This is a genomic window from Maricaulis sp., from assembly GCF_030149425.1.
Lineage (GTDB): Bacteria > Pseudomonadota > Alphaproteobacteria > Caulobacterales > Maricaulaceae > Maricaulis.
The window spans coordinates 1-57,000 of sequence record NZ_JASBRQ010000038.1; the positions used below are offsets into that span (position 1 = coordinate 1).

Below are 57,000 nucleotides of genomic sequence, written 5' to 3' on the forward strand. Positions count from 1 at the left end.
TTCAGAATGTAGATCACTTGCGTCATGGCCTTGCGTCCCCCCGCGACGAAGTTCTACGACGTGTTGGAACAGCGAGACAAGCAAGCGGAGCGGTTAACGCCATGGACCTCACCGTCAATGGGGAAGCAAAACGGGTCGATGCAGGCCTGAATATTGCCGGACTGCTGGGCGAGCTGGGCCTGGATGGCCGCAAGGTCGCCGTCGAGCGCAATCTCGAAATCGTACCCAAATCGGCCTATGCCGAGACCCAATTGCAAAGCGGCGACCGCATCGAGATCGTCGCCTTCGTCGGAGGTGGATAAATGGATGACGCCATGACCCTGGATCGCGCGCTGGAAGACGAATCGCTCGTCGTTGCAGGCCGCACCTTCAATTCCCGCCTCATCATCGGCACCGGCAAGTATGAAACCTATGCCCAGAATGCCGAGGCGCTCAAAGCCTCCGGTGCGGACATGATCACTGTGGCGGTGCGCCGGGTGAACCTGTCCAATCCCGACGAGCCGCGCTTGGTCGATTTCATCCCGCCGGAGGATTACACCTTCCTGCCCAATACGGCGGGCTGTTTCACCGGTGAGGACGCCGTGCGCACGCTGCGTCTGGCGCGCGAGGCGGGCGGCTGGAACCTGGTCAAGCTGGAGGTCCTGTCCGACCCGAAACATCTTTACCCGGACATGGCGGAAACCCTGCGGGCGGCGGAAATGCTGATCCAGGACGGGTTCGAGGTCATGGTCTATTGCTCCGACGATCCGGTCTACGCCAAGAAGCTGGAAGAGATCGGCTGCTGCGCCATCATGCCCCTGGGCGCACCGATCGGATCGGGCCTGGGCATCCAGAACCCGGTCAATATCCGTCTCATCATCGAACAGACCCGGGTGCCCGTCATCGTCGATGCCGGCGTCGGCACGGCGTCCGATGCCGCTGTGGCGATGGAGCTGGGTTGTGATGGCGTGTTGATGAATACCGCCATTGCCGAAGCGAAAGACCCGATCCGCATGGCCAAGGCGATGAAACACGCTGTCATCGCCGGTCGTGAGGCCTATCTCGCCGGCCGCATGCCGAAAAAGAAATACGCCGACCCGTCCAGCCCGCTCAGCGGTTTGATCTAGGACAAGGCGGCCGGGATGGAACAACGGCTCTCCCTGATCACTCTCGGCGTCGCCGAGCTGGACCGCGCAACCGCCTTCTACAAGGCGCTGGGCTGGCAGGCCGGGTTCGAGAATGGCGGTATTGTCTGTTTCCAGCTCAATGGCTTCATCTTCTCGCTCTATCCCAAGACCGAGCTCGACAAGGACATGACCCGGAGCAATACCGGCACGGGCTGTTTCTCACTCGCCTATAATGTCCGCGAGAAGGCCGAGGTCGACCGCGTGCTTGAGGAGGCTTTGGCGGCCGGAGGCACGCTGTTAAAGCCCGCCGAAGAGGTCTTCTGGGGCGGCTATTCGGGATATTTCACCGATCCGGACGGGTACGCCTGGGAAGTGGCCTGGAACGAGGCCTGGCCGATCGATCAGGCCGGACACATCGCGCTGGGCTGACTATTCGGCCAGGGCTTCCTGCAGGGCGTTTTCCAGGCCCATCGTGTTGGCGCCCGGGATCACCGCGCCATTGACGATGAAAAAGGGCGTACCGGTCACGCCCATGACCTGACCGAGGCGGCGCACATCGCCGATATGGCTCATGATCGCCGGGTCAGCCATGTCTTCGCGCATTTGCTCAACATCGATACCGGACAATTCAGCGAGCTGGTCGATACGGGAGCCCGGCAGCGGGCCGGAGGCGCTGACCAGCGCCATGTGGAAGCGCTCGTACAGCTCAACGCCCTGATTGTGCGCTGCCAGCGCTGCGCGGGAGGCCTCGATCGATTCGGGACCAAGGATCGGGTATTCCTTGAAGATGAACTGGACGCGGTCGCCATAGCGTTCGCGCACATCCTCGACCCATTCGCCGGCGACACGGCAATAGCCGCATTTGTAGTCCATGAATTCGACGATGGTGACATCAGCATTGTCCGGGCCAAGCCGCGGGTCGCGCTCGTCATCGTAGATCGCGTCATGATTGTCTTCGATCGCGACGTAGAAGGCTTCGAACTCGCGCTGCCGGGCCCGTTGTTGCAGCTCGATCAGGGCTTCTTCGATAATCTCCGGGTTCTCCAGGATGTATTCGCGAACGATCTCGCGAATCTCTTCGCGATCAGATTCATCGAGCTGGGCATTGGCCGACGGCTGCTGACAGCTGATCAGGGCGATGGACGCGGCGATGAGCGCGAAGAAACGGAACATGGACAAGACCCTCCGGGGAAATCTGCCCCTCTATCTAGACGAGCAAGCGGCTGCTTTCGAGGTCTGCTCTACATAAGCGCAGTAAAATACCCGTGTTGTGGTCTTCAGGGCTGGCCGTTTGCCGCGGTCGCTCTAAGCTCCGGTGCTAAGCCAAACAATAAGCGGGAGGACGCAATATGGCAGGTCGATTGGACGGTAAGGTCGCACTGGTTACGGGCGGCGGACGCGGTATAGGCGCCGCGATCGCAAAACAATTCGGTGCTGAGGGCGCGACGGTCATCTTGAGCTATGGCGGGTCCAAGAATGCCGCCGAAGCCGTGGCAGAAGACATCCGCGGCATGGGACAGTCGGCCGAGGCGGTGCATTGCGATGCCGCGACAGCCGGCGCGACGGACAAGCTGGTGCGTGACACCGCGGAGCGCCATGGCCAGCTCGATATCCTGGTCAATAATGCCGGCGTCTATCCGATGACGACGATCGCCAAATGTTCCGACGATGAGTGGGAACGCACCATGGCGATCAATTTGCGCGCGCCCTTCGAAGGGTTCCGGGCCGGCTATAATGTCATGGCCCCGGGCGGCTCGATCATCACCATCGGTTCCATTGCGGCCGAGGGCGTTTTGGCGCCGGGTATTGCCGTCTATTCAGCATCGAAGTCGGGCGTACAGCTTCTGTCGCGCGGCGCGGCGCGTGAGCTTGGCCGCAAGCAGATCCGTTCCAATGTCATCCAGCCCGGCCCGATTGATACGGACATGAACCCGGCTGATGGTGACAAGGCAGATTTCCAGAAAATGATGGTGCCGCTCGGCCGCTACGGAAAGGTTGAGGAGATCGCCGAGCTTGCGACCTTCCTGGCCTCCGACGACAGCTCCTACATCAATGGTGCCGTGATCAATGCGGACGGCGGCATGACGTCCTAGGACGGATGGTACAAGGGGCGAGCCAGGCGGTTCGCCCCTTGCCTTCAGCTTAATCAGGCAATCTCGAACACGCCGTCCACTTCAACGGCAGCGCCGAGCGGCAGGGCCGGGCAGGACACCGCGGAGCGTGCGTGACGGCCCTTATCGCCAAACACCTCGACCATCAGGTCGGAACAGCCGTTGATCACTTTCGGAATGTCGAAAAAGCCCGGGGCAGCGGCGACGAAGCCGCCCAGCTTGACCACTCGTTGCAGGCGCTCCAGATCACCGTCGCAAGCGGCCTTGAGCTGGGAAACCAGGTTGATGGCGCACAGGCGTGCGGCGGCCTGGCCGGCCTCGACATCCATGTCCTGTCCCAGCGTGCCGGTGACCAGTCCATCGCCACCCAGCGAGATCTGACCCGAGATGTAAACCTGGTTTCCGGACTTCACGAAGGGGACGTAATTGGCGACGGGGGCGACCGGCTCGGGCAAGGTAATGCCAAGTTCGGCAAGGCGGGCTTCGATAGACATGCTGTTCTCCCAGAGATTTGCCCCGCTCTTAAGCGGGGAATGCGCGCTATGCAATTGCGTCGCTTGACCTGACGTCGACGTCAATGGGCAAGCTGGCGATATGACCGACATCACCACGCGCCATTTCAAACTCCCCGCCCGCGATGGTTTTGCGCTGGCTGCGCAGTCGATTGCGCCGGAGACGCCGAAGGCTGCCGTTTTGATCTCGTCGGGCACAGGGTTCCCCAAGGAGCTGTATGCCCGTCTCGCTGCCTATGGCGCCGAGCGGGGTTATGCCTGTCTGCTCTATGATTATCGCGGGATCGCCGGGTCGGCTCCTGAAACGATGCGGGGGTTTAAGGCCGACCTCATGGACTGGGCCCGGCAGGACTTCCCCGCCGCGCTTGATGCCGCTGCCGCATTGGCTCCCGGCAAGCCCGTGTTGACCTTGGGTCACTCGGTAGGCGGCCATCTTTTGGGCTTTGCCGACAATGCTCTGCAGGCCGATGCCCACGCCTTTATCACCGTCGGCACAGGCTATCATGGCGCTCATGAACCGGCCTGGCGGCCCAAGGCGCGGATGTTCTGGTGGTTCTACGGGCCGCTCATGCTGGCCTTGCACAACCACATTCCGGCCGGGGGGCTGTGGAGCGGGACCGCGTTGCCACGCGATGTGTTTCTGCAATGGCGCCAATGGTCCCAGCGACCGGGCTATTTCAGCGAATTCTTCGACCAGCTGGGTGCGCATCACTTTGATCAGATCAAGGCGCCGATTCGCAGTTGGAGCTTCACGGACGACCAGCTCTGCTCGCAGCGGTCTGCGGATGATCTCCTGCACATCTACAGTGCGGCGGAGACCGAGCATTTTCGGCTCGCCCCATCTGATGTCGGTGCGAAGACGGTCGATCACCATGGCGCGTTCAGCCGCCAGGCTTCGGGCTTTTGGCCTTTGCCGTTCGACTGGTTCGACGAGGTCCTGCCGGCCTCACGAGAATCGATCCGGACAGATTATTCGATCACCGGCTAGCGCTTGGAGGGTTTGAGCGCGCGTCCCTTGATCACCGCATCCGTACCGAATTTGGCCCGCGCTTGATCCATGGCGCGTTCTGCCGTGGCCCGGCGGATGGCCTGCGGGTCGAGGAGGTCGCCGGTATCCCCCATGGCCTGTGTGAGCTCGGAAAATCCGATGCCGATAAGGCGGAATTGGGTGCCATCAAGCTCTGCGGCGAGCAATTCCCGCCCGACCCGGAACAGAGTGTCAGCCAATTGGCTCGGCTCGCTCAGCGTACGACGCCGGGTGCGGGTCTTGAAGGCCGAGGTTTTAAGCTTCAGCGTGACAACGGAGCCGGAGATATCCTTGGTCTTCATGATGTCGGCGACCTTGACGCAGAGCCGCCAGAGCACCCCCTCCAACGTCTCCTTGTCGCCGTGGTCGGTATTGAAGGTGGTCTCGCTCGAGACGCTTTTGCGTTCACCCACCGGGTCGACCTTGCGGTGATCCTCGCCACGCGACAGCCGCGCCAGCCTGTAGCCCATATCGCCATAGCGCTGTGCCATGGCCTTGGCGCCGCGCCTGCGGATGTCGGCGAGTGTATGCAGCCCGTCGCGTTCCAGTTTGCGGGCAAAGGCCGGGCCGACGCCGTAAATCGCCCGGACCGGTCTTGGGGCGAGAAAGTCGAGTACTTCAGCCCGGCCGATGACGGCAAACCCGTCCGGCTTTTCCAGATCAGAAGCGGTTTTGGCGAGGAATTTGTTGAAGCTCAGCCCCACCGAAACCGTAATGCCCACCTGATCGAGGATTTCACGTTGCAAGCGCAAAAGCGTCTGGGCCGGCGGTGCCCCATGCAGGCGCTGGGTTCCGGACAGGTCCAAAAAGGCTTCATCGATAGACAAGGGTTCGACCAGGGGCGTGACCTCGCGCATCAATTCGCGAATGCGATGGCCTTCGCGCGAGTATTTCGTGTGATCGGGCCGGACCACGACCGCATCCGGACAGGCCTTAAGGGCTTTGAACATTGGCATGGCGGAATGCACGCCATAGATCCGGGCAATATAGCAGGCCGTCGAAACCACCCCGCGGCGCCCGCCGCCAATGATGACCGGCTTGTCTTCCAATTCCGGATTGTCGCGTTTTTCTATGGCCGCGAAAAAAGCATCACAATCGATGTGCGCGATCGCGAGGCTATTGAGTTCAGCGTGGCGGAGAATGCGGCGTCCCTTGCAGGACGGGCAGGCGGGCACGTCCGGCGCTACTGCGTTCAGGCAGGTTCGGCAATAAGCGCCAGGTTGCGCCTCAACCGTGCCGGTTTCGCGCAGACCAGTCATGCCTTGGCCGGCCACAGCCAGGCCGCTCCACGCACACCTGAGCTGGCGCCGTGGTGGTGGATGACGATGCGGGTTTTGACCACATCGGAGAACAGGAATTCGCCCAGCCGTGCCTGGGTGCGCTGGATCAGGCCCGGCGTGTCCGATACACCTCCACCGAGAACAATGATATCGGCATCGATAATATTGATGACACTGGCCAGTGCACGCGCGAGCTGGTGCGCATAGGCGTCACGGCTGGCCTCGGCTTCGGGTGATTGCGACAGGGCGATCTGCTGGGCGCTGAGGCGCTTGCCGTATTGCTTGTTGAAACGGGCCGACCAGCCGGGACCGGACAAAAAGGTCTCGATACATCCTGACTTGCCGCACCAGCAGGGCGGGCTGTCTGCTTCAGCGGCATTCATCCAGGGCAGGGGGTTATGCCCCCATTCTCCCGCGATCCGCTGGGCGCCGTCGAGGAGTCGGCCATTGATCACAATCCCGCCGCCAACTCCGGTGCCGAGAATCACACCCAGAACGATCAGGCCCTTACGCCCCGCGCCGTCGGTGGCTTCCGAGAGAGCAAAGCAATCGGCATCATTGGCAAAGCGTGTCGGGCGATCGAGCGTGCGGCTCACATCTTCTGCGAAGGACCGGCCATTGAGCCAGGTCGAATTGGCATTGCGTAACCGGCCGGTAGCCGGGCTGAGCGACCCGGGATGGCCGATGCCGACATGCGCTCGCTGGCCTGCTTCGCGTTCTGCATCGCGGACCAGCTCGCGAATCGCGGCCAATGAGCCCTCATAGTCGCGCGGAGTTGCGATCCGGGCGCGATGCATGACTTCGCCCGCGGTATCAAGCCCAAGCGCTTCAATCTTGGTGCCGCCGAGATCAATACCGATGCGAAACATTATTTTGCCGTATCTGGATGGAATGCCTTGGGAACCCTATCTTGTTCCCATCTTGTTCCGAAAGTCGAGGAAATCCGCGCCTGACTCATGGTTGGTTAAGGAAGATAGGGTTTAGTGCAGGCGGGGTTTATCAAGCACCTAAAGGTGCGTCATCAACGGGAAGCGCGTCGCCGACATGCTGCAGGTCATGCCGAAAAAGGTCCTGATCGTCGAGGATAACGAGCTCAACATGAAGCTGTTCAACGACCTGTTGGAGGCTCATGGCTACGAGACCTTGCAGACCAAGGATGGTTTCAAGGCGCTCGAGATGGCGCGCGAACATACCCCCGATCTGATTCTTATGGATATCCAGCTGCCAGAGGTCTCCGGGCTGGAAGTCACCAAATGGCTCAAGGATGACGAAAGCCTGCAGACGATCCCGGTCGTCGCGGTTACCGCCTTTGCCATGAAGGGTGATGAGGAGCGCATCCGGGAGGGCGGATGCGAAGCCTATCTGTCCAAGCCGATCACCGTATCCACCTTTATCGAGACGGTTCGTCAATTCCTGGACTAGGGGGCAGGGATCGATGAGTGCGCGTATCCTTGTTGTTGACGACCAGCCCGCCAATGTCCGGATGCTCGAGGCCAAGCTACAGGCCGAGTATTTTGACGTGTGCACGGCCTTTGATGGCCCCTCGGCGCTGACTGTCGCGACCACCGAACAACCCGACCTGATTCTGCTCGACGTGATGATGCCGGGCATGGACGGCTATGAAACCTGCCGCCGGTTGAAAGCGGAGAGCCGCACCCGCCACATCCCGGTGGTCATGGTTACGGCCCTCGATCAGCGTGAGGATCGTATCAGCGGCCTGGAAGCCGGTGCCGATGATTTCCTGACCAAGCCGGTCGATGATGTCACCCTGTTTGCCCGGGTTCGCAGCCTGCTGCGGCTCAAGGCGGTGCTCGACGAGCTGCGCTATCGCGATCAGGGCGGGGCCCTGGCGGGTATTGTCAGCGACCCGGCTGAACTCGACAGCGGAAAGGCCGAGGCGGTTATCATCACGCCGGATCCGAAAGCCGGTAAACGCTATGCCGCCGCGATGCCTGAAGGTGTCGGTGGCCGTGTCGTCAGTGATCCGGTTGCCGCCATCGATGCAGTAGGTGAGCGCTGCGACATTGCCCTGATCGATCTCAGTCATGCCAATTTCGACGGGCTTCGGGTGTGTGCCCGGATCCGCTCCATGCCGAAAACGCGGCAATTGCCGCTCATTGCCATTATCAATTCCGACGATGTTGCCAGCGCTGTCCGCGCGCTCGACCTTGGTGTGAATGATGTCCTGCATCGTCCGGTCGACGTCCAGGAGCTGGCGGCGCGTCTGCGGACCCAGCTGCGCCGTGCCCGCTATGCCGACAAGCTCCGCAACCGGCTGGATGAGAGCCTGGAAATGGCGGTAACGGACCCGCTCACCGGTCTGCACAATCGACGCTTCCTGTCAGCCCGCCTCAATCATGCGGTTGAAAGTGCCAATGCCGGCGGTGCTCCTGTTTCGGTGATGATCGCCGATATCGATCATTTCAAGCGCGTCAACGACACGCTGGGCCATGAGGCCGGCGATACCGTGCTCAAAGTCTTTGCTGAACGTCTCGGGAGCGATCTGCGCGCTCTGGACCAGGCGGCCCGTTATGGTGGCGAGGAATTCGTCGTGATGATGCCTGGCGCGGGCCTGGCGGAAGCCCAGATCGCCGCAGAGCGTCTGCGCCGGGTGATCGGTGAAACGCCGTTCCAGGTCGAGGGTATTGGCGAGGTGCCGGTCACGGTCAGTGTCGGCCTGGCACAGCTGCATGCGGGCGAGAGCGTGGAATCGCTTCTGCGGCGGGCCGATGCAGCGCTGTACGAGGCGAAAACCGAGGGCCGGAATCGCGTTCAGGCCGCGGCGAGTGCCGCGGCCTGATCACGCATCAAACAAGCAGATAAGTCTGCTTACTTGATTTTGCCTTCTTTGAATTCAACGTGCTTGCGGGCAACCGGGTCGTACTTCTTCAGTACGAGCTTCTCGGTCATGGTGCGCGCATTTTTCTTGGTCACGTAGAAATAACCCGTACCAGCCGTGGAGTTCAGGCGGATTTTAATCGTTGTCGGCTTCGCCATGGCTCAAAAGTCCTGGTGTTACGCGCGCGACCGGCCCCATGCCGTCGCGAGAGCGCGCGAACATACTTATCGGGGCCGCCGTGTCAACTCTTCGACCTGCGAAGAAGGCTGCGGGAGATGACGATCAGGGTGTAGAGGGCGGCAATCGCCGACAGGGTCCACAACAGCCCCTGGGGTCCAGCACTATCCATGGCCTGTCCGGCTAGCGGCGGGGCAAATAGTGAACCGAAGCCGTAAGCGAAGATAAAGGCGGCATTGGCCGCGGCGATGGCGCCGCCGGAGAAGCGCTCGCCGAGCAATGACAGGCCGACGGTGTAAAGCCCGCTGGCGACGCCGGCTTGCAGGAAAAGCAGGGGCAGAAGCAGGCCGAGATTCTGCCCGGCAAAGCCGATAAGAATCGGAGTGACAGCGGCACAGGCAGCGATCCAGACCAGGGTGGCGCGGCGATTGGTCTTGTCCGCTATCCATCCGACCGGGATCTGGAAGGCCAAAGCACCCATGGCGACCGCGACCACCATATAGCCGATCATCTGCCGGTCGAAACCGATGCGATCGGCATAGACGGGCATCATGGAGAAGATCAGCGTCTCCAGGGCCCCAAAGGCTAGCGCTGCGAGAATCGCCGCTGGTGCGATCCACAACGCGTTCAGCGTCGCCTTGAAGGTCGAGGTCTCACTGTCCGGTGCCGTCGCCTGGGGGCCATTGAGGAAAATAACCGGCAGGACACCGAGCAGGAAAATGGCTGCCCCCAGATAGAAGGCCATGTCCCCGGCGGCATGCAGCGCCGAGAAGGCCACGCCGCCGAGCCCGAACCCGCCAGACAATGCGGTGCCATAAACGCCGAGCATCATGGCCCGGCGTTCCGGCGAGACGATCTGGTTGATCCAGGTTTCAGACAGAACGAAGACGACGGTCACAAAACAGCCGATCAGAAACCGCAAAACGAACCAGACGGCGACGTCCGGGAAGACCGGCAGCAGGACAAACAGTCCGGCGGCACCGGAAAAACTGGCCAGCATGATGGCCCGCGGCGGCAACCAGGTCATCAGTCGCGGTACGATAGGCGCCATGACAAGGGTCGAAAGCGCGGCCACCGCACCGTTCAGCCCGACGATCAGGCCGGAGCCTGTCATTTCTTCCAGACGCAGGGAAATCAACGGCATGGAGAGGCCGAAGACGATCCCGCAGATCATGGCGCAGGAAATGGCAACAATGAGCGAGCGCGTCGGAGCGAAGCGCGCATCGATGAACAGGGAAACCATGGTGGATGGCTCTAAAGCGAGCCGCAGGAGTTACTTAGTGCTGAAAAATAACTAGTGCCGATATTAGCACTGGCTAGAGCTGGTCCACGGCCATACCGCCGCGGACCTCGCGGATCCAGCGTGGCGGTTCAGGTGCCGGCGGCTGAACGCGCTTGAGTTCGTCCAGAACGAAATGGGTGATGATCGGCAGGTCCAGCGAACGGGACTTGTCCCAAGGGACCCATTGCACGTCCTCAAGTTCATCGCTGGGCTGTGGTGCGCGATCATCGGCCAGGGCCGAGGCATCGGCGGTGAAGAACCAGGTATCAAACCGGCGCGTGCGGCCAGGCGGCGTGATGGCGCGGGTGATCAGGCGCAGCCCGCCCAGATCGGGCAGGACACCATCGCGCAGGAAAGGTCGCCAGTGCGGGTGTCGAGAGTGATGCTGGCCGGGGCGGGCAATCAGAAGGCCGGTTTCTTCGGCCGTTTCGCGCACTGCTGCTACGGCAGCGGCGCGGGCGCGTCGTTCCGGGATCTTGCGACACATCATGTCGAGCGCTGTGGTGTCCAGATCGCGGGCGATGGGCGCAGTGGCGTCAGCCCGGTCTACCCGGCCACCTGGGAAGACGTATTTATTGGGCATGAAGACATGCTTGGACGAGCGGCGCCCCATCAGCACTTCCAACCGGTCACCTTTGCCGCGGGTGAGGATCAATGAAGCGGCCAGGCGCGGCCGGATCGGTTTGAGTTTTTCATTGCGGGTCTCGTCGCTCATCGCCGGCGTCCTCGCTTTGGTCCGCCTCGGCGCGGGGCATGGCCCGGACGGCGCATGCCGGCGCGACGTGTAGGGCGCGGGCCTTTTTCTGGACGGGTGAGAATATCGAGCAATAGCCCGCCGGTTACCGGGGTGGCTTCTTCGATACGGACGGTGACATTCATGCCCAGTCGATAGCGATTGCCGCTCTCTTCGCCCACCAGGGCATGGGCGCGCTCATCATGATGCCAGCGTTCGGCTCCAAGCTGGCTGATCGGTACGAGACCATCAGCACCGGTTTCCAGCAGCCGGACAAAGGCTCCGAACCGGGTCACGCCGGTAATACGGCCCTCGAACTCACCGCCAATACGTTCAGCCAGGTAAAGTGCGATAAAGCGATCGACGGCATCGCGTTCGGCCGCCATAGCCCGGCGTTCCGAATGCGTGATCTCTTCAGCAATGGTGTCGAGCCGGCTGCGTTCCTCGTCGGTCTGGCCGTCAGGGCCAAGGTCCAGGGCGCGGATCAGGGCGCGGTGAACGGTCAGGTCGGCATAGCGGCGGATCGGTGAGGTGAAATGCGCATAACGGTCCAGATTGAGCCCGAAATGGCCGAGATTCTCGGTGTCATAAATGGCCTGTGACTGGCTGCGCAGGACGACCTCGTTGACGGTCTCGTAGTGCTCGGTGCCCTTGGCTTGGGCCAGCAATTTATTGAAGCGTTTCGGCGTCGCTTTTTCGCCCTTGCTCCACTTCATCGACACAGTCTGAAGGAAATCGGACAGGCCTTCGATCTTTTCGCGCGAGGGCTGTTCATGCACCCGGTAGATCAGCGGTGTGCGCTTCATTTCCAGGCTTTCTGCGGCGCAGACATTGGCCTGGATCATGAATTCTTCGATCAGCTTGTGGGCATCGAAGCGCTCGCGCACCTCCACGCCAATTACCTGACCATCCTCGGCCACCCGGACGCGGCGTTCAGGCGCATCAATCTCGAGCGGTTCGCGATCCGCGCGCGCCTTGGAGAGTGCCTCATAGGCGCCCCAGAGCGGCCGCAGGACGCTGTCGAGCAATTGCACGGCCTTGTCCGGCCCGCCGCCCTCAATCGCATTCTGGGCGTCTGTATAGGAGAGTTTGGCTGCCGACTTCATCCAGCCACGAATGAAGCGGTGAGAGCGTTTCTGGCCGTATTGGTCGAACACCATGCGCACGGCCATGCACGGGCGTTCTTCGAGCTCGCGCAGAGAGCACAGATCATTGGACAGCCGTTCCGGCAACATGGGGACGACGCGGTCGGGCAGATAGATGGAGTTGCCGCGTTTGAAGGCGCCACGATCGAGCTGGCCGCCGGGCTCGATATAGGCGGCGACATCAGCGATAGCGACGATCACGACCCAGCCGCCCTTATTGCTGTCGTCCTCATCCGGTGCCGCATAGACCGCATCATCATGGTCCTTGGCATCGTCCGGGTCGATGGTGATCAGGGGCAGGGCGCGCAGATCCTCGCGCTGGCCCATCTTGGCCGGCTTGATCTTGCGTGTCTCGGTCAGCTCGGCCTCGGAGAAACCTTGCGGCACACCATGGGCGTGCAGGGCGATAACGCTGCCGGCGCCGGGGCTGTCGACATCGCCGAGTACCTCGACGATCTCGGCCGTCTTGAGCCCGTAGCGGCGTTCCTTGGCAATGCGCACAAGCACGAGGTCCCCGTCTTGCGCCTTGTCATTCTCGCCCTTGGCCGGAACCAGTTCATGCCGGGTGCGTCGATCGACCGGCATCAGGCGGGCATATCCCTTTTCCGGCTTGCGCATGACGCAGAGTACACGATGCGCGCTCTGGCCGAGCTTCTTCAACAATCGCGCTTCGTAGGAGCCGTCATCCTGTTCAGCGAGGCGCACGAGCGCCTTGTCACCGATGCCGAGCGCGGTCTGGCCCGGGCCTCCCGCGCCTTCACCGGGGGCGAGGCGAATGATTGGCGCGGCGCGGTCTGCACGGACCGGTTCGGCCAGCAGCTCGCCATCGCTGTCGCGGTCGGTGATCATCACCACGGTGACCGCGGGCAGGGCGCCGGCGAGGACGTAGTTACGCTTGGAGTCCTTGGCGATGACGCCTTCTTCTTCAAGGAGCGCCAATTGCTCCTTGAGATGACGCTTATGGTCTGAGCCCTTAAGACCCAGGGCCCGCGCAAGTTCGCGCTTGCCGAACTGGCCTTCGCCCTGTTTGACGGCCTCTAAAAGGCCTTCGCGGGTGAAGCTGGCCAGTTTCGGATCCGGTTTGTTCACGCCTTAATCCGCTGCTTTCTTCGCCGCCGGTTTTTTCGCCGTGGTCTTCTTCTTCGCGGGCGCCTTTTTCTTGGCCGGGGCCTTCTTTTTGCCGCCCTTGGCCGCCTTGGCGTTGACCAGTTCCATGGCCTGTTCCAGCGTCACGGTTTCCGGCTCGGTGCCCTTGGGCAGGGTGGCGTTGATCTTCTCATATTTTACGTAAGGCCCGTAGCGGCCGCTCATGATGCGGACCGGCTTGCCTTCATGCTCGCCGAGCTCTTTCAGCGCTGTCGCGGCCTGACCGCGGCGGCCCGGATTGGCAATCTTGTCGGCGATAGCAGAGACCGCACGATTGAGACCGATCTCGAACACATCCTCGACCGACTGCAGGTTCGCATAGGTCTTACCGTGGTGGACATAAGGGCCGTAGCGGCCAATTGCTGCCGTGATCGGTTCGCCATCATCGGGGTGATTGCCGACCAGACGCGGCAGGCTCATCAGCGCGATCGCCTTGTCCTCGGTGAGGGCGTGCGGGTCCCAGCCTTTCGGGATGGAGGCGCGCTTGGGTTTGTCCTCGCCTTCGACTTCCATCTCAAGGTAAATGCCGAAGCGGCCATCCTTCATGATGATCGGCTTGCCCGTATCGGGATCGATCGCGACCTGGCCATCACCCTCGATAACACTCTGCGCCTCGGTCGGGCTCATCTGGCGGGTGAATTTGCAATCCGGGTGATTGGAACAGCCCAGGAAGGCACCGAACTTGCCGAGCCTCAGGCTCAGCGTGCCTTCCTTGCACGACGGGCACAGGCGCGGATCGGAGCCGTCTTCGGTCGCCGGGAAGATGTGCGGCGCAAGCGCTTCGTTGAGCGCGTCGAGCACATTGGTGATGCGCAGCTCGCCGATCTCGTCCACGGCGGAACGGAATTCCGTCCAGAAATCGCGCAGCAATTGTTTCCAGTCGAGATCGCCGGCCGAGACCTTGTCGAGCTGGGTTTCGAGGCCGGCGGTGAAATCGTATTCGACATAGCGGGCGAAGAAATTCTCGAGGAAGGCGGTAACGACGCGGCCCTTGTCTTCCGGGTGGAAACGGTTCTTGTCCATGCGGACATATTCCCGGTCGCGCAGAACCTGCAGCGTCGAGGCATAGGTCGAGGGGCGGCCAATGCCGAGCTCTTCCATGCGCTTGACCAGCGAGGCTTCGGTGAAGCGCGGCGGCGGCTGGGTGAAATGCTGGTCGGCATAGGTCTTTTCAGCCGAAGCAGCCGCACCTTGCTCGACCTTGGGCAGGCGGGCTTCGCCTTCATCCTCTTCGTCGTCACGGCCTTCCTGGTACAGCGTCAGGAAGCCGTCAAACTGGAGCACGGAACCCGTGGCGCGCAGGGCCGTCTGCTGATCTGAGCTGGTGATATCGATCGTGGTGCGCTCGAAGCGGGCGCTTTCCATCTGGCTGGCTACCGCGCGGCGCCAGATCAGCTGGTAGAGGCGCGCCATATCACCGTCGAGATTGAGGCTCTTGGGCAGGCGCGAGAAACTGGTCGGACGGATCGCCTCGTGCGCTTCCTGGGCATTCTTGGCCTTGGAGGAATAAAAGCGCGGCTTGGGCGGAACGTAGAGAGCGCCATGTTCGTCGGAGATCACGTCGCGAAACTGGTTGATGGCCTCGCTCACCATGGAGACACCATCGGTACGCATATAGGTGATGAGACCCACCGTCTCGCCGCCGATATTCACGCCCTCATAAAGTTTTTGCGCCGTCTGCATGGTGCGGGTGGCGGAAAAGCCGAGCTTGCGAGCGGCTTCCTGCTGCAGCGTCGAGGTCGTGAAGGGCGGCGGCGGATTACGCTTGGTCGGCTTGGCTTCGACCGAGGTGACTGACAGATCGGCGGCATTGATGGCGTCAACGGCGGCATTGGCCGAGGCGCGGTCCTTGATCGAGAGCTTTTGCAGCTTCTTGCCGTTGAGGCTGACCAGCTTGGCGCGGAACGGGTCACCGCCGGCGCGAATATCGGCATCGACGGTCCAATACTCTTCCGCCGTGAACTTCTCGATTTCCAGTTCCCGGTCGCAGATCAGGCGCAGGGCGACGGACTGGACCCGGCCGGCCGAGCGTGAACCCGGGAGTTTGCGCCAGAGCACCGGCGACAGGGTGAAACCGACGAGATAATCCAGTGCGCGGCGGGCCAGATACGCATTGACCAATTCCATGTCGACGGCGCGCGGATGGCGCATGGCTTCCTGGATGGCTGGCTTGGTGATGGCGTTAAAGGCGACGCGCTGGACATCGACATTCTTGAGAACGCGGCGCTTGGTCAGCGCTTCCAGCAGGTGCCAGGAAATGGCTTCACCTTCGCGATCCGGGTCAGTTGCCAGGATCAGGCGGTCGCTTTCCTTGACCGCGTCGGCAATGGCTTTCACGCGCTTGGCCGATTGGCTGTCGACCTCCCAGTCCATCGCAAAATCTTCGTCCGGCTTGACCGAACCATCCTTGGGCGGCAAGTCGCGGACATGCCCGAAACTGGCCAGCACGGTGTAGTCGGAACCCAAGTATTTATTGATAGTTTTTGCTTTGGCAGGCGATTCGACGACGACGACATTCATCGGGGCATTATCCAGTCCGGAACGGGAGAATCGCCAAGCGGCACGCTAAGCGATCGGGGCGCGCGAAGGTGTGCGACCGATCTGGCGCTGTCAACTCAGCTATGCGGGGACAGTTTGCCGCGAGGCCTGTCTTAGCGGCCTGGAGCGACGGTAAAGCAGGGCTCGCCCTGGGCGGTGAAGTCGGCGCAGGCGGCATCGGCCTGGGACGCGCTCAAGGCCTCGAAACGGGCCCGCCAGAGCACGCCATTATCCGTCTCGACCCGGCGTGCGGCATGCTGGGCACCATTCAGGGCGGTCGAGACATGGGCGATGCGAGACAAGCGGTCGCGGGCCTGGTCGGCGGTATGATAGGCGCCGACCTGTACGGACCAGATGGTGAAGGCCGGCGGCAGGCCGGTGTCGTCCTCAGTTTGTTCCGGCTGACCCGGTTCGCGAACCTCGTCGGTCAGTTCAATGCGCAGTGGCTGGCTGGTTTCCGCCGACCCCATTTCCGTCGGGGCGGCAACACCCAGCGCGGCAAAATCGCTCGCGATCAGGCGTTGTTCGCGCACCGGGTTCATGCGCGGCGAGGACAGTTCCGCAAACAGCTGGGTTTCCTGGCGCCGGGCGAGGGAACCAAAAGCGGCCTCGAGCAGCTCTTCAGCATGAGCGTCGCGGGCCTGGGCGGTCGGGCCACCCATGACAACCGCGATCAAGCGGTGGCCGTGGCGTTCGGCAGAGACGACGATATTAAAGCCGGATGCGCGGATATATCCCGTTTTCAGCCCATCGACGCCCTCGACGCGTCCGACCAGGGAATTGTGATTGCGATAGGTGCGGCCGCCATAGCGAAAGCTCTCGGCATTGAAATAGTCGAAATATTGCGGATAGTCGCGATGCAGGGCGATCGCCAGACGGGCCATGTCCCGGGCGCTGGTGACCTGGCGGCTATCGGGCAGGCCGGAGGCATTTCTAAACAGCGTGCTCTCCAGTCCGAGCGTCGCTGCGCGTTCGGTCATGTCCTCGGCGAAGCGGGTCTCACCGCCAGCGAGCCGTTCACCGACTGCGAGGGCGACATCATTGGCGCTTTTTACGATCAGCGCGAGGATGGCTTCCTCGACGGTGATCGTGTCACCGGCGCTGAGGCCCAGGCGTGAGGGCGGGGCCGAGGCGGCGCGCTGACTTACCCGAATTTGATCGCGAAGACCAATCTCGCCCAGTTCGATGGCCTCAAAGATCATGTAAAGCGTCATCATCTTGGTCAGCGAAGCGGGGTGGCGTTGCGCGTCGGAGCGGCGCGAATGCATGACCACCCCGGTGTCCTGATCGACCACGAAAGCGGCATAGCGATCATTCGCTGCGGCGCCGGAAGTCAGCAGGACCGGCATCAGAACCGCCATGGCGAGGGCGAGAATCAGGGGGCGCTGAGTCAACATGGGCATGTTTGTAGGCTGCGCCCCGTTTCCAGCCGGTTAAGCTTAATCCGCGTATTGAATCCTGTTATTGTGCACTGCACAAAATTCGCTTGACGGGCGTGCTGCGTTTGCATATAAATGCTGCGACTGCGAAGGGGTGGTCGAGCATCAGCACAGTGTGAGCCATGACCGACGCACCGAAGACTGAAACCAAAACTGCCAAGCCAGCCGCGCCGTCCAAGCCGCGGGAAATTGCCAAGCCGGTTGCTGAGGCGAAAGCGCCGAATGCCGCTCCGGTCGCCAAGGCAGACGCTAAAAAGGCACCGGCGAAAGCCGCCGCCAAGCCCGCTTCGACGAAAAAGCCGGCCGCCAAGCCGGCACCGAAGAAATCCGCAGCCAAGAAGACGGTTGCCAAAAAAGCGGCACCGAAGCCCGCCGCTGCCAAGACGACAAAACCCGCGGCCGCCGCCCCGGTCGCTCAAGCCAAAGTTGGAATTGATATGAACCAGACCCTGGAAACCATGACCACCGCCTCCAACGAAGCCGTCAAAGAAGGCTTCGAGAAGACCCTGTCCGCCGTCAATGATGCGTCCAAATTCCACAAGGAAACCGTCGACGCGATCATCGAGTCCGCTACCGTCACCGGTAAGGGCATTGAGACGGTCAACTCCAATGCGGTGGCTTATGCCAAGTCCGCCATGGAAGAGAGCGTTGCGGTGACCAAGGCCGTTGCCTCCGCGAAGTCGGTCCAGGAAATCTTCGAAATCCAGTCGGACTACGCCAAGTCGGCCATGGACACCTACCTGTCCGAGCTGAACAAGACGTCCGAGCTCTTCTCCGACCTGATGAAGAACTCCGTCAAGCCGATCAATGACCGCGTCTCTGCGGCGATCGATCTGGCTCAGTCCCAGCGTTAAGCGAGCGACGCTGTCGCGTCATCCCAATCTCGTGAGTGAAAATGGGTCCGGCGTCCGCGCCGGGCCCATTTTGTTTGGGGTTCAGCTGCGCCGGAATTCAGGCGGCCGGGGAAAAGCCGGGAAACCCGCTGAACTTCATGTTACTATATTTTGATGGATGGTTAGCAGGAGGCCTCTTTCCGGCCCGTCCGCCCCTTCCTATCTATCTGTGCGAAGTGCCTGAGTAATAATCGAGACCGATTAAAATATGACCGAGCGAAATCACGAAGATACGGGAATTAACGAAGAATCTGGCCTGGCGACCAAGGCGCGTCCGGCAACAAAGAAACCTTCGCTTTACCGTGTTTTGCTACTCAATGACGACTACACGCCCATGGAGTTTGTCGTTGAGATTCTCGTTCGAATCTTTCGGAAAACTCCCGAAGACGCAGCAACGATAATGCTCCACGTTCATCAGAACGGCGTCGGTATGTGCGGTGTGTACACGTACGAAGTTGCCGAGACCAAGGTAGCTCAGGTTATGGACGCTGCACGGCGCGGTCAGCACCCGCTCCAGTGCACGATGGAAAAGGAATAGAGTGGTGCCTAGTTTCTCTACAGACTTAGAAGACAGCCTGCACCGCGCTTTAGGTTATGCCAATGAGCGTGGGCACGAATTCGCTACGCTGGAGCATCTCCTCCTCGCCCTCGTGGACGATCAGGACGCCAGCGCGGTCATGAAGGCATGCGACGTCGATCTCGACGAGTTGCGCGCGACCCTGGTGGAATATGTCGACAGCGAGCTGACCGAGCTAGTGGTTGATGATGACGAGGACGCCAAGCCGACTGCCGGCTTCCAGCGCGTTATCCAGCGCGCTGTGATCCACGTTCAGAACGCCGGGCGCGAAGAGGTGACGGGGGCGAATGTCCTGGTTGCATTGTTCGCCGAGCGTGAGAGCCATGCGGCTTACTTCCTCGCCGAGCGCGACATGACCCGCTACGACGCGGTCAACTTCATCTCCCATGGTATTGGCCGCAAGGCCGGCGCTGCCGAGCCGCGTGCGGTTCGTGGCACCAATGAAGAACCGGAGGAGAAGCAAAAGGATGGCGACGCGCTGACGGCCTACACCGTCAATCTTAACGAGAAGGCGCGAGGCGGCGGTGTTGACCCGCTGATCGGCCGCGATTCAGAGGTCGAGCGCTGCGTTCAGGTGCTGTGCCGCCGTCGCAAAAACAATCCGCTCCTGGTCGGTGACCCGGGCGTTGGCAAGACCGCGATCGCTGAGGGCATTGCCCGCAAGATCGTCGAAGGCCAGGTGCCGGAAGTGCTCGCGACCGCAACGATCTATTCGCTGGACATGGGGTCGCTCCTGGCCGGCACGCGCTATCGCGGTGATTTCGAGGAGCGCGTCAAGCAGGTCGTCAAGGAACTCGAGCAAAAGGACAATGCCGTCCTCTTCATCGATGAAATCCACACGGTTATCGGCGCTGGTGCGACCTCCGGCGGGGCCATGGATGCCTCCAACCTGCTCAAGCCAGCGCTGCAGTCCGGCGAGCTGCGTTGCATGGGGTCGACGACCTACAAGGAATACCGTCAGCACTTCGAGAAGGACCGGGCCCTAGCGCGGCGCTTCCAGAAGATCGACGTGGTCGAGCCGTCCGTACCGGATGCGATCAAGATCCTGCAGGGTCTGAAATCCTATTTCGAGGATTTCCATGACGTTCGCTTTACCAATGAAGCGCTGAAGTCCGCCGTCGAGCTGTCTTCGCGCTATATGGGTGACCGCAAGCTGCCCGATAAAGCAATCGACGTGATCGATGAGGCTGGCGCCCAGATGCGTCTGATGCCGGCCTCGAAGCGCAAGAAGACGATCGGCGTCAAGGATGTTGAATCCGTGGTTGCGACCATGGCTCGCATTCCTCCGAAGTCCGTGTCCAAGGACGACGAGACGGCGCTGAAAAATCTGGAAGGCGATCTGCAGCGTGTGGTGTTTGGCCAGGACGAGGCGATCACCAAGCTGTCGACCGCGATCAAGCTGGCTCGTGCCGGCCTGCGCGAGCCGAACAAGCCGATCGGTTGCTACCTCTTCTCCGGCCCGACCGGGGTGGGCAAGACCGAGGTGACCAAGCAGTTGGCCGACATTATGGGCGTCCACCTGGAACGCTTCGATATGTCCGAATACATGGAGCGTCACGCGGTGTCCCGCCTGATCGGCGCACCTCCGGGCTATGTCGGCTTTGACCAGGGCGGCCTGTTGACCGATGCGGTCGACCAGCACCCGCACTGTGTTCTGCTGCTCGACGAGATCGAGAAAGCGCATCCGGACCTGTTCAACATCCTGCTTCAGGTAATGGACAATGGAACGCTGACCGACTCGAACGGCAAGAAGGTCGACTTCCGCAATGTCATCCTCGTGATGACGACGAATGCGGGAGCCTCTGATGCACAGAAAGAGGCGATCGGTTTCGGTCGTGGCAAGAAAACCGACGAGGCCGACAAGGCTGTCGAGAAACTGTTCACGCCGGAATTCCGCAATCGTCTCGATGCGGTCATCCCGTTCGCACCGCTCAGTGTCGAGTCGATCTCGCGTGTCGTCGAGAAGTTCGTGCTGCAGCTGGAAGCCCAGCTCATCGATCGCGGTGTAACCTTCGAGCTGACCCCGGATGCAACGGCCTGGCTGTCCGATCGTGGCTATGACAGCCGCTTCGGTGCGCGTCCGCTCGGACGGGTCATCCAGGAGCACATCAAGAAGCCGCTGGCGGATCAGATCCTGTTTGGCGAGCTCAAGAAGGGCGGCCTGGTTAAGGTGGATATCGACGAAGCCGATAGCGAACGCCTCGACTTCCACATTACGCCCGGCGACCGGCTCCTGCCGCGCAACAAAAAGGGCTCCAAGGACAAGGCCGAAAAGGCCTAGGTCCAGGGTTCCAACCCCGTGAAAACGGCGCTCCGGCAGGGGCGCCGTTTTTCGTTGGGGAAAATCTGCGCTTCGTGTGCACCGTCACACTGTGAAGCGGTATCAGGCGGGCTAGTCTGCTGGCCATGTCGCGCGCTCTTGATCTGCTATCCGATACATTCGGCTTTCCGACCTTCCGGCCCGGCCAGGAAGACGTGGTCGAGCGTCTTGTTTCCGGGATCAATACGCTGTGCGTGATGCCGACCGGGGCGGGAAAGTCCCTGTGCTATCAGGTGCCGGCCCTGCTTCAGGACGGTCCCAGCATTGTTGTGTCGCCGCTGACCGCCTTGATGGATGACCAGGTCGCGGGTTTGGCCGCTAATGGTGTCGCTGCCTCAGCGATTCACTCTGGACGGTCGCGGGAGGAGAATGTCGCCGCATGGCAGGATTTTAAAGCAGGTCGAGCCAAGCTGCTCTATCTTTCCCCGGAGCGATTGATGACGGAACGTATGCTGGCGGCGCTGGAGCCGCTTTCGCCAGCTATGTTTGTCGTTGATGAGGCGCATTGCATCTCCAAATGGGGCGCCAGCTTCCGGCCCGAATACGAGATGCTCTCAGCTCTGAAACAGCGCTTTCCGGGCGCGACGCTGGGCGCGTTTACTGCGACGGCAGATGAAACAACGCGCGCCGATATTGCGGCCAAGCTGTTCGAAGGCGATGGCGACGTCCTGGTTCAAGGGTTTGACCGGCCCAACCTGTCCTTGGCAGTAAAGCCAAAACAGGGATGGAAGACCCAGCTTACCGAGTTTCTCGAACCTCGGCGGGCCGCATCCGGCATCATCTATTGCCTGTCTCGGCGTCAGACCGAGGAGGTGGCCGAGCTGCTGCGTGGAGAGGGATATCGGGCTTTGCCGTATCATGCCGGGCTTTCCCCGGAGACACGGCGGGAGAACCAGGAAATCTTCATGGCAGAGAGCGGTGTGGTGATGGTCGCCACCATCGCCTTCGGCATGGGGATCGACAAGCCGGATATCCGCTATGTACTCCACTTGTCCCTGCCTGGCTCAATGGAGGCCTATTACCAGGAGATCGGCCGCGCCGGACGTGATGGGGCCGCTGCTGATGTCATGATGCTCTACTCCATGGCGGATGCGCGCATGAGGCGCCAGTTCATAGAAGAGGAGGGGGCGAGCGAGGATCACCGCCGCCGTGAACACAAGCGTCTGGATGCGCTTCTGGCCTATTGTGAAGCGACCCAGTGCCGGCGCGTCGCGTTGCTGGCCTATTTCGGAGAGACCGGAGCATCGGCTTGCGGCAATTGCGATATCTGCCTCGACCCGCCGGAATTGATCGATGGCACCCGTGAAGCCCAAATGCTGTTTTCCGCGATCGCCCGCACCGGGGAGCGCTTCGGCGGCGGTCATATCACCGATATTCTACGCGGCAGTGCGACGGAGAAAGTCACGGCCCGGGGACATGAAGCACTACCAACCTTTGGCGTCGGGGCCGACCGTGCAAAATCCTTCTGGCAGGGGATGATCCGGCAGATGTTGGCCGGGGGGTGGCTGGAGCTCGATATCAGCGGATATGGGGCCTTGCGCCTGACCGATACAGGGCGGGCGGTGCTGAAGGGGGAGGCGGAGGTCGAAATTCGACAGATCGTCACCAAGCGCGAAAACCGCCGGACCAAGACGGCCATCGCGGCGGCGGCGGAAGGCGTTGATAGCGAGCTGCTGGCTCGCCTGAAAGCGGTACGGCGAGATCTGGCGTCTCAGCGCGGCGTTCCGGCCTACGTCATTTTTTCCGATGCCAGCCTGATTGATATGTGCCTGATTCAGCCACGAAATATCGAGGAAATGGGTACGGTCAACGGTGTGGGGCCAAAGAAGCTGAAGGACTTTGGTGAGACCTTCCTGGCTGCCGTCGCCGGGGCTGGCGCAGCTTGATCTACTCCGCGCTGGCTAGCAGCTCTCCGCTGCGGACCGCTTGGCACTCTGATCGATAGGCCCGCGGCGTCAGGCCCGTTCGGTCCTTGAAGGCCCGGTTAAAGGGGCCGAGCGATGCAAAACCACTGGCCAAGGCGATCTCCAGGATCGGTTGATCACTCTCGCGCGGATCGGCGAGCAGGTTCTGTGCATGCTGGATCCGGTACCGATTGATGAAGCGGTTGAAATTAGGTTGCTCCAATCCCGCAGAGATGGCCCGGCTGACCTTGTAATCCGGTTCCATCAGCCGCTTGGCCAGACCGGCGACTTTGAGATCGGATTCCAGATAGATGGTTTCATTGGCCAGCAGCGCTTCGATGCGCTGGCCGAGTGCACGCTCTTCCGCTGTTGCAGGGGCGGGGGCCGGTTTGGCTGCTGGCGCGTCTGCGGCAAGCGGGTGCGACAGGCGATAACGCAGCGCGATGCTCATCGTCGCCATGATCGAAGTGGCACAGAAAGCCTGGGTGATGGCCGCCAGTTCAGGCGGGAAGGTCGTATTCATCGGCAGCACCATGCAGGCGGTGACGCACACACCGAATGTGCCCAGGAACATCCAGCGCAGATGCCGTTCCGGCTTGCTCAGCGTTGCATAACCACGCGTGGCTTCGGCAAAACAAAGCATCAGGGCGGTAGAGGCGAGGAGCAGTTGGAAATTGCTCAGGCTGGAGAGAATGGCTTCCTGATTGGCCGCTCCGATCCACTGCTCAGTTTCGAAAAAGCGCATGGAGCGGGAGATCAGGGCAGGCAGGAATATGCCGGTAACCAGGGCGATTTGAATGGGACCGACCGCGTTACCGGGCCTGAAAAGACTGCGGGTGACGAGCCAGAAGATGGAGCAGGTCGCACCGCCGGCTATGCCGAGCAGGAGCGCGTAACGTCCCATGGCCGCGCCGAACACTTCTTCAATCATGACAACGCCCATGGCGCCGCAGAAGACCGCCCAGCTGATTTCAAGTTGCGATTTCGCGCCGCGTCGCAGCATGGCGATGATCCAGACAATCGCCGCGCTGGCGACCATCAGTTTCAGACTATTCGCGATCAACATCGTCATTCCGGGGCTCCGCTTCGTCCCGATTTGGGGTGTCAGGGCTATTCCTGATCTTTTTTGCAGGTTTCCGGCCAAAAAAACCAGCCGATTTCCAAATCGGCAAGACGGGATTCGACAGGCCTGCCATGCCTCTTCGCATGGGTGCGCTATTCGCGCGCACGCCTAGCGAAAAGGAAAACGACTATGAGTATGGCTGCCGCCGAAGCGCTTCCGGGGCAAGGCGTGTCCCTGGCGCACAAAGTCCTCAAATCCACCGGCGTGCTCTGGTTCCTGGTTGCCACGGCCGGGCAGTGGATCTTCGTTTATTACATCCTCGCGGCCTATGGCCCGTCGACTCTGTCCGGCAATTTTGCCGCTTGGGACGATACCGGCCTGATCAGCGGTTATGTCGAGAACGATCTCGTCGGCAATCTCTTCTTTGCCTCTCACGTTTTTCTGGCGGTATTCATGACGGCAGCGGCCACGCTGCAATTGACCCCGCCGGTCCGAAAGAGGTTTCCCACTTTTCATCGCTGGACCGGGCGTAGCTTCATTGTCATCGCGCTGATCCTGGCGCTCGGCGGGTTCTATATGACGTGGGGCCGGGGCGTGCGTCTGAGCGATATCGGCGCGCTGGGCGTCAGTCTCAATACGGTTTTGATCGTCAGCTTCTCGCTGCTGACCCTTTACTTCGCGATGAGGCGCAAGATCAATATCCATCGCCGTTGGGCCATGCGCACTTTCATCGTTGTGCACGGTGTCTGGTTCTTCCGCCTGAGCCTGATGGGTTGGTTCGTGCTCAATCAGGGTCCGAACGGGAATACACGTATGCTCGACGGGCCGGCGGACATCACCATCTCCTTTGCCTGCTATCTGGTGCCGCTGCTGATTCTTGAACTCTATCAAAGAGCTGCAGATAGCCGTCAGGCACGGCCCAAATGGGTGATGTCGGGCGTCATACTGCTTGCGGTTGCGGCGACTGGCCTGGGTGTTTTCGCGGCCTACATGATGATGTGGTCACCGCACTTCTGATGTGAGCTGTAACCGATTGGTCGCATTCGCGTACAAAGCGAATTTTGCAGATTGTCAGATGGTGAGGAGCTGTTAACTATTCCGCTCCAGCTCGGCTGGTCGATAGATATCAAAAGGGGAGAATTCCATGAAGAAGCTCGTTCTTGGCGCACTCGTCGCCGCTTTCGCCGCGGCGCCGGCACTGGCTCAGGCCACCACGATTGAATTTGTGCGCGATGACGGCACCACCTTTGTCGGCGTTTTTGACGCTGACGGTACGGCCTCCATCAATGGTGCAGCTGCGGAAGGCTACACCTGGGATGAAGCGACGCGTCAGCTTTGCGCCAGCTCCGGCCTCTGCGTGACCTTTGATGAAGCCGGTGAAGGTGTGGGTTTCTCCACCCGCTATACCACCAATGAAGGCAATTCCGGTACCGCAACCATCACGGCGCGCACCGAGTAAGTCATTTGAAGCATTGCTTCAATGGGAACGGCGCCCTGGCTTCGGGGCGCCGTTTCTTTTTGCAATCCGGGGCTTGATTAGCACCCCGGCGACGTTGAAGCTGTGACCATAGAACGAAAAAACCGGAGAGGTCGGGATGAATTGGGCATTGTCGATTGAACGCGAGACCATCGCGGATGTGACCTTGGTCGAAGAGGTGGATCGGGCCCTTGAACCCGGTGAAGCGCGCTTGGCGGTCCGGCGGTTTGCGCTGACAGCGAACAATATCACCTATGCGGCGTTCGGGACTGTGATGCGCTATTGGGATTTCTTTCCGGGGGCCGACCAGCGCGGCCGTTTACCGGTTTGGGGATTTGCGGAAGTGATCGAGAGCCGTGCCGAAGGCCTTCAGGATGGTGAGCGGATCTATGGCTATTTTCCCGCAGGAAGCGAGTTGATCGTCCGGCCAGAGCGAATAGATGCGGCCAGTTTTGTCGACGCAGCGCCGCATCGTGCCGAGCTTCCATCGGCCTATAATCGCTATCAGCGCTGCAAGGCCGACCCGGCTTGGTCAGAGGCTGTCGAGCCGGCGCAGATGGTATTGCAGCCGCTTTTCATCACATCATTCTTGATTGCCCCGTATTTGCGCGAGCAGACCGCTTTCGGCGCCCAGACCATCGCCCTGACCTCGGCATCGTCCAAGACGGCGATCGCTTTGGCCTGGCTGCTCAAGGCGCAGCCGATCGCGGGCGTCAAAGTCGAGGCACTGACCTCGGCGCGCAATGCCGGTTTTGTCTCCGGTTTGGGCATTTACGACAGTGTGCGCACTTATGATGATATCGAAGACATGCCGACTGACGGCGTTTACGCGGTGGTCGATTTTGCCGGCGATGGTGGCCTGAATACCCGCCTGCACACGCATCTCGGAGCGGCCTTGAAAGCCAATGTCCGGGTTGGCGGGGCGCATTGGGAAAACAGCGCGCCGGTCGGCGATCTGCCAGGGGTGAAACCGGAGTTCTTCTTTGCGCCTGATCATGTGCGCACCAAGATCAAGGAATGGGGCCAGGACGAATTCAACCGCCGCTACAAGGCGGACTGGGACGGGTTCGCAAAAGCCGCGGCGGAGTATTTTGACTATACCGAAGCGGCAGGCGGCGAGGGCGCTCTTGAAGTCTACCAAGCGCTTATTCGCGGGGCCGTACCGGCGTCCAGCGCGGAGACCGTCCGCGTCTGAGCATGCGTGAGCTGCGCTGGCATACGGTCAAGACCGTCGATGGCGGCTTCATACCCTATACCTCAGCCGAGATTGGCGAGCTCAGCTTTGATGGGTTCTGCGCGCTGGTTGAACTGCGCGCCGAGGCGAAGGAGAGCGGATCTTGCGAGCTGATTTTCGAGGGGGAAGCCTTTGCCCGCCTCGCGCGGGTTAAGCCACCGGGAAGGAAATCCCCTGGCGGTCAGCAGCGTTTTCTGCAGCGCGCTGCCCGCAAGATTGTCCTTGAGCTGGTCGACAAAGGCTATGTACGTCGCCTGAATGGCGAGGCGGGGCTGGCGGCCCCGATCGAGCTGGAATTACTGATCGAAACCCCGCACTGGCCAGCACCCGACACAGAGGGGTGACACCGCGCTCCGCTAGGGCAGTTCGATTTTTGCGGCGATCTCGGCGGCCAGGGTCTGTAGCTCATCCATATCAGCCATGCCGGAGCCATGCCCGGCCATGCTGTCACCCTCCATGCGGGGGATGATGTGGAAATGAACGTGGAAGACGGATTGCCCGGCCGGGGCGCCGGAAAATTGCGTCATGACGATGCCGTCAGGGTTGAGCGCCTTACGCACAGCTTCGGCGATCCATTTCACGCGGACCATCGCGCCCTGTAGCGCACCATCGGTGAGTTCAAGGAGATTGCGGGCCGGTTCGCGTGGCACGACCAGGACATGGCCGCGCGTCTGCGGAAATGCGTCCATAAACGCCAATACGTGTTCATCTTCATAGACTTTGGCGCAGGGCATTTCGCCCCGCAAAATCTTGGCGAAGATATTGTCCGGATCATAGCTGCCATTGAGGCTCATCGCGTCTCTCCCTGTCCAATATCCGGCTTAAACGGGCTCTCTTCGTCCAGCAAGGCGATATCGCGCTGCACGGCAGGTCGTTCGCGTGCGAGGTAATCGTCCACCGCTCCGCGCAACCCCTCATGGGCGATGAAATGGGCCGAGTAGACCGGCATGGGGCGATATCCGCGCGCCAGCTTGTGTTCGCCCTGAGCCCCCGCTTCAACCCGCTTGAGACCCCGGGCGATCGCCGCATCGACCGCTTGGTGATAGCAGAGCTCGAAATGCAGAAAGGGATGATCGTCGAGCTTGCCCCAATAGCGACCATAGAGGGCATCCGAGCCGATGAAATTCAGCGCTGCGGCGATATAACGGCCTTCAGCCTTGGCCATGACCAGAAGGACCTTATCCGCCATGCGTTGATGAATAAGGTCAAAGAATTCGCGGTTGAGATAGGGATAGCCCCATTTGCGCGCGCCCGTGTCCTGGTAGCAGGCAAAAAAAACGTCCCAATGTTCCGGTTGCAGCGCATCGCCTGTCAGCTGCTCGATCACGATACCCGCTTGAGCCTCGCGCCGCTCGCGCCTGAGGTTCTTGCGCTTGCGCGCCGACAGGTCGGACAGGAAAGCGTCATAGTCGGCGTAATCGCGGTTCGTCCAAATGAACTGCCGGTCAATCCTCTGCAGCAGGCCGAGCGCTCCAAGTTCTTGCCAGGCCGTCTCAGTCGGGAAATTGAGGTGCCAGGAGGAGACGCCCCATTGCTGCGTGGTCTGGACGGCGCCGGCAACCAGTGCACGGCGTATGCCGGCATCTTCGGCCAGGACGCGGCGGCCGGTTACAGGGGTGAACGGCACCGCGGACAAGAGCTTGGGATAATACTGGCCGCCGGCGCGTTCGAGGGCGTCCGCCCAGCCATGGTCAAAGACGTATTCGCCCTGGCTGTGGCTTTTGACATAGAGCGGCAGGGCGCCGCGTAGAGCGCCAGCCTCATCCTCCACAACCAGGTGCCGCGGCGACCAGCCGGTTTCATCGCTGACGCAGCCGCTTTCTTCCAGAGCCTGCAGGAAGTCCCAACTCAGGAATGGGTCGAACTCAACGCCGGGCGGGTTGGCGATCGCGTCCCAGGCGCTCCGGTTCACCTCGTCCAGCGCGCTAATCGAGCGCAGGGTCAGAGCGGGGTCAGAGGCGGTCTGTGCCGCTTCGTCGTCCATGGCGGCCTAGTTACGGCGGCGGCGTTCACGCCGTCTTTCTTCTTCGGTCGGCATCGAAACCGCCAGGATTTCCGAGGCCCGGAACCAGGCAGGCGTGCCATGATCGAGCTGATCGCGAGCCCGCATGGCGAACTGGCGTGCCCGCGCTGTATTGCCGAGGGCAAAGGATTGCTCAGCCACAGCAAGACGGGCCAGCCCGGTGTCGCCATTGCGCTCATGCACGATTGAGAGCTGGTACCAGCCAAACGCGTTGTCCGGCTCGATATCGAGAGCAACCCGCAGGTGGCGCTCGGCCTCTTCGGTCAGACGCGGATCTTCGATCGCGATCATGGCAACGGCGAGATTGATCCGTAGCAAGGGCGCGGTCGGCTCGAGCTCAACGGAGCGGGCGTGATAGGTAATCGACTCTTCCGGATAGCCGCTCTCGAACAGCATCTGGCCATACAGTTCCTGAAAATACGGGTTTTCCGGCTCCTCGGCGATCAGGCTCTCAATCTCTTCACGTGCCTCATCAAGACGGGCGTCATGATAGTAGGCGACGGCGCGCGCATATCGGGCCGGCAGGGACTGGTCGGTTTCCGGATAGCGGAAGAAGACAAACTCAGGCTCCACCAAGAAGCCATAAATCTTGGCCTGGATCCGGCGCAAATTGGCGACTTCTTCCGGCGTGTCGGTTACCTCGAAATGCTCGGCGGTTTCAACGCGTTCGCGCAAGGCAGCGATCCGGTCCGAGGACAGCGGGTGCGAGCGGAAATAGGGAAAGCGCCGCGCATTGCTCATCACTTCCTGGTAGCGGAACTTCTCGAAGAACTCGACGAGCCCGATGCCGGACTGGCCGCTTTGCTCCAGAAAGGCGAGGGCAGCCTGGTCCGCCGAGGCTTCCTGGGCGCGGCTATAGGTGAGCCAGGACAGGGCGCCGAACTGCTGGCTTGAGCCAATCAGTGCGCTCGCGGCACCGCCTTCGCCGGCCATGGCAGCGAGCAGGCCCAGCCCCATCGACACATACATCGGTACCGCTGCGGCGGCCATGCCATCACCGGACCGCGCCAGGTGGGCGCCGGAAATGTGGGCAGCCTCGTGCGCAATCACGCCCTTGAGCTGGTTCGGCGTATTGGCTTCAACAATGATGCCGGTATGAAGAAAAATATTCTGACCGCCGGTGACGAAGGCGTTCAGGCTCTGATCCGCGACCAGGTAGAGGCTAACATCGGCCCGCTCCAATCCGGCTGCGTCGAGCAGGGGATCGGAATATTCGCGCATCATATGCTCGATTTCCGTATCCCGGATCAAAGATTGGCCCAAGGCCGGTACGCTTGTAACCGCCAGCAGACTTGCTGCCGCGGCGATGGCTTTCAGGATCTTCATCCTGCCTCCACTACTCAGCCCCCGCCTTGGCATGATAGCAGCGGATCCCCATCGCGCTACTGGTGATGCGAACGGCCGGCTATCACAAGGCGGAGAGCCGGCCGTCAGGCGTATCAGTTGCCGAACAGACCCGTCCGGTTCCACCAGCCGCGCCGTTTCGGCTTGGACGGCTCGTCCGTATCGGCGGATTCAGCCTCGCTGGCCGCCGCCGGTTCGGGCTGCGGCTCAGCTTCGGCAGCCGGTTCCGGCGCTACCTCAGCGGCTGCTTCGGCCGGAGCTTCAGCCTCAGCATCCTTCCTTTTACGCGAACGCTTCGGCTTGGGCTTTTCCGTCGCGGCCTCAGTGCTTTCTTCCGCGGCGGTCTCGGCAGCCGGTTCTTCGGCCTTCTTACGACGCGTGCGCTTCTTCGGTTTTTCTTCGGCCTCGGTCGTTTCAGCCGGGGCTTCAGCCGTTCCAGCTTCAGCCGCCTCGGCCTCTTTCTCTGCCTTGGTCTTGCGCGGTCGGCGGGTACGGCGCTTCGGCTTGTCTTCCGCTTCTGCAGTTTCGGCCTCGGCCTCTGCCGCAGGCTCGGCCGGCGTCTCGCTCGTCGTATCCGTTTCGGCGACAGTCTCGGCTGCGGCTTCGGCCGTTTCAGCATCCGCAGACGGCTTGCGGCGGCTGCGCCGCTTGCGCTTGGGCTTCTCCTCAGCCGGGGCCTCTTCCGAGGTCTCTGCCGGAGCGTCATCGCCCTCGGCAGGCGCGGCCTCGTCGGCTTCAGCTGGCGTACCGGCCTCCGCTTCAGCGTCGTCGCTCACAGCCTCTTCAGCATTGGCGTTTTCGCCCCGGCGGCGGCCTCGGCCACCCCGGCGTCCGCGACGACGGCGACGGCGGGGTGCACCATCTTCATCGTCATCGCCAGCCGCGTCGGAACGATCGCCGCTGTCTTCGTCTACGCTGCTGTCTTCAGCGCTGGTTTCGACGCTCGCCTCGGCATTGTCCTCGCCCTTGCCGCGGCGACGACGACGACGACGGCGGCGACGGCCAGAGCCCTCGCGCTCTTCCTCGCCATCAGCAGACGGTTCCGGTGTCTCGATTTCATCGACGCTTTCAACCGATAGCGGTGCGATCTGCAATTCCTGGCCGGGCTCGCGGCTCTCCAGCGGCTCGATACGCAGGGCCGGGGCGATCAAATCATCATCCGCCGCTACGATCACACGCATCTGGAAGCGCTGCTCGATATCGAGAACGTGGTCGCGCTTCTCGTTCAGGAGATAGAGGGCAACGGCTGTCGGTACGGAAATCCGGACGCGTTTGGAGCGACCGCGCGTGCCTTCCTGCTCGAGGCCCCGCAGGGCCACAAGTGCACTCGATTCACTGGAGCGAAGATGGCCCGTGCCGCCACAATGCGGGCACTCGGTGGTCGAGCCTTCGATGAGGCTGGTGCGGCGACGCTGGCGGGAAATTTCCATCAGGCCGAACTGCGAGATGCGGCCCATTTGCAGCCGCGCCCGGTCGCGCTTGAGGACGTCCTTCATGCGCTTTTCTACGGCGCGGTTGTTCTTGGCCTCGTCCATGTCGATGAAGTCGATGACCACCAGGCCGGCGAGGTCACGCAGACGCATCTGACGGGCCGCTTCGGCAGCGGCTTCCAGATTGGTCTTCAACGCGGTGGCTTCGATATTGCGCTCGCGGGTCGCCCGACCCGAGTTGACGTCGATCGAGACCAGGGCTTCTGTCGGATTGATGACCAGATAGCCCCCCGATTTCAGCGGCGCGATCGGCGAGTAAATGGCTTCAAGCTGGTTCTCGCAGCCATGACGCAGGAAGAGCGGGACCGGCTCCTTGTAATGCTGAACCTTTTTGGCGTGGCTCGGCATCAACATGCGCATGAAGGCCTTGGCTTCCTTATAGGCGGCTTCGCCCTCGACCAGGACCTCGTCGATCTCCTTGTCATAGAGATCGCGAATAGCGCGTTTGACCAGATTGCCTTCTTCATAGATCAGCGTCGGCGCCACCGATTGCAGTGTCGCCTCGCGGATATTGCTCCACAGTCGCAGGAGATAATCCGCATCGCGGCGGATCTCGGTCTTGGTACGCTTGGCACCGGCGGTGCGGATGATCAGGCCGACGCCCTTGGGCAGGTCGAGCTCGGATACAACCGACTTGAGGCGCTTGCGGTCTGCCGCGTTGGAAATCTTGCGGGAAATGCCGCCACCGCGCGGTGTGTTCGGCATCAAGACGCAGTATCGACCGGCCAGGGAAAGATAAGTCGTGAGAGCAGCGCCCTTATTGCCGCGCTCTTCCTTGGCGACCTGGACGAGCAGCACCTGGCGGCGCTTGATGACTTCCTGGATCTTGTACTTGCGATAGAGCTGACGGCGCATGCGCGCCGCTTTCTGGTCGTCGATATCGTCTTCGACGTCGTCGGCCGCATTATCGATGGCTTCAGCTTCGCCATTGCTGTCAGCATCTGCTTCATCGCTATCCGCGTCGGCTTCTACCGGCGCATCTGCGCTGTCGGCGTCTTCGCTGGTTTCCGCTGCGGCATCTGACGCGGGCGCCTCCTCGGCGTCATCGTCATCTTCGGCTACGGCGCTGGCTTCTTCTTCAGCCAGGGCGACGCGATCCTCATAGGGGATCTGGTAGTAGTCCGGGTGGATTTCGTTGAAGGCGAGGAAGCCGTGGCGGTTGCCGCCATATTCTACAAAGGCCGCCTGCAGGGACGGTTCGACCCTGGTGACCTTGGCAAGATAGATGTTTCCACGGATCGGCCGCTTCGCAGCGGCCTCAAAATCAAATTCCTCGACTTTCGAGCCGTCGGCGACGACGACGCGGGTCTCTTCGTGATGACCGGCGTCGATCAACATTTTCTTCGACATTAAATGAGTCTCCAGCGCGCACCCGCACAACGTCATCCAGCGCATACGGGCTGGTGGACGGGCAGAGCGGCGATAGGGTTGTGAGCGGGGCCGGGCCTGTCATTTTCGACATGTACGCCGTCTTCGACGTGTACATGGTGTCTAATCTGTACATCAGGCGCGCCTCACGCATCGGCGGGTCCAATTTCGAGGTCCTGGGCGGCGGTCACCGGACGGATCGGCCGGGGGCCTCGAGGTGGGTCGGGGCCGCGGGGCTCTCACGCAAGCTCGCGTTGAGGCCGCGGCGGTGTTCAGCATTCCAATGCCCGCGAATCGAGCATCGCATCGCGTTCAGGCAGTGCTCGCAGGCGTGGTGCGCGCGAGAAGCAGCTTGAACGACAATAAGATGCAACATTCAACTCAGGAAGGAAAGTGCCTGTAGCGGTCGCAATTTGCGGGCTATCGATTGATTTCATCAACCAAACGTCAAGTTCCGTGCGTTAGAGTACATCAAAAGCCGTGGAAAGAATCGCGGCGTATGCGATGGTAAGTGGATGCGTATTCTGACAGCTGCAGTCTTGGCGATCACTTCGATCCTGGCCGTTTCACCGGCCCAGGCGGATCAGGAAGTCCGTTCCGTGCGCTTCGGCGGCGATGAAAGCCGGACCCGGGTCGTCGTCGAGACTACCGAACCGGCAGACTTCCGGGCCTTCACTCTGGACGGTGTGTCCAGCCGCCTAGTGATCGACCTTCCGGCGTCATCCTGGCAGGTCGACGGGCTTGAGATGGGCGAGGGCGTTGGCCGCGGTCTGGTCGATGATTTCCGCTTCTTCAACAACTCCGAAGCGTCTTCGCGCATTGTATTCGAGCTTGAGCACCCGGCGGTGATTTCCGAGCAATTTGCGCTCGATCCTGCTTCCGGCAGCAGCAATTACCGTCTGGTCGTCGATCTTCAGCGGACCAGCCAGGAAGCCTTCCGGGATAATTCCGGCTATCACCGCATCGGCGATATGAACAGCCTTATCGCCGAGCGGGTTGAAGCAGTCTACACGCCGCCCGCACGGGAGCGCCGTGTCATCGTGATCGATGCCGGCCATGGCGGTCATGACCCGGGGGCGATCGGTGTTGGCGGCACGCATGAAAGCACGGTTACGCTTGCCGCGGCCCGCGAATTGCGCCGCCAGCTTGAGGCGACCGGCCGCTACCAGGTTCTGATGACCCGGGACCGCGATATCTACCCGTCCTGGGAGCAGCGTGTCGGTGTTATGGCTGAAGCCCGCGCCGACCTGTTCCTGTCGCTGCATGCAGATGCGTCGCGCAATCCCAATGTCCGCGGAGCCTCCGTCTACACGCTCAATGACCGCGCCGAGAACCGGGCCCGCAACCGGGCGCGCCAGGATGCGGCGCATACCGATCAGGCGGACGTGAACAATATTCTGGTCGAGCTCGAATTGCGCGAAAAGCGCAACCAGTCCTCGGTTTTCGCTCAGGTGCTTCTGGACCATCTCGATGACAGCAGCCCGCTACTGACCAATCCGCATCGCCAGGCCAATTTGTTCGTGCTTCTCGATCCGCGTGTACCGGCCGTTCTTGTCGAGATGGGGTTCATGTCGAACCGCACGGATGAGCGCAATCTCCTGTCCGAGCGCTTCCGCCGCAACCAGATGTCATCCGTTGTGCGCGGTATTGATGCTTATTTTGCGGGTCGGGGGGATGACGACGAGCCTGCTGCATCTGCCAGCCTGCGGGCCCGCTGAAACGCTTTCCACAGTCACGCCTTATCGTCATAATGTCGCCGGGTTGCCGCTTACAACACTGCGGCATGGGGAAGTAGGCCAGAGAGTGCGATGAAGATTTTCACGCTTCGCAATGTTATGCGCGCTGCGCTTTGGGGCGGTGCCGCCGCAGCAGTGCTTGCCGTTGCCGGTTTTGTCACGGCAGCTGTCTATGTGGTGCGTGTCACCTCGGATCTGCCGGATTATCAACAGCTGGCAGAATACGAGCCGCCGATCATGAGCCGGGTTCATGCCGGTGATGGTCGACTGATTGCCGAATATGCCCGGGAACACCGGGTCTTCATGCCGATCGAGAACATTCCGCAAAGCCTGGTTCATGCTTTTGTCTCCGCAGAGGACAAGAATTTTTACGAGCACGGCGGGCTGGATTTCCGCGGTATTGTTCGCGCTGCCTTTGCCAATGTCGGCCACGTGCTTCGTGACGAGCGCCTCGAAGGCGCATCCACGATCACCCAGCAGGTTGCCAAGAATTTCCTGCTGTCCTCGGCCCAGCGGCTGGAGCGCAAGGTGCAGGAAATGGTCCTGGCGCGGCGTATCGAGCGGGCCTTCACCAAGGACCAGATACTCGAGCTTTACCTCAACGAGATCTATTTCGGTCAGCGGGCCTATGGGGCCGCAGCAGCCGCCCTGAACTATTTCGACAAATCGCTCGATGAGCTCACCTTGTCGGAAAGCGCGCTCCTGGCTGCCGTCGTCAACGGCCCGGCCCGTTTCCATCCCATCCGCCACCCGGAACGCACGATCGACCGTCGCAATTGGGTGCTCTCTCGCATGGCGGCCAATGGTTATATTTCTGAGGAGCAGGCGCGCGAGGCGGCACAGGATCCATTGCAGATCGCAGAGCGTCTGTCCGGCGATGACTATCTTGCGGCGGAGTATTTCGTAGAGAATGTGCGTCGCCAGGTCTTCTCCATGTATGGCGAGGACGAGCTTTATGATGGCGGTCTGTCGATCCGCACCACGCTGGATACCCGCATGCAGATGGCTGCTCGCCGGGCGCTGCGCGATGGTCTGGAGACCTATGACCGCCGCCATGGCTATCGCGGTGTCCTGGGCACGATCGAGTTGGGCGAGGGCTGGGAAGAGCGCTTCGAGGAAGTGACCATTCCGCGCGATCTCGATGACGGGTGGATGCCGGCGCTGGTCGTGGACGTCAGCGATGCGGCCGCTTCAATCCGCTTCGAGGACGGCAGCGAAGGCACGATCCCGATGGCCGAGCTGAGCTGGGCAAGGCAGAACCTGCCCGATGGCGAGCTGGGCCCGGTGGTTCGTACCGCTGGTGAGGTTCTGTCTGCTGGTGATGTCGTGCTTGCGGGCTATCCCACCGCTGAGGTGCAGGAGCCCGATACATATTCCTTGCGCCAGGTGCCTGCGATCAATGGCGGCATCATGGCCATGGATCCGCATACCGGCCGTGTCCTGGCAATGATGGGCGGTTATTCCTTCCAGCACAGCCAGTTCAATCGCGCGACCCAGGCCCGGCGTCAGCCCGGCTCCTCCTTCAAACCCTTTGCCTATGCAGCGGCGCTGGATAATGGCTACACGCCGGCCAGCTTGATCCTGGATGCGCCTTTCGTAGCGTCGGGCGGTGCGGACGAGCGTTTTTACATGCCGTCCAACTATTCCGAACGCTATTACGGCATGTCGACCATGCGCCTGGGCCTGGAGCTCTCGCGCAATGTCATGACGGTCCGCCTGGCCCAGGAAATGGGTATGCGCCCGATCTCCGATTACGGCGTCCGTTTTGGTATTTATGACGAACTCGACCCGGTTCTGGCGATGTCGCTCGGCGCCGGTGAAACCACGCTCTACCGGTTGATTTCCGCCTACGCCGCGCTGGTCAATGGCGGCCGCCGTGTCGAGCCGACCATTCTCGACCGGGTCCAGGACCGCACCGGGGCCACTATTTTCGCCCATGAACAGCGTGAGTGCGAGACTTGTGATGTTGAGGAGTGGCAGGCTGAGCTGCTTGAGCCCTTCTTCCCCGAAACGCGCGAGGAAGTGGTAGACCCGGTGACGGCCTATCAGGTTGTGCACATGCTCGAAGGTGCCGTTCAGCGCGGCACGGGTACGGCTCTGCGCTCGCTCGGGCGGCCGCTCGGCGGCAAGACCGGTACGACCAATGACTTCCGTGATGCCTGGTTTGTCGGTTTCGGCCCGGACCTGATTGTCGGTGTCTATGTCGGCTTTGATACCCCCTATCAGCTGGGCAGCGGCGAGGCCGGTGGTCGTGTTGCAGCGCCGATTGTGCGGGACTTCTTTGAAGACGTGATCGGTGATTATCCGGTAGCGCCGTTCCGCGTGCCGGAAGGCGTGCGCCTGGTGCCGATCAATCGCCTGACGGGTGAGCCGGGTGTGCTGGGCCAGTCCGGCGTGATCCTGGAGGCTTTCCGCCCGGGCACTGAACCCTCGCGTCAATCCCCGGAGGAGGAGAGCGGGCTGAGCTTTGCGCGTTCTTCCGTCAGCGATGACCCCTTGTCCTTGCTGCTGCAGGAAGAAGAGGGTGATGATGAGGATTCGGAAGAGGAAGAGGGAATTGGCGGGCTGTATTGACCGGCTTGTCTGCCCGCCCGGCTCTGATTACCTCTGAAACCTCCTGATTGCTGAACCGGATTCGCCCATGCGCGCTGATATCCAGACCCTGTCCGACGAAATCCAGCAGGCCGTAGGCTTGCTGAGGAGGCGTCTTTGACTGGGATACTGCCCAGAAACGCCTAGACGAGCTCAATGCGAGGTCGGAAGATCCCGACTTCTGGAATGATCCGCAAAAGGCCCAGAGCCTGATGCGTGAGCGCAACCGGCTCGACGATGCCATCAAGCTGATCAATGAGGCCGAGACCGAGCTCGCCGATACGGTTGAACTGCTCGAACTGGCCGAGATGGAGGGCGATGACAGCCTCGTAGAGGATGCCGCCTCCGGTTTGACCGCATTATCGGAACGCATGAAGCGGGCTGAGCTGGAAGCGCTGCTGTCTGGCGAGGCGGACGGCAATGACAGCTATATCGAAATCCACCCGGGCGCCGGCGGTACCGAAGCGCAGGATTGGGCGTCCATGCTGTCGCGCATGTATTCCCGCTGGGCCAGCGCCCACGGCTACAAGGTCGAGGTGATCGAGGAACAGGCCGGTGATGAGGCGGGGCTCAAATCCGCAACGCTACTGGTCAAGGGCGAGAATGCTTATGGCTGGCTCAAGACCGAGGCCGGCGTGCATCGCCTGGTGCGGATATCCCCTTATGATTCCAGCGCCCGGCGCCATACCAGTTTCGCCAGCGTCTGGGTCTATCCGTTGATCGACGACAATATCGAGGTCGAGATCGATGAGGGCAAGGTTCGCACCGACACCTATCGCGCTTCCGGCGCTGGTGGGCAGCACGTCAACACCACCGATAGCGCGGTGCGTCTCACCTATGACATGCCCGGCCAGGAACGGCCGATCGTCGTGCAGTGTCAGAATGAGCGGTCGCAGCATAAGAACCGGGCTTCGGCCTGGGACATGCTGCGCGCACGGGTCTATGAAATCCAGCTGCAGGAACGCGAGGCGGCGGCCCAGGCCGAAGCCGACAGCAAGACCGATATCGGCTGGGGCCACCAGATCCGGTCCTACATTCTGCAACCCTATCAGATGGTCAAGGATCTGCGCACCGAGGTGGAGACGTCCAACACCGGTGCGGTACTCGATGGCGATCTCGATGCCTTCATGGCCGCAGCACTGGCCGCGCGGGTCGGCGGCGATGACGAGGCTGAGGCCTAGTCCTCCATTAGCTATCTCAAAACAAAAACGGCGGAGCCAGGGGCTCCGCCGTTTTCATTGAGAACGATTTCGAGTGGCGCTTAGGCCGAGCTCTTATTGGCTGCGACCGGCGGTTCCATCGAGGTCACCGAGGATTTGCTCGGTGCCGGCGGAACGGCTGCGGTGTCGGCCTTCGGGGCTTTCGGCGCGCCCGACTTCTCGCTCAGCGGATCAGAGGCGTGACGGCAATGACCGTCGAAGAAAGCGCCGCTTTCCACGGACAGGGCCGCGTGCACGATGTCGCCTTCGATGCGGGCCGTCGAAGCCAGCTGAACCTGGCGCGCGTGAACAGAGCCGTTGACGCGACCGCGGATCACGACCGTCTCGGCCATGACTTCGCCGTTGACCACAGCTTCCTCGCCAATGATCAAGGACCCGGCGCGGATATCGCCTTCAACGGAGCCGTCGAGTTGAACTTCACCTTCAGAGGCGATGGAACCGGTCAGCACGAGGTCGCCGGAAAGAATGGAAGGGGCTTTGGATTTCATGGCTGTCCTTTTCGGCGGCGCACTGTTTTGCTGCAGCGCATCGGGGGTGGAGGTGTCTTTGTTAGACTTATTGAACATAGCGTCCCGCTCTCAATAATCTGTCCGGATCAATAGCCGAACCGTTGTACCAGATCTCATAGTGCAAATGCGTTGCGGTGCTTCGACCCGTCGACCCCATGCCCCCGATCTGCTGACCGCGCTCAACGCTGTCGCCGCGACGCACTGCAATTTCGTGAAGGTGAGCATAGCGGGTCACAAAACCGTAGCCGTGATCAATCTCCACGGTTCGACCATAACCGCCTCGCCAGCCTGCGTAAATGACCTCTCCGGGACCGGTCGCAACAATCGGTGCGCGACGGTAGGCGCCATAATCGAGGCCGCGGTGCTGAGTCGGGCGGCCGTTGAACGGATCACGCCGAAGACCAAAGCCACTGGTGCGGCGGTGCGGCACAGAGATTGGCGGGCCAAACGGGCCCTGAGCGGCGAACTGCTCCAGCTCATTCACTTCCATCAGGCGCGCCGCGATGCGATTGATCCGGCCTTCGAACTGACCGTCGAGCTCGATGCCCGGGGCAAAGCCGCTTTCGCTGATCGGCAGGAAGGGGCCGCCCTGTTCCTCGCTATCGCGCTCACTCGCAACGACATCTTCAATGTCGAGATCGGTCAGACGCAAAATGGCGCGGAGATTTTCCAACTGCGCTTCTGTCGCGTTTTCGGCGCGCGCCAGGGCCACATCCTGCTCGGACATCAGAAAGTTGATCTGGTCTTCCGGCGAATCGGACAGGGCCGCGACGCTGACGGGGATATCGCGCGCCTCGCGCGGTGCCGGGTCAGCGGGGGTTGCGGCCATCAAAACCGAACCGTCGCTGCCGGTCGGAGACGGCATGATCTCGTCGCCGCTGATGCGTTCGACGAAGTCGAGTAGCCGGCGCAGGCGTTCATGGCGGACTTCGAACTCCACCGCGGTCTCATCGAAGGTCTGCATTTGCGATGTGACAAAGGCGCGCGCGGACACTTCGTTGGCGCGGGCTTCCGCGACAATGCGCTCGGCCTCTCGCTGCATGGCGTCGACTTCCTGGTCCTTCTCCGCCAGGGCGGCACCATGGAAGGCGACCGACACAGTGGTGAAGCATAGCCAACAGGCCAGCACAGCTGCACTAAGCAGGGCCGATATCTGCAGTCCGGTCGAGATGGCGAAATAGCGCACCTGACCATCGCTGCGATGGTAAATTTGCCGATCCGGGAACCAGCGCTGTGCTGTTCCCCAAATCGCGTCTTTCACGCTTGCGAACATTCGTACGCCGCTTGTCTACGCTTGCCCCAAGGCCCCGAAGGGATGTGACACAAAACTCGTCCAAATATCAACAGACCCTTATGCAAAACCCGGGCCCGTTTGCGCCAAGGGTAAGTAAAAGTCTTCCGGCAGGCCTGCATCTTGTCTTGCTTTGAAATTAAACGGCATTTTCAGACCGCCTTTGAAGTGTTTGCGGACCAAGGCCTGATAGGTCGACTGTGGATCGGCCTCCATGGTGCTGCAAATTGTGCCGAACCAGCGCGCACCGGCGCCGACATGACCGATCTCTTCGTTATAGATCACCGTCAAAACAGCGGCGCTGTCATGGTCATTTGCCGAGCGTAGACGCTCGATCATACCCGGAGTGACATCAAGACCGCGGGCTTCCAGCACAAGCGGGGCCACGGCTAGGCGTGCGGCGAGATCATGGGCGGTCGACTCGGCGGCATCCCAGAGCCCGCTATGGGCAGGCAGATCGCCATAGCGCGCATCCATCTCGTTCAACCGGTCTTCGACCATGACAAAATGGCGCGCCTCGTCATCGCCCACGCCGATCCAGTCATCGATGAATGCCCGCCGCTGCGATTCCGGAATTCGCGCATCTCCGCCAAACCGGGCGATCAGATCAAATGCCAGATCAATGGCGTTGAACTCGATATGCGCGATGGCATGGAGCAGGGCGATGCGCCCGTGCGGTGAGTTCAGCCGCCGCCGCGGAACTTCGCCTGGAGGGACCAGGGTCGGCGCAGCCGGGCGTGCCGGAGGCGGCATGGCTGCGCTGGTGCGCCATTCCCCCGGAAGGCTCAACGCACCGGACCGCCAGTCCGCGGCAACGGTCCGGGCCGCAGCCGCCTTTCCCCGCGGTTCCGGCGTTGCCAGCACGGCAAGGGCCGCAGCCTGGATATCCGGTGCGCTCAAACTCATGCGGCGACGGTCTTCACCGCGTCGAGCACGGCTTCAACATGGCCTTTGACTTTCACCTTGCGCCAGATTTCGCGCAGCGTGCCGTCCGGGCCGATCAGGAAGGTGGCGCGTTCAATGCCCATATATTCTCTGCCGTACATCTTCTTGAGAACCCACACACCATAGGCTTCGCAGACACCGCTGTCCTCATCGGAACCTAAAATTACCGACAGGTCGTGTTTGGCCTTGAATTTGTCGTGTTTGGCGACGGTATCCTTGGAAACGCCGATGACCACCGCGCCGGCCGTGTCAAATTCTGCCTTCGCCGTGCTGAAGTCGATGGCCTCGGTCGTGCAACCCGGCGTATCGTCCTTGGGATAGAAATACAGCACGACCGTCTTGCCCTTGAGGTCTGAAAGTTCGACCGTGCCGCCGCCGTCCGTTGGCATTTTGAAATCCGGAGCCAGGTCGCCAGTTTTGAGTTCGCTCATCGCAATGTCCTTTCGATCGAATACCATTCGGTGTCGCCGAAGCGGTAAATTGCGCGCGTTCGTCGCCGCGTCCAGTGCGCAATGCGCAGGGACGGCCCGATAATGGTGCGCAAGTCGCTTAAATGGACGCTGATTTATGTGCTCGAGGCGATCGTCGTCCTTATCACTCTGGCGATCTTTGGTCTGGGCGCAATTTTCTGGCGTTTGTCTTCGGGCCCGTTCGATCTCGACTTTTTTCGCGCTGACGCTCAGGCCATGATCGCCGATGTGTTTGAGGGCGATGTCGTCGCGCTGGGTGAACTCAGCGCCCGGTATGATGCGGAACGCAGCGCGCTGGTTGTGACGGCAGCCGATGTCAGCGTAGCCCAGGCCAATGGCGAACTGGTCGCCCGTGCACCGCGTATCGAGGCCGGCGTAGCGGTTGGCCCGTTGTTGTTTGGTCGTATCGAGCCTGTCAGCCTGTCCATCAATGGAGGCTCGATCTCTGTCGTGCGGCGCGCAGACGGTGCCGTGGGAGCCGGGCTGGGCGGTGTCGAGCGGGTGCGAGCCAATGCCCGTCAGCCCGAAGGCGGGAGCGATGACAGTGCGTCCCTGTTTGCCTTGTTACAGGACCCGCAAACCACCAATGGGGGGCTCGGGCAGCTCAGCTTCGTGCAGGTGGAAAACGCCAGTGTCCGTATTGTCGACGAGCTCAGTGGTATTGCCTGGCTGGTCAATGATGCGGGCGTTGTCCTTGATCGCAATGAAAGCCGGATACTGACCGAGCTGCATGGCGAACTCGCGACGCCTTCCGGCTTTGCCCAGCTCGATATACGGCTGCAGGCTGGCGCAGCGCTGAACGCGCTGCTGCTGGAGGCCCGGATCAATAATCTCTCGCTGGCCACGGTCGCGCCGGACCAGGGGCCGTTAGCGATACTCGGCGGTCTCGATGCTCCTTTGAGCTTCGACCTGGTAATGGATGCCCGCCGGGATTCGGGTATCCGCACGGCCTCGCTCGAGCTTGAAGTGGGAGCCGGCCGCATTCTCTCTCAGGGCGTTGACCGGGAATTCCGCGGTGCCCAGCTGGCGTTGGATTTTGACCCTGTGGCCGGAGCCCTCACCGTGACCAGGGGGGAGGTCGATTCAGATGTTGTAGCAGGCAGTCTGAGCGGACAGATTTCCGAGCTCGGCGGTTATATCGGAGCCCTGCCGACCGAGTGGGTCTATCAGTTTGAAGCAGGTCCCGGTTTCGTCGACATGGGTGAGATTTTCTCCCGGCCACCGCGCTGGGAAGGCCTGACGGCGACGGGTAGTGCAGATCTCAGCCAACGCCGCCTGGTCTTCGATGCGCTCGATTTTCAGCTTGATGGTGTGTCTGCACGTTTGAGCGGGGAGACCTCTCTGAGCGAGGTTGAGGAGGGACGCTGGCTGCCCAATTTGCGCCTCGAGGGCCCGGTTGAGGGCGACATCACGGTTGATACCGTGCTGGCCTACTGGCCGGTCGAACTGGCTGATGGCGCCCGCAGCTGGATCGTCGACGGTATTCTCGGCGGGCGCTTTTATAACGCTCAGATATTCATGGATATCGATGCGGCCTCAATTGCCGAGGGAGCGCTGGCGAACGACCGTCTCAACTTGTCCTTCGATGTCGAGAACGCCCGTGTACGCTATATTTCGACCATGACGCCGATCACCGAGGGCATGGGGCGGGCGGTGCTTTATGGCAATGCCTTTGAAGCGTATCTCACCGGCGGCCGTATTGGCGAGATTGAGCTTATTGATGGCTATGTCGATATCCCGCGGCTCAACCCCAAGGGCGCCATGGCCCGTTATGGCGGACGCGCGCGCGGACAGGCTTCCGACATCCTCGCGCTGATTGATGAGGAACCGCTCGGCTTCCCGTCAGACTATGGGATTGATCCCGCTTCGGTCGGTGGAGCCGGGGAAGTCGAATTCGAAATACGCCGTGCCATGCTGACCGAGGTTGCCCCGGAAGACATTCCCTTTGTCATCCGCGGCAGTTTTGCCGACGCCTCAATCAGTGTGCCGGATACGCCGTTCGCCCTGAGCGAGGGCGTTGTGGATATCGAGGTCGAGCAGGGCGGTTTATTGGCCAATGGTACCGCGGTGCTGGCTGATACTCCGGTCTCGATTGTCTGGCGCGAGAATTTCCAGGCCGACGAGGAGACACCGTCAACAACGTTTGAGCTCTCCGCTGACGTCGGCGCTCGCGCGCTCGACCTGTTCGGTATTCCCGCCCGCCGTTACCTCAGTGGCCAGGTCGCGCTTGAGGCCCGGGCGCGGTCGAATGGCTTGGACATCGACAGTATCGACCTCGATGCCGATCTCACCAATGCGGTCCTTGAGGCTCCCGAATCGGTCTGGGTGAAGGAAGCTGGCGTGCCTGGAATGGCCGGCTTCACGCTGACCCGGAATGACGACGGGGACTATGTCTTCGAGGAAATTCTGGCTCAGACTGAAGGGGTGGATGTCGCAGCCTCGGCGGTTCTGTCACAGCAGGGCCGACTGGTCGAAGCCGTCATTGATCAGCTCCATATTGAAGGCTTCATGGACATTGGCGGACGCCTGGCTGCGCCGGCGGAGGAGGGCGCACCTTTTACCGCCCGACTGTCCGGTGAATATGTCGATGCGCGGGAAATTCTTCAACATATCAACCGTTTCCAGGGCGGCGAGGAGGGCGTGCCGCTATCGCTGACCTTCGATGTCGCCAGCCTGGTCGTTTCCGATAGCTCGGTGCTCAATGATTTCAGCGTGATCTGGCGGTCCGAGGCGGAGGGCGTGCGCGCCGCATCGATCTCGGGGCGTTCCGATGCGGGGCCATTCTTTGCCAATTTCGGTGCTGTTGAGGACGGGGGGCGGCGTGAACTGCGCATTGAAACGCAGTCTCTTGAGCGCTTGTCCGGACTGCTTGGGTATGACGGCTACATCCGCGGCGGGCAGATGTCCGTGCTCGGTGAGGCACCGCCGCTGGGCGTTCCCGGACCGCTCGAAGCGCGGGTCGAGATCGACAATCTGATCCTGGTTGAAGTGCCCGTCCTGGCCCGCATTCTGGCCGCCGGTTCGTTTGAGGGCCTCGGCGCGCTCCTCAACGGAGACGGCATCCGTTTTGAAAATGTCGATGCGGACATCATGCTGCAGGACCAGCTCCTGACCGTTGGCGAAGCGCAGGCGACGGGAAGTTCGCTCGGTGTCACGGCGGCAGGGACCGTTGATTTCGCCGGCGAGCTGGCCGCGATCGACGGCAATCTGGCGCCGTCCTATGCCGTTAATTCCATGCTGGGTGACTTGCCTGTGATTGGCGATATTCTGGTGTCGCGGCCGGGCGAGGGCATCTTCGGTATCACCTATTCCGTGGAAGGCCCGTTTGACAGCCTGACCGTGTTCGCCAATCCCCTGTCGGTGATTGCACCGGGCGTGTTCCGGAGGATATTCGAAGGCACTGCGGCAGAGCGGGCGGCACGCGAGCGGGAGGCCGAAGCCGAGGATCCGCCCCTCCCGAACGTGCTGCCACCTGAATTGCTCGAACAATTGCAGCGTGAGCTTGATGCGATGCCTAACAGGTCTTCATCCGATAATGACCCAGCCGATGATCCGGCACCGGAAACCGAGCCGTCGGACGGCTAGACCGGTTTGGCCAGGGCGTGCCGTTTCTTGCCAACGGACAATTTGATCGCGCCGTCAACGAGCAGGTCTGCACTGGCCTTGGCATAGGGGTCGGTCAAGGGCTGGTCATTGACCTTGGCGGCACCGGATTTCATGTGCCGGCGAACCTCGCCGTTTGATCCCGCCAGTCCGGCTTCGACGAACAGACCGATCAGGCCAACCTCGCCGCTGTCCAGGCCCTCAAATTCAACCGTCGGCAGGGCCGCGCCGGTCTTGCCTTGGGCGAAGGTCTGCTTGGCCGTTTCTTCCGCTTCGCGAGCGGCATCAGCACCATGCATCATCGCTGTGGTTTCGTTGGCCAGGCGCACCTTGGCGTCATTGATGGCCGCACCCTCGAGCGCTTCCAGCTCGGCGATCTCGTCGAGCGGCAGATCGGTGAAGAGCTTGAGGAAACGGCCAACATCGGCGTCCTCGGTATTGCGCCAGAACTGCCAGTACTCGTAGGGGCTGAGCATGTCGGCATTGAGCCAGATGGCGCCATCCGCCGTCTTGCCCATTTTTGCACCGGAAGCTGTGGTGATCAGCGGCGTCGTGAAAGCATGGACTTCCTTCTGGTCCACGCGACGGCACAGTTCGACGCCATTGATGATATTGCCCCATTGGTCACCGCCGCCGAGCTGCAGGGTGCAGTCATAGCGCCGGTTCAGTTCCAGGAAATCCACCGCCTGCAAAAGCATGTAGTTGAATTCCAGGAAGGTCAGCGGCTGTTCGCGATCGAGGCGCAGCTTGACCGACTCAAACGTCATCATCCGGTTGATGGTGAAATGCGGGCCGAATTTGCGCAGGAAATCGATATAGCCGAACTCGGAGAGCCATTCGTCATTGTCACAGAGGATGGCGTCAGTCGGGCCGTCACCGAAATCCATCAAAGGCCGGAAGGCTCTCAGAATGCTTTGCTTGTTGGCCTCGATCTGCTCTTCGGTCAGCATGGAGCGGGATTTGTCCTTGCCGGAAGGGTCGCCGATCTTGGTCGTGCCGCCGCCCATCAGGGCAATCGGCCGGTGACCGGTTCTCTGCATGACGCGCAGCATCATGATCTGCACGAGTGAACCCACATGCAGGCTCGATGCGGTCGCATCGAAACCGATATAGCCGGTGATCGGGCCCTTCAGCGCGCGCTCGTCGAGCGTATGCAGATCGGTGGACTGGAAATGATAGCCGCGTTCAACCAGTGTGCGGACCAGATCGGACTTGTATTCACTCATTGGACTTCTCCTGATAGAGCGCTTCTAGGACGCGTTTGGGGACGTGAAAAGAGGAGAGGGCATGAAGCGTGTGATCGGCCTGATGAGCGGCACCTCGCTGGATGGTGTGGATGGCGCCCTGATCACCACCGATGGTGAGGATGTCGTCACCCAGCTGGCGTCGTCTTATCGCGCCTACAGCGCCCATGAACGCGCGGTGCTGCAGGCGGCCGTCGACACGGCCCTCAACTGGGGTTTTAGCGGCCCGCAGCCGGAATTCGATGCCGCCGAGTCGGTCCTGACCCGGGCCCACGCCGATGTAGTCGGTGAGCTTCTTGGTGATGTCATGTTGCTCGAGGACGAGGTCGACCTGATCGGGTTTCATGGCCAGACAGTGATCCACCGGGCTCCAGAAGGCGGTCGTGCCGGCCGGACCTTGCAGATCGGGTCGGGCAAGGCTTTGGCGCACGCGACAGGGATACCGGTGATTTTCGATTTCCGCTCGGCGGACATGGAAGCGGGCGGGCATGGCGCGCCGCTCGTTCCGCTCTATCATGAAGCCCTGGTGCGTGGCGCGGATCTGCAAGGGCCTGTCGCGATCGTTAATATCGGCGGTGTTGCTAATGTCAGCTGGGTGCCGGAGGCCGGTGACCCGATCGCCTTCGATACCGGTCCCGGCAATGGTTTGATTGACGCCTGGATGCTGGAACATACCGGCAAATCGTTTGATGAGGGCGGTGCCTTGGCGGCGCGCGGGGCAGTGAACGAGACTGTGCTGGAACAGTTGATGGCCCATGCCTATTTCTCAAAACCGCCGCCCAAATCCCTCGACCGCTGGGATTTTTCATTGGATCCGGTGTGCGGTCTCGGGCCCGAGGATGGAGCGGCGACGCTGGTTGAGTTCACGGCCCTGAGCATTGTCCAGGCGCTGAACTCTATCGGACAGGCGCGTCAGGTCTTCATCACCGGCGGCGGGCGGCATAACCCGGTGTTGATGCAACGTCTGAGCGCTCGACTCGGGTTTAAGGTCGAGCCGGTCGAAGCCATGGAATGGGATGGTGATTTGATGGAGGCCGAGGCTTTCGCCTGGCTCGCCGCCCGGGTCGAGAAGGGCTTGCCGACCAGTCTTCCCTCCACGACGGGGTGCCAAGCGCCCGTTTGTGGCGGGCGCCGGGCCGAGCCCGGATAGGACAAAGAAAAAGCCCCGGTCGAATGCCGGGGCTTTTGAATGAAGCGTATTTAGCGCGTCTAGCGCTTGCCGGTCATTTGCCGCTCGGAGCGTTCCTTCTCAACGATCGGAAGGCGGTCATCGAGATAGGTATCGATGCGTTTCTCCAGCACTTCCTGGTGCTCGGTGAAGAGGTGGTTGGCGTCCGGAATGATCTCACGCGTGATCTCGATGCCCTTTTGAACACGGATCTTCGACATAACCCGCTCGACATCGTCCGGCGGCACGATCTTGTCGGCACCGCCATTGATGATGATACCAGAGGCCGGGCAGGGCGCCAGGAAGGTGAAATCATACATATTGGTCGGCGGGGCGATGGAAATGAAACCAGCGATCTCCGGGCGGCGCATCAGAAGCTGCATACCGATCCAGGCGCCGAATGAATGGCCCGCCACGAAGCAGAACCGCGCGCCGGAATTATACCCCTGGACCCAGTCAAGGACGGTCGCTGCATCGGACAGCTCGCCAAGGCCTTGGTCATAGCTGCCCTGGGAGCGGCCGACACCGCGGAAATTGAACCGCAGCGTCGCGTAATCGCGCTTGCGGAAATTATCGTAGAGCATCTCGACAATCGGATTGTCCATGCTGCCGCCGCCGAGCGGATGAGCGTGCAAAATCAGGGCAATCGGTGCGGTTTCGTCTTCGCTCGGGCTGTAGCGCCCTTCCAGCCGGCCGGCCGGGCCGGGAATGATCACGTCAGGCATTCAACGAGCCTTTTCCTTGTCTGTGTGCAGGACGGTGAAAAAATCGGGTTTGCGCTATTGAAACCCTGATTGACCGAGCACATTTACTTGACCGTTTAGGTCGGGTATTGGCTGCACACCGATTTCAGTAGGCACCAAACCCCGCCCCGAAGCGACGCGTCTTAGCATGATCACGGTAAAAGATGCGAGCATTTAAGGAGGTAGACACATGAAGCTTAGCACCAAGGGACGTTATGCCGTCATGGCTATGGCGGATCTCGCCTCGGCGAGCCAGGATGGTCCGGTCACGCTCAGCGATATCGCATCGCGCCAATCCATTTCGCTGTCCTATCTGGAACAGCTCTTTGCCAAACTGCGCCGCGCGGACATTGTGTCCTCGATCCGCGGCCCCGGTGGCGGCTATCGTCTGAGCCGCGAACCGAGTGAAATCCGCGTCTCTGACGTCATCGTTGCCGTTGATGAGCCGCTGCGCGCGACCCGGTGTTCCGAAGCCAAGGGCTGTCTCGCGGATGGCCGCCGTTGCATCACCCACGACCTGTGGGACGAGCTGGGACGCCATATTTATCTCTTCCTGAGCTCGATCACCCTGGAAGACGTGCTCGAGCGTCGACTCCTGGGTGCGGCATCCGGTGCGATCGGTGCCAATGACCGCCTGCGGGCAGAGGCTGCCGAGTAAGCAATGCCTGTCTATCTGGATCACAATGCCACGACGCAGGTGCGGCCGGAGGTGGCTGCACTCATTGCCGAGATCATGACCGAGGTGGGTAATCCCTCCTCGGTTCATTCCCATGGTCAGGCCATGCGCAAGCGGGTTGAAACCGCCCGGCGGCAGATCGGCAAGGCGCTGAGCGCGCGGGCCGAGGATGTGATCTTCACTGGTGGCGGCACGGAAGCGCTCAATCTGGCCCTCAACAGCGTCATTGCTGCTGGCGGTGCCAAGCGGCTCCTGGTCTCCGCGGTCGAGCATGAGGCTATTGCTGTAACCGCTGAAGCGAGCGACCTGCCGGTCGAGACCGTTCCGGTGAGTGATGATGGTGTTGTTGACCTGACGTGGCTGGCGAACCGCCTGGACCGATGGAACGCTGCCGATGACGGTGTTCCGGTTCTCGCGCTCATGCTGGCCAATAACGAGATCGGGACGATCCAGCCCGTTGCCGAAGCGGCCGGTCTGGTGAAGGCCCAGGGCGGCCTGTTGATCGTTGATGCGGTGCAGTCCGCTGGCAAGATACCGGTCGATTTCGCTGGGCTTGGCGCGGATTACATGGCCATCGCTTCGCACAAGTTCGGTGGCCCGCAGGGCGTCGGTGCCCTGATTGCCGCCTGCGACGCGCCGATCGCCCGCCATAATCATGGCGGCGGCCAGGAGAAGGGGCGCCGGTCTGGCACCCTGAATGTCGCGGGTATTTCCGGCATGGGGCTGGCGCTTGAACAAGCGGTTGCCAGCCTTGCAGATTTCGCTGCGCTTGGCGCCTTGCGCGACAAGGCAATCGACGCGATACGCAGCGCTCATTCCGGTGTCGTCGTGCTGGGCGAAAACGCGCCGCGCCTGCCCAATACGATCGGGCTTGCCGTACCGGGCTGGCGTGGGGAAACCCAGGTCCTGGCGATGGATCTGGCCGGGGTTTCGATCTCTGCCGGAGCGGCCTGTTCCTCCGGCAAGGCCAAGGCCTCGAAAATCGGCACGGCCTTACGGCTGGACGAGACGCTGTCTGAGGGTGTCATTCGGATCAGCCTCGGCTGGCCGACGACTGAAGATGATATCGATGCGGCGATCAGCGCCTGGACTGGCGCCTGGGCCCGCATCCAACCGAAAATAAAAGAGACCGCCTGACCATGGCTGCAGTCAAAGAAACCATTGAAGACGTCAAGAAGCTCGAAGCCGATAAGTACAAGTACGGCTTCACCACCGATGTCGAAACCGAGCTCGCGCCGAAGGGGCTGAACGAGGATATCGTTCGCTATATCTCGGCCCAGAAAAACGAGCCGGAATGGATGCTGGAATGGCGTCTGGATGCGCTTGAGCGCTGGAAGCAGATGAAGGATCCGACCTGGGCCAAGGTCGAGTATCCGCCGATCGATTATCAGGACATCCACTATTTTGCTGCCCCGAAGGCGGGCGCGAAATACGAGTCTATTGACGATGTGCCCGAGGAGATCCTGAAGGATTTCGAGAAACTGGGTATTCCGCTGAAAGAGCAGGAAGTCCTGCTTGGCGTCAAAGGCGCGGCTGAAAGCGCAGCGGAAGCGCGCCAGGCTCCCAAGGTCGCGGTAGATGCGGTGTTCGATTCGGTGTCGGTCGTGACCACCTTCAAGGCCGAGCTGGCCAAGGCCGGTGTGATCTTCTGTTCCATCTCCGAGGCGATGCGCGATCACCCGGAGCTGGTGAAGAAGTATCTCGGCTCGGTCGTGCCGACCTCGGATAATTTCTTCGCCACGCTGAATTCGGCGGTCTTCTCCGACGGGTCCTTTGTCTATGTGCCGCCGGGCGTGCGCTGCCCGATGGAGCTGTCGACCTATTTCCGTATGAACGCGGAAGGTACCGGCCAGTTCGAGCGCACCCTGATCATTGCCGACAAGGGCGCCTACGTCTCCTATCTGGAAGGCTGTACCGCGCCGATGCGCGATGAGAACCAGCTCCACGCCGCGGTTGTGGAACTGGTCGCGCTGGACGATGCCGAGATCAAATACTCGACGGTACAGAACTGGTGGCCGGGCGATGAGAACGGCAAGGGCGGGGTCTATAACTTCGTCACCAAGCGGGGCGATTGCCGCGGCAAGAATTCCAAGATTTCCTGGACCCAGGTCGAGACCGGGTCCGCGATCACCTGGAAATATCCGTCCTGCATCCTGCGCGGCGAAAACTCGCGCGGGGAGTTCTATTCCATCGCCGTGACCAATGGCCGTCAGCAGGCCGATACCGGCACCAAGATGATCCATCTCGGCAAGGGCTCGACGAGCCGCGTCATTTCCAAGGGTATTTCGGCCGGGCGCTCGGATCAGACCTATCGCGGTCTTGTTTCGGTCCATAACAAGGCCGAGGGCGCGCGTAATTTCACCCAGTGTGACAGCCTGCTGATCGGTGATCAGTGCGGCGCCCACACGGTGCCCTATGTCGAGTGCAAGACGCCGAAAGCCGTGCTCGAACACGAGGCGACGACGACTAAACTGTCGGAAGACCAGCTCTTCTACGCCCGCCAGCGCGGTCTCGACGAAGAGGCGGCGACCGCGCTTCTCGTCAATGGCTTCGTGCGCGAGGTGCTGCAGGAACTGCCGATGGAATTCGCGGTCGAGGCCCAGCAACTGCTCAAGGTCAGCCTTGAGGGGAGTGTGGGGTGATGAAGCTCCAACAGAGCTTGATCGTTGGACTGGTGGCTGTCTCGCTGGTGGCCTGCGGCGTGAGCGATACGGTCGAAGAGGCCGCAGTCGCTCCGGTTGAGAGCGTCGAAGCCACGTCGGAGGTTGAGCAAGAGCTGATCACGGCTCGCGTCGCGGCTGCACCGTCCTGCGACAGCCTGGCTTATGACCAAGGCCGCACCGACTGCGTCCTGGCTCTGGGCGAGGATATGCTGGTCTTTTTCGACTATGGTCCCGTTGAGGATGATGGCTTCCGTGGGGCATCCGCGCTGACCATCGCGGTGAACCCCTTCGACGGCGGTGACTACCAGACCTTTGAAGAGACAGTCTCGTCGTCCGGGAATCCTGAGCTCGCCGACGTCAATAATGACGGCCTGCTCGAGCTGATGGTGCCGACCTATCTGGGCAATGTGAATACCAACTGGTCGGTCTACCAGCAATTGGACGGCGCGCTGGACAAGGCGGGCGAGGTGAGCGGTCTGGGGCTCTCTTACGATGACCAGTCGGGCCTGGCGGCGATCTCGGCGCGTTCCAGTGCTGTCAGCTGGGTCATTGAGCGCTACCGCCTGGATGAGGCGGGCCTGACGCTTGTTTACGCGCTCAATACCGATATGGCGGAGCAGACCTGCTCCTTGGACCAGGGCCCGGCCTTTGCCGCCAGCGGCCTCAATGCAAATGACATTCTCACACGCTGCGAAGCGGGCATGGGAGAGGAATAAAATGCTGAAAATCAATAACCTCCACAATAAGGTCGAGACCCAGGACGGCGAGGAAAAAGCCATTCTGAAAGGGCTCTCTCTGGATGTTCCCGCCGGCGAAGTGCATGCCATCATGGGCCCGAACGGGTCGGGCAAGTCGACGCTGTCTTATGTTCTGACCGGCCGGGACGGATATGACGTCACCGATGGTGAAATGGCGTTTCTCGGCGAAGAGCTCGGCGAGCTGGAGCCGGAAGAGCGCGCCGCCAAGGGGCTCTACCTGTCCTTCCAATACCCGGTCGAGATCCCGGGCGTGCCGACCATCACCTTCCTCAAGGAAGCCCTCAACGCCCAGCGTACCGCGCGTGGTGAAGAGGAAATGCCGGCGCCGGAATTCATGAAGTTTATCCGCGAGCAGGCCAAGGCGCTCGGCGTGTCGATGGACATGCTCAAACGTCCGGTCAATGTCGGTTTTTCCGGCGGCGAGAAGAAGCGCATGGAAATCCTGCAGGCTCTCATCCTGCAGCCGAAATTCCTGATTCTCGACGAGACCGATAGCGGTCTCGATATCGATGCGCTCAAGACCGTGGCCGAGGGCGTCAACACGCTGCGCTCGGAAGACCGGGGCATGCTGGTCATCACCCACTATCAGCGCCTGCTCGACTATATCAAACCCGACGTCGTCCACGTCATGGCCAATGGCCGTATCGTCAAATCCGGCGGTCCGGAACTGGCGCATGAGCTGGAAGCAGAAGGCTATGACAAATTCATCGGTGAGGCCGCCTAGATGGGTGCAATCACGCATACGCCCGCAGAAAAAACGCTGATCGACCTGCTCGATGGCGCCGAGGACTGGCGCGCGGCCGCCCGCGATGCCGTCGTGCGTTTCGGTCTGCCGACCAAGCGGGCCGAAGCCTGGAAATGGTCGGATCTGCGCCGCGCCAGCCAGGGCATCGAAACGGCCGGACAGGCCCGGTTCCTGATCAATGGTGAGACCGCCGCTGATCGGCTGACGGTGTCTGAGGATGCAGCGCTTGAGTTGGTTGCTGAGCCGGGTATTTCGGTCGCCAGCCTGGAAATCGATGTGCCAGCCGGTGCCCGTGTCGTGCTCAAGGAGCGTTATAAGCTCGCGGACGGTGCCTTTCCAACGGCTCGGCTTGAGATCAGCCTCGGCGAGGGCGCTGTGCTAGAACGCGTGGTTCTGGGCGATACGCCGCAGGACAGTATCCCCGTGGTACGCACGCGTATCCGGGTCTCAAAGCAGTCGCATTACCGTCAGATCGCGCTCACCTTTGGCTCCAAATTGACGCGGAATGAGACCCATATCACTCATGCCGGAGAGGGCGCTGAGGTCGAGATCGGTGGCGTCTACCTGCTTGAAGAAGGCCGTCATGCCGACTTCACCTCGACCGTGTCCCATACCGGGCCGGGCGGGGTGACGCATCAACTGGTCAAAGGCGCCGCAGCAGCGCAGGCCCAGGGGGTGTTCCAGGGCAAGTTCAAGGTGGAGCAGGCGGCACAACAGACCGACGCCAAGATGACTCACCGCGCCCTGATGCTGGACGACCGCGCTGAAATCGACGCCAAGCCGGAGTTGGAAATCTATGCCGACGACGTCCAATGCGCGCACGGTAATGCCTTGGGTGCGATTGACGAGACCGCCCTGTTCTATATGCGCCAGCGCGGACTGTCCGAGGTCAAGGCGAGAGCCATGTTGATCGAGAGCTTCCTTGCCGAACCGCTGGACATGATCAGTGATGACGTCCTGCGTGACGAACTGGCCGCAATTCTGCGCCAGCGCCTGGGAGCGATCGGATGACGGCTCAGACCCCGATCAAACTTCCGCTCAATGTCGAGGGCATTCGTGGCGAGTTCCCGATCCTTCAGCGTGAGGTGAACGGCAAGCCGCTGGTCTATCTCGACAGTGCCGCCTCGGCGCAGAAGCCGGAATTCGTGATTGAAAGCGTGGCCGGCGTTTATCGTGCGCAATACGCCAATGTGCATCGCGGCCTGCATACGCTGGCCAATGAGACGACCGAGGCCTTCGAGGCTGCACGCGAGGATGTGCGGCGTTTTCTCAATGCGCGCTCGACCAATGAAATCGTCTTCACGCGCGGCACCACGGAGGCCATCAACCTTTTGGCAGCCAGCTTCGGCCAGCTGTGGAAAAGCGGCGATGAGATCATCATCTCGCAGATGGAGCACCACTCCAATATCGTGCCCTGGCGGCTGATTGCCGATCGCATCGGCGCCGAGCTGAAATGGGCTCGGGTGACCGATGAGGGCGAGCTGGATTATCAACATCTGTCCGAATTGATCGGGCCGAAGACCAAGCTCATCGCGGTCACCCACATGTCCAATGTGCTGGGATCGGTCGTTGATGCCCCCCGGGTGATCAAGATGGCCAAGGCGGCTGGCGTCCCGGTCATGCTCGACGGCTCCCAGTCGGCCGTGCATCTCGATGTCGATGTGCAGGCACTCGATTGCGACTTCTTTGTCTTTACCGGTCACAAGCTCTACGGTCCGTCCGGTATCGGTGCGCTCTACGCCAAGGGCGACTGGCTCGACCGTTTGCCGCCTTATCATGGTGGCGGCGAAATGATCGCCGATGTCTACGAGGACCACGTCACCTTTGCCGATGTGCCGCACAAGTTTGAGGCCGGGACGCCGCCGATTGCCGATGCGATCGGCCTGGGCGCCGCAATCCGCTGGGTCGAGCGCTATGATCGCAAGGCGATCCTCGACCATGAGCGGGCCTTGCTCGATCGTGCCATGCGCGGTCTCGCGGAGATTGACGGCATCCGCGTGATCGGCACGGCACAGGAAAAGGGCGCCATTATCAGCTTTGATATGGCTGGCGTGCATGCGCATGACATCGCCCAGATCGTCGACAAATACGGTGTGGCCATTCGTGCTGGACATCATTGCGCTCAGCCGCTCATGCGCCGTATGGGCGTGTCCTCTACCGGGCGTGCGAGCTTTGCTGTCTATAATACCGTTGAAGAAGCCGATGCTTTCGTCGAGGCCTTGAAGAAGGCCCGAGATTTCCTCATCTAGGAACCAAGATGACCGATAATACCGAACGCGATGTGATTGATCTGTCTGGCGCCAAAATGCCGGCGCCGGCTGAACCTGTTGCAGACGAGTCCGGCTCTGACGAAAGTGCGCCGGCAAGCGCTATTCCCGAGCAGGAACTCGCCCGCATTACCGATGACATCGTGACCCAGCTCAAGACCGTTTTTGACCCAGAGATACCCGTCGATATCTATGAGCTGGGATTGATCTACAAGGTCGATTTGGAAGACGATCGCTCGCTCAAGGTCGAGATGACCCTGACGGCGCCGGGCTGTCCCGTCGCCGGCGAAATGCCGGTCTGGGTCAAGGACGCGGTTGAACAGGTCGACGGCGTCGAAAAAGCCATTGTTGAGCTCACATTCGAGCCGCCATGGACGCCTGAGCGAATGTCCGACGAAGCGCGTCTTGCGCTCAACATGTTCTAGGGAGAGCCATGATGCGTGAACGTCCAAAGGCTGTCAGCCTGACCGATTCTGCCGCAGAACGGGTCAAATCCATTATGGCGTCGCGCGAGAAGGGCTTCCTTCGCGTCGGCGTCAAGAATGGCGGCTGCGCCGGCATGGAATATGTGATGGAGTATGTCGAGGCTCCAGACGCCATGGATGAACGCGTGGAGGACAAGGGCGTCGAAATCGTTCTGGAATCCAAAGCCTTGCTGTTCCTGCTTGGTACCCAGATCGATTATGAAGTGACCGCCCTGCATTCCAAGTTCACCTTCAATAACCCCAATCAGACCGATGCTTGCGGGTGTGGTGAAAGCGTCACCATCATCCCCGTTCAGGAAGCCTGAAGCCTTGAGGCTTCTGGTCTCCGATACCTCGCCCTATGCCCGTAAATGCCGGGTTCTGGTGCGCGAATTCGGTCTCAGCGATACGGTCGAAGAGGTTGATGCCCATCCGTTCAAGGATGGTGATGTCCTGCTGGCTGCCAATCCGCTGGGCCGCGTGCCGGCCCTGATCATGGATGACGGCCGGGCCCTCACCGAGAGCCTGCTCATCGGGACTTATCTCGCGGCGCAGGCGGGGCAGCCCTGGACCGAAGACTGGGATGAATGGCGTCTGCAAACCCTGGGGTCAGGGTTGATCGATCTCGCTGTTGGGCGCCGGGTCGAGATGGTGCGGGACGAAGCCCTCTACAGTGAATACTGGATCACGCGTCGCGAGCGCGGCATTGCCCGGGCGCTGGATCAGCTGGAAGACGAGGCAGGCGGGCTGGGTGAGCCGCTCGGATTTGCCGGTCTGACGATCGCGATCGCGCTGGATTATCTGGATTTCCGCTATCCTGAAGCAGGCTGGCGCAAGGGCCGCGAAAACCTCGTGACTCTGCATGCATTCTGGTCGGA

General features: G+C 61.3%; 51 protein-coding genes (1 of these 51 only partly in view). 30 read left to right on the plus strand and 21 right to left on the minus strand.

Annotated elements, in window-relative coordinates; genetic code table 11:
* Positions 1-101 precede the first annotated feature (101 nt).
* The 3 genes from thiS to Q1V57_RS05755 are packed head-to-tail and all read left to right on the plus strand — an operon-like array spanning position 102 to position 1,535.
* The gene (gene thiS, locus Q1V57_RS05745; protein WP_300528515.1) at positions 102-302 is read left to right on the plus strand and encodes a sulfur carrier protein ThiS; all 201 of its coding nucleotides are present in this window, start codon (positions 102-104) and stop codon (positions 300-302) included.
* Positions 303-1,106: a thiazole synthase gene (locus Q1V57_RS05750; protein ID WP_300528517.1), complete on the plus strand. Its 804-nt coding sequence runs from the start codon at positions 303-305 to the stop codon at positions 1,104-1,106.
* Positions 1,107-1,121: 15 nt separating this feature from the next.
* Entirely contained in the window at positions 1,122-1,535 is a 414-nt protein-coding gene (locus Q1V57_RS05755) for a VOC family protein (protein ID WP_300528519.1), read from the plus strand.
* Here the strand turns inward: Q1V57_RS05755 and Q1V57_RS05760 are convergent, their stop codons facing one another.
* On the minus strand, positions 1,536-2,279 hold the full coding sequence (locus tag Q1V57_RS05760; protein ID WP_300528521.1) for a DsbA family protein: 744 nt from the start codon (positions 2,277-2,279) through the stop codon (positions 1,536-1,538). It abuts the gene before it with no gap.
* Between the two features lie 176 nt (positions 2,280-2,455).
* Here Q1V57_RS05760 and Q1V57_RS05765 point away from each other — a divergent pair, with 176 nt between their 5' ends.
* A complete protein-coding gene (locus Q1V57_RS05765; RefSeq protein WP_300528524.1) occupies positions 2,456-3,199 on the plus strand; it encodes an SDR family oxidoreductase in 744 nt (247 codons plus the stop codon).
* A gap of 53 nt (positions 3,200-3,252) precedes the next feature.
* Here the strand turns inward: Q1V57_RS05765 and Q1V57_RS05770 are convergent, their stop codons facing one another.
* Positions 3,253-3,711 (minus strand): RidA family protein, encoded by a 459-nt coding sequence (locus Q1V57_RS05770; protein ID WP_300528526.1) that lies wholly within the window; start codon positions 3,709-3,711, stop codon positions 3,253-3,255.
* A gap of 100 nt (positions 3,712-3,811) precedes the next feature.
* On the opposite strand from Q1V57_RS05770, the gene Q1V57_RS05775 reads away from it, so the two are divergent.
* Positions 3,812-4,717, plus strand: a complete 906-nt coding sequence (locus Q1V57_RS05775; protein ID WP_300528528.1) for an alpha/beta hydrolase — start codon at positions 3,812-3,814, stop codon at positions 4,715-4,717.
* Here Q1V57_RS05775 and Q1V57_RS05780 read toward each other — a convergent pair.
* Both Q1V57_RS05780 and Q1V57_RS05785 read right to left on the minus strand, forming a co-directional pair.
* A complete protein-coding gene (locus Q1V57_RS05780; RefSeq protein WP_300528531.1) occupies positions 4,714-6,015 on the minus strand; it encodes a DNA polymerase IV in 1,302 nt (433 codons plus the stop codon). The genes Q1V57_RS05775 and Q1V57_RS05780 overlap by 4 nt on opposite strands.
* Complete coding sequence (locus tag Q1V57_RS05785) at positions 6,012-6,905, minus strand: ROK family protein (RefSeq protein ID WP_300528533.1); 894 nt, start codon at positions 6,903-6,905, stop codon at positions 6,012-6,014. The genes Q1V57_RS05780 and Q1V57_RS05785 overlap by 4 nt, the downstream gene beginning before the upstream one ends.
* Positions 6,906-7,080: 175 nt before the next feature.
* Between Q1V57_RS05785 and Q1V57_RS05790 the strand changes: the two genes are divergently transcribed.
* The gene (locus Q1V57_RS05790; RefSeq protein WP_366145087.1) at positions 7,081-7,458 is read left to right on the plus strand and encodes a response regulator; all 378 of its coding nucleotides are present in this window, start codon (positions 7,081-7,083) and stop codon (positions 7,456-7,458) included.
* A gap of 13 nt (positions 7,459-7,471) precedes the next feature.
* A complete protein-coding gene (locus tag Q1V57_RS05795) occupies positions 7,472-8,836 on the plus strand; it encodes a PleD family two-component system response regulator (protein WP_300528536.1) in 1,365 nt (454 codons plus the stop codon).
* Between the two features lie 29 nt (positions 8,837-8,865).
* Here the strand turns inward: Q1V57_RS05795 and rpmG are convergent, their stop codons facing one another.
* The 6 genes from rpmG to Q1V57_RS05825 form a co-directional block, all read right to left on the minus strand.
* The gene (rpmG, locus tag Q1V57_RS05800) at positions 8,866-9,033 is read right to left on the minus strand and encodes a 50S ribosomal protein L33 (protein WP_009800672.1); all 168 of its coding nucleotides are present in this window, start codon (positions 9,031-9,033) and stop codon (positions 8,866-8,868) included.
* Between the two features lie 83 nt (positions 9,034-9,116).
* Positions 9,117-10,295 (minus strand): MFS transporter, encoded by a 1,179-nt coding sequence (locus tag Q1V57_RS05805; RefSeq protein WP_300528546.1) that lies wholly within the window; start codon positions 10,293-10,295, stop codon positions 9,117-9,119.
* A gap of 73 nt (positions 10,296-10,368) precedes the next feature.
* A complete protein-coding gene (locus tag Q1V57_RS05810) occupies positions 10,369-11,049 on the minus strand; it encodes an NUDIX hydrolase (RefSeq protein WP_300528548.1) in 681 nt (226 codons plus the stop codon).
* On the minus strand, positions 11,046-13,301 hold the full coding sequence (rnr, locus tag Q1V57_RS05815; protein WP_300528550.1) for a ribonuclease R: 2,256 nt from the start codon (positions 13,299-13,301) through the stop codon (positions 11,046-11,048). Before rnr ends, Q1V57_RS05810 begins: the two co-directional genes overlap by 4 nt.
* Positions 13,302-13,304: 3 nt before the next feature.
* Complete coding sequence (topA, locus tag Q1V57_RS05820) at positions 13,305-15,878, minus strand: type I DNA topoisomerase (RefSeq protein ID WP_300528553.1); 2,574 nt, start codon at positions 15,876-15,878, stop codon at positions 13,305-13,307.
* A 131-nt stretch (positions 15,879-16,009) separates the two neighbouring features.
* Complete coding sequence (locus Q1V57_RS05825) at positions 16,010-17,299, minus strand: D-alanyl-D-alanine carboxypeptidase family protein (protein WP_300528555.1); 1,290 nt, start codon at positions 17,297-17,299, stop codon at positions 16,010-16,012.
* Positions 17,300-17,457: 158 nt separating this feature from the next.
* Here Q1V57_RS05825 and Q1V57_RS05830 point away from each other — a divergent pair, with 158 nt between their 5' ends.
* The 4 genes from Q1V57_RS05830 to recQ all read left to right on the plus strand — a co-directional run bounded on the left by Q1V57_RS05830 (position 17,458) and on the right by recQ (position 23,011).
* The gene (locus Q1V57_RS05830; protein ID WP_300528557.1) at positions 17,458-18,189 is read left to right on the plus strand and encodes a phasin family protein; all 732 of its coding nucleotides are present in this window, start codon (positions 17,458-17,460) and stop codon (positions 18,187-18,189) included.
* A 247-nt stretch (positions 18,190-18,436) separates the two neighbouring features.
* Positions 18,437-18,766 (plus strand): ATP-dependent Clp protease adapter ClpS, encoded by a 330-nt coding sequence (gene clpS, locus Q1V57_RS05835; protein ID WP_300528559.1) that lies wholly within the window; start codon positions 18,437-18,439, stop codon positions 18,764-18,766.
* Positions 18,767-18,770: 4 nt separating this feature from the next.
* Complete coding sequence (gene clpA, locus Q1V57_RS05840; protein ID WP_300528562.1) at positions 18,771-21,086, plus strand: ATP-dependent Clp protease ATP-binding subunit ClpA; 2,316 nt, start codon at positions 18,771-18,773, stop codon at positions 21,084-21,086.
* 125 nt (positions 21,087-21,211) lie between these two features.
* Positions 21,212-23,011: a DNA helicase RecQ gene (recQ, locus tag Q1V57_RS05845; protein WP_300528563.1), complete on the plus strand. Its 1,800-nt coding sequence runs from the start codon at positions 21,212-21,214 to the stop codon at positions 23,009-23,011.
* Position 23,012: 1 nt separating this feature from the next.
* Here recQ and Q1V57_RS05850 read toward each other — a convergent pair whose 3' ends face one another.
* Entirely contained in the window at positions 23,013-24,101 is a 1,089-nt protein-coding gene (locus tag Q1V57_RS05850) for a helix-turn-helix domain-containing protein (protein ID WP_300528566.1), read from the minus strand.
* Positions 24,102-24,281: 180 nt separating this feature from the next.
* Here Q1V57_RS05850 and Q1V57_RS05855 point away from each other — a divergent pair, with 180 nt between their 5' ends.
* The 4 genes from Q1V57_RS05855 (at position 24,282) to Q1V57_RS05870 (ending at position 27,147) form a co-directional block, all read left to right on the plus strand.
* The gene (locus Q1V57_RS05855; protein ID WP_300528568.1) at positions 24,282-25,109 is read left to right on the plus strand and encodes a DUF2306 domain-containing protein; all 828 of its coding nucleotides are present in this window, start codon (positions 24,282-24,284) and stop codon (positions 25,107-25,109) included.
* Positions 25,110-25,236: 127 nt separating this feature from the next.
* Complete coding sequence (locus tag Q1V57_RS05860; protein WP_300528571.1) at positions 25,237-25,551, plus strand: hypothetical protein; 315 nt, start codon at positions 25,237-25,239, stop codon at positions 25,549-25,551.
* A 136-nt stretch (positions 25,552-25,687) separates the two neighbouring features.
* Positions 25,688-26,764 carry a DUF2855 family protein gene (locus Q1V57_RS05865; RefSeq protein ID WP_300528574.1) on the plus strand — a complete coding sequence of 359 codons (1,077 nt, stop codon included), beginning with the start codon at positions 25,688-25,690 and terminating at the stop codon, positions 26,762-26,764.
* A gap of 2 nt (positions 26,765-26,766) precedes the next feature.
* Positions 26,767-27,147, plus strand: a complete 381-nt coding sequence (locus Q1V57_RS05870; protein ID WP_300528577.1) for a hypothetical protein — start codon at positions 26,767-26,769, stop codon at positions 27,145-27,147.
* Between the two features lie 12 nt (positions 27,148-27,159).
* Here Q1V57_RS05870 and Q1V57_RS05875 read toward each other — a convergent pair whose 3' ends face one another.
* From Q1V57_RS05875 to Q1V57_RS05890, 4 genes are all read right to left on the minus strand, one after another.
* Complete coding sequence (locus Q1V57_RS05875) at positions 27,160-27,597, minus strand: HIT family protein (RefSeq protein WP_300528579.1); 438 nt, start codon at positions 27,595-27,597, stop codon at positions 27,160-27,162.
* Positions 27,594-28,787 carry a GNAT family N-acetyltransferase gene (locus tag Q1V57_RS05880; RefSeq protein WP_300528581.1) on the minus strand — a complete coding sequence of 398 codons (1,194 nt, stop codon included), beginning with the start codon at positions 28,785-28,787 and terminating at the stop codon, positions 27,594-27,596. Before Q1V57_RS05880 ends, Q1V57_RS05875 begins: the two co-directional genes overlap by 4 nt.
* A gap of 6 nt (positions 28,788-28,793) precedes the next feature.
* Positions 28,794-30,152, minus strand: coding sequence for a M48 family metalloprotease (locus Q1V57_RS05885; protein WP_300528582.1), 1,359 nt, complete (start codon positions 30,150-30,152; stop codon positions 28,794-28,796).
* Positions 30,153-30,265: 113 nt separating this feature from the next.
* Positions 30,266-33,010, minus strand: coding sequence for a ribonuclease E/G (locus tag Q1V57_RS05890; protein ID WP_300528584.1), 2,745 nt, complete (start codon positions 33,008-33,010; stop codon positions 30,266-30,268).
* 533 nt (positions 33,011-33,543) lie between these two features.
* On the opposite strand from Q1V57_RS05890, the gene Q1V57_RS05895 reads away from it, so the two are divergent.
* From Q1V57_RS05895 to prfB, 3 genes are all read left to right on the plus strand, one after another.
* Positions 33,544-34,746, plus strand: a complete 1,203-nt coding sequence (locus Q1V57_RS05895) for an N-acetylmuramoyl-L-alanine amidase (RefSeq protein WP_300528585.1) — start codon at positions 33,544-33,546, stop codon at positions 34,744-34,746.
* Positions 34,747-34,836: 90 nt separating this feature from the next.
* Complete coding sequence (locus Q1V57_RS05900; protein WP_300528588.1) at positions 34,837-37,338, plus strand: penicillin-binding protein 1A; 2,502 nt, start codon at positions 34,837-34,839, stop codon at positions 37,336-37,338.
* Positions 37,339-37,405: 67 nt separating this feature from the next.
* Positions 37,406-38,537, plus strand: a protein-coding gene (gene prfB / locus Q1V57_RS05905) for a peptide chain release factor 2 (protein ID WP_300528590.1) whose coding sequence is annotated in 2 segments (ribosomal slippage) — positions 37,406-37,474 and positions 37,476-38,537 — 1,131 coding nt in all. Because the reading frame shifts where the segments join, the coding sequence is not laid out codon by codon here.
* Positions 38,538-38,617: 80 nt separating this feature from the next.
* Here the strand turns inward: prfB and Q1V57_RS05910 are convergent.
* From Q1V57_RS05910 to bcp, 4 genes are all read right to left on the minus strand, one after another.
* On the minus strand, positions 38,618-39,064 hold the full coding sequence (locus Q1V57_RS05910; RefSeq protein ID WP_300528592.1) for a polymer-forming cytoskeletal protein: 447 nt from the start codon (positions 39,062-39,064) through the stop codon (positions 38,618-38,620).
* Between the two features lie 67 nt (positions 39,065-39,131).
* Positions 39,132-40,346 (minus strand): peptidoglycan DD-metalloendopeptidase family protein, encoded by a 1,215-nt coding sequence (locus Q1V57_RS05915; protein WP_300528595.1) that lies wholly within the window; start codon positions 40,344-40,346, stop codon positions 39,132-39,134.
* A gap of 90 nt (positions 40,347-40,436) precedes the next feature.
* Positions 40,437-41,282 (minus strand): ferritin-like domain-containing protein, encoded by an 846-nt coding sequence (locus Q1V57_RS05920; RefSeq protein ID WP_300528597.1) that lies wholly within the window; start codon positions 41,280-41,282, stop codon positions 40,437-40,439.
* Positions 41,279-41,752, minus strand: a complete 474-nt coding sequence (bcp, locus tag Q1V57_RS05925; RefSeq protein ID WP_300528598.1) for a thioredoxin-dependent thiol peroxidase — start codon at positions 41,750-41,752, stop codon at positions 41,279-41,281. The genes Q1V57_RS05920 and bcp overlap by 4 nt, the downstream gene beginning before the upstream one ends.
* A 102-nt stretch (positions 41,753-41,854) precedes the next feature.
* Between bcp and Q1V57_RS05930 the strand changes: the two genes are divergently transcribed.
* Positions 41,855-45,376, plus strand: coding sequence for an AsmA-like C-terminal region-containing protein (locus Q1V57_RS05930; RefSeq protein ID WP_300528600.1), 3,522 nt, complete (start codon positions 41,855-41,857; stop codon positions 45,374-45,376).
* On the opposite strand, the gene tyrS is transcribed toward Q1V57_RS05930, so the two are convergent.
* Positions 45,373-46,620, minus strand: a complete 1,248-nt coding sequence (gene tyrS / locus Q1V57_RS05935) for a tyrosine--tRNA ligase (protein WP_300528602.1) — start codon at positions 46,618-46,620, stop codon at positions 45,373-45,375. The two genes, Q1V57_RS05930 and tyrS, sit on opposite strands and share 4 nt — an antisense overlap.
* 61 nt (positions 46,621-46,681) lie before the next feature.
* On the opposite strand from tyrS, the gene Q1V57_RS05940 reads away from it, so the two are divergent.
* Complete coding sequence (locus Q1V57_RS05940) at positions 46,682-47,788, plus strand: anhydro-N-acetylmuramic acid kinase (RefSeq protein ID WP_300528604.1); 1,107 nt, start codon at positions 46,682-46,684, stop codon at positions 47,786-47,788.
* Between the two features lie 59 nt (positions 47,789-47,847).
* Here Q1V57_RS05940 and Q1V57_RS05945 read toward each other — a convergent pair whose 3' ends face one another.
* Positions 47,848-48,531, minus strand: coding sequence for an alpha/beta hydrolase (locus tag Q1V57_RS05945; protein ID WP_300528606.1), 684 nt, complete (start codon positions 48,529-48,531; stop codon positions 47,848-47,850).
* Positions 48,532-48,739: 208 nt separating this feature from the next.
* On the opposite strand from Q1V57_RS05945, the gene Q1V57_RS05950 reads away from it, so the two are divergent.
* The 10 genes in view from Q1V57_RS05950 to Q1V57_RS05995 are tightly spaced (at most 8 nt apart) and all read left to right on the plus strand, a layout consistent with a single transcriptional unit that may run on beyond the window.
* Positions 48,740-49,207 (plus strand): Rrf2 family transcriptional regulator, encoded by a 468-nt coding sequence (locus tag Q1V57_RS05950; RefSeq protein ID WP_300528609.1) that lies wholly within the window; start codon positions 48,740-48,742, stop codon positions 49,205-49,207.
* Positions 49,208-49,210: 3 nt separating this feature from the next.
* Positions 49,211-50,362, plus strand: a complete 1,152-nt coding sequence (locus Q1V57_RS05955) for a cysteine desulfurase family protein (RefSeq protein ID WP_300528612.1) — start codon at positions 49,211-49,213, stop codon at positions 50,360-50,362.
* A gap of 2 nt (positions 50,363-50,364) precedes the next feature.
* On the plus strand, positions 50,365-51,867 hold the full coding sequence (gene sufB / locus Q1V57_RS05960; protein WP_300528614.1) for a Fe-S cluster assembly protein SufB: 1,503 nt from the start codon (positions 50,365-50,367) through the stop codon (positions 51,865-51,867).
* Positions 51,864-52,604, plus strand: a complete 741-nt coding sequence (locus tag Q1V57_RS05965; protein ID WP_300528617.1) for a hypothetical protein — start codon at positions 51,864-51,866, stop codon at positions 52,602-52,604. Before sufB ends, Q1V57_RS05965 begins: the two co-directional genes overlap by 4 nt.
* A 1-nt stretch (position 52,605) precedes the next feature.
* The gene (sufC, locus tag Q1V57_RS05970) at positions 52,606-53,370 is read left to right on the plus strand and encodes a Fe-S cluster assembly ATPase SufC (RefSeq protein ID WP_300528619.1); all 765 of its coding nucleotides are present in this window, start codon (positions 52,606-52,608) and stop codon (positions 53,368-53,370) included.
* Positions 53,371-54,402 (plus strand): Fe-S cluster assembly protein SufD, encoded by a 1,032-nt coding sequence (gene sufD, locus Q1V57_RS05975; protein WP_300528621.1) that lies wholly within the window; start codon positions 53,371-53,373, stop codon positions 54,400-54,402.
* Positions 54,399-55,640 carry a cysteine desulfurase gene (locus Q1V57_RS05980; protein WP_300528623.1) on the plus strand — a complete coding sequence of 414 codons (1,242 nt, stop codon included), beginning with the start codon at positions 54,399-54,401 and terminating at the stop codon, positions 55,638-55,640. Before sufD ends, Q1V57_RS05980 begins: the two co-directional genes overlap by 4 nt.
* Positions 55,641-55,648: 8 nt before the next feature.
* A complete protein-coding gene (locus tag Q1V57_RS05985) occupies positions 55,649-56,083 on the plus strand; it encodes an SUF system Fe-S cluster assembly protein (protein ID WP_300528625.1) in 435 nt (144 codons plus the stop codon).
* A gap of 8 nt (positions 56,084-56,091) precedes the next feature.
* Entirely contained in the window at positions 56,092-56,448 is a 357-nt protein-coding gene (locus Q1V57_RS05990) for an iron-sulfur cluster assembly accessory protein (protein ID WP_300528626.1), read from the plus strand.
* A 4-nt stretch (positions 56,449-56,452) separates the two neighbouring features.
* Positions 56,453-57,000, plus strand: partial view of a glutathione S-transferase N-terminal domain-containing protein gene (locus Q1V57_RS05995; RefSeq protein WP_300528628.1) — the 5' portion only. Its footprint extends 43 nt past the window's final position; only the first 548 of its 591 coding nucleotides appear in the window; it begins with the start codon at positions 56,453-56,455; its stop codon lies beyond the right edge, outside the window.

Bases quoted from the DNA above. Each gene is read 5' to 3' on its own strand.
- Q1V57_RS05775 (WP_300528528.1), top strand. From the start codon at position 3,812: ATGACCGACATCACCACGCGCCATTTCAAACTCCCCGCCCGCGATGGT.
- sufB (WP_300528614.1), top strand. From the start codon at position 50,365: ATGGCTGCAGTCAAAGAAACCATTGAAGACGTCAAGAAGCTCGAAGCC.
- bcp (WP_300528598.1), bottom strand. From the start codon at position 41,752: ATGAGCGAACTCAAAACTGGCGACCTGGCTCCGGATTTCAAAATGCCA.
- Q1V57_RS05805 (WP_300528546.1), bottom strand. From the start codon at position 10,295: ATGGTTTCCCTGTTCATCGATGCGCGCTTCGCTCCGACGCGCTCGCTC.
- Q1V57_RS05860 (WP_300528571.1), top strand. From the start codon at position 25,237: ATGAAGAAGCTCGTTCTTGGCGCACTCGTCGCCGCTTTCGCCGCGGCG.
- recQ (WP_300528563.1), top strand. From the start codon at position 21,212: ATGTCGCGCGCTCTTGATCTGCTATCCGATACATTCGGCTTTCCGACC.
- Q1V57_RS05875 (WP_300528579.1), bottom strand. From the start codon at position 27,597: ATGAGCCTCAATGGCAGCTATGATCCGGACAATATCTTCGCCAAGATT.
- Q1V57_RS05755 (WP_300528519.1), top strand. From the start codon at position 1,122: ATGGAACAACGGCTCTCCCTGATCACTCTCGGCGTCGCCGAGCTGGAC.
- Q1V57_RS05930 (WP_300528600.1), top strand. From the start codon at position 41,855: ATGGTGCGCAAGTCGCTTAAATGGACGCTGATTTATGTGCTCGAGGCG.
- sufD (WP_300528621.1), top strand. From the start codon at position 53,371: ATGGGTGCAATCACGCATACGCCCGCAGAAAAAACGCTGATCGACCTG.
- Q1V57_RS05955 (WP_300528612.1), top strand. From the start codon at position 49,211: ATGCCTGTCTATCTGGATCACAATGCCACGACGCAGGTGCGGCCGGAG.
- Q1V57_RS05765 (WP_300528524.1), top strand. From the start codon at position 2,456: ATGGCAGGTCGATTGGACGGTAAGGTCGCACTGGTTACGGGCGGCGGA.
- Q1V57_RS05810 (WP_300528548.1), bottom strand. From the start codon at position 11,049: ATGAGCGACGAGACCCGCAATGAAAAACTCAAACCGATCCGGCCGCGC.
- Q1V57_RS05870 (WP_300528577.1), top strand. From the start codon at position 26,767: ATGCGTGAGCTGCGCTGGCATACGGTCAAGACCGTCGATGGCGGCTTC.
- thiS (WP_300528515.1), top strand. From the start codon at position 102: ATGGACCTCACCGTCAATGGGGAAGCAAAACGGGTCGATGCAGGCCTG.
- Q1V57_RS05895 (WP_300528585.1), top strand. From the start codon at position 33,544: ATGCGTATTCTGACAGCTGCAGTCTTGGCGATCACTTCGATCCTGGCC.
- Q1V57_RS05950 (WP_300528609.1), top strand. From the start codon at position 48,740: ATGAAGCTTAGCACCAAGGGACGTTATGCCGTCATGGCTATGGCGGAT.
- Q1V57_RS05750 (WP_300528517.1), top strand. From the start codon at position 303: ATGGATGACGCCATGACCCTGGATCGCGCGCTGGAAGACGAATCGCTC.
- topA (WP_300528553.1), bottom strand. From the start codon at position 15,878: ATGAATGTCGTCGTCGTCGAATCGCCTGCCAAAGCAAAAACTATCAAT.
- rpmG (WP_009800672.1), bottom strand. From the start codon at position 9,033: ATGGCGAAGCCGACAACGATTAAAATCCGCCTGAACTCCACGGCTGGT.
- Q1V57_RS05770 (WP_300528526.1), bottom strand. From the start codon at position 3,711: ATGTCTATCGAAGCCCGCCTTGCCGAACTTGGCATTACCTTGCCCGAG.
- sufC (WP_300528619.1), top strand. From the start codon at position 52,606: ATGCTGAAAATCAATAACCTCCACAATAAGGTCGAGACCCAGGACGGC.
- Q1V57_RS05920 (WP_300528597.1), bottom strand. From the start codon at position 41,282: ATGAGTTTGAGCGCACCGGATATCCAGGCTGCGGCCCTTGCCGTGCTG.
- Q1V57_RS05855 (WP_300528568.1), top strand. From the start codon at position 24,282: ATGAGTATGGCTGCCGCCGAAGCGCTTCCGGGGCAAGGCGTGTCCCTG.
- Q1V57_RS05990 (WP_300528626.1), top strand. From the start codon at position 56,092: ATGATGCGTGAACGTCCAAAGGCTGTCAGCCTGACCGATTCTGCCGCA.
- tyrS (WP_300528602.1), bottom strand. From the start codon at position 46,620: ATGAGTGAATACAAGTCCGATCTGGTCCGCACACTGGTTGAACGCGGC.
- Q1V57_RS05780 (WP_300528531.1), bottom strand. From the start codon at position 6,015: ATGACTGGTCTGCGCGAAACCGGCACGGTTGAGGCGCAACCTGGCGCT.
- Q1V57_RS05985 (WP_300528625.1), top strand. From the start codon at position 55,649: ATGACCGATAATACCGAACGCGATGTGATTGATCTGTCTGGCGCCAAA.
- Q1V57_RS05880 (WP_300528581.1), bottom strand. From the start codon at position 28,787: ATGGACGACGAAGCGGCACAGACCGCCTCTGACCCCGCTCTGACCCTG.
- Q1V57_RS05890 (WP_300528584.1), bottom strand. From the start codon at position 33,010: ATGTCGAAGAAAATGTTGATCGACGCCGGTCATCACGAAGAGACCCGC.
- Q1V57_RS05940 (WP_300528604.1), top strand. From the start codon at position 46,682: ATGAAGCGTGTGATCGGCCTGATGAGCGGCACCTCGCTGGATGGTGTG.
- Q1V57_RS05760 (WP_300528521.1), bottom strand. From the start codon at position 2,279: ATGTTCCGTTTCTTCGCGCTCATCGCCGCGTCCATCGCCCTGATCAGC.
- Q1V57_RS05900 (WP_300528588.1), top strand. From the start codon at position 34,837: ATGAAGATTTTCACGCTTCGCAATGTTATGCGCGCTGCGCTTTGGGGC.
- Q1V57_RS05910 (WP_300528592.1), bottom strand. From the start codon at position 39,064: ATGAAATCCAAAGCCCCTTCCATTCTTTCCGGCGACCTCGTGCTGACC.
- Q1V57_RS05790 (WP_366145087.1), top strand. From the start codon at position 7,081: ATGCTGCAGGTCATGCCGAAAAAGGTCCTGATCGTCGAGGATAACGAG.
- Q1V57_RS05865 (WP_300528574.1), top strand. From the start codon at position 25,688: ATGAATTGGGCATTGTCGATTGAACGCGAGACCATCGCGGATGTGACC.
- Q1V57_RS05795 (WP_300528536.1), top strand. From the start codon at position 7,472: ATGAGTGCGCGTATCCTTGTTGTTGACGACCAGCCCGCCAATGTCCGG.
- Q1V57_RS05980 (WP_300528623.1), top strand. From the start codon at position 54,399: ATGACGGCTCAGACCCCGATCAAACTTCCGCTCAATGTCGAGGGCATT.
- Q1V57_RS05945 (WP_300528606.1), bottom strand. From the start codon at position 48,531: ATGCCTGACGTGATCATTCCCGGCCCGGCCGGCCGGCTGGAAGGGCGC.
- Q1V57_RS05785 (WP_300528533.1), bottom strand. From the start codon at position 6,905: ATGTTTCGCATCGGTATTGATCTCGGCGGCACCAAGATTGAAGCGCTT.
- Q1V57_RS05830 (WP_300528557.1), top strand. From the start codon at position 17,458: ATGACCGACGCACCGAAGACTGAAACCAAAACTGCCAAGCCAGCCGCG.
- clpS (WP_300528559.1), top strand. From the start codon at position 18,437: ATGACCGAGCGAAATCACGAAGATACGGGAATTAACGAAGAATCTGGC.
- Q1V57_RS05825 (WP_300528555.1), bottom strand. From the start codon at position 17,299: ATGCCCATGTTGACTCAGCGCCCCCTGATTCTCGCCCTCGCCATGGCG.
- Q1V57_RS05885 (WP_300528582.1), bottom strand. From the start codon at position 30,152: ATGAAGATCCTGAAAGCCATCGCCGCGGCAGCAAGTCTGCTGGCGGTT.
- Q1V57_RS05850 (WP_300528566.1), bottom strand. From the start codon at position 24,101: ATGACGATGTTGATCGCGAATAGTCTGAAACTGATGGTCGCCAGCGCG.